This window comes from Acinetobacter sp. GFQ9D191M (assembly GCF_011174875.1).
Classification (GTDB): domain Bacteria; phylum Pseudomonadota; class Gammaproteobacteria; order Pseudomonadales; family Moraxellaceae; genus Acinetobacter.
In genome coordinates, this window is the sequence record NZ_JAALGV010000022.1 from 1 (window position 1) to 57671 (window position 57671).

A 57671-nucleotide genomic window follows, 5' to 3' on the forward strand; every position below is an offset into this window, starting at 1 on the left:
TCATAATCTCTTAATGATCTTACTTAAAACCTCGTCAGTTTTAAGCTCCAACCCAACCACTTAACGTTTCGTTTCATGCATTGCGTTGGTGTGCTGCGTATTCTATACAGTTTCCGAACCAGTGCAAGAGCTTTTCTTAAAAATATTCAAAAAAGCGCATTGTACGTTTATTTTTTAATCTGAATTGCTATTTTTAGCAGTTTTAATGCTTTTTTCCAGTCACTTTTGGCCTGAAATTTTAAGCAAATGTGAATTTCGACTGGTTTAGTTTTTATTAAAAGGGATCGTTGCATACGATCCCTTTTAATATTGAACAATAAATTTTAATTTTCCTGCTCGCCAAGCCAATTCATAAATTTTTGTCGTTCAGCTTTAGATGCCTGCTTCCATAACTGAATTAATTGCTGATCAAGCTGACCAACTGATGCATTTTCCTGAACGTTTGCAGTAGCAATATTCGGTGTACTTGCAGTTTGAGTGTAGACCGCTGCCGGCTGATTTGTTGGAGTTATTACTTTATTCGTTGTCAAATCCACAGATTTTCCTAAAACGCTTTGCCCTAGTAATGGTTTCGCTGCATCTTTTGCTCCCGCCTGCTGAACCAGAAGCTGATTTTTTGCATCATATAAACCAATAATTGGCTGATCTTTATATTTTTTCGCTTCATCAAAATTTTTAGGCGCGTTAATTAAAGCCAATTTATAAGCTTCACCATCTTTAAGTTCTGGAGTTTTTACAGTTACTACGCCAGATTTTAAAATGTCATGAGAATTGTCATTGTGCTGGAAAAATTCAGTATAGCGAACACTAATCGCATTCGTACCAGCATCCAGTTTATAAGTTTGATCTGAGCGTAATAGACCTGAACGTACTTCCTGATCATTCACTGCGATTATCTTGATTTCTTCAGGTACGGTTAATGTCACGGCTGAAAAAGCTGATGTGCTGCTCAATAATGCAACTACAGCTGCTGTGATACGTAAATCCATGTCACTCACTCATTCTGGTTAATATATAAAATTTTCATTGCACTATGCCGTGTATAAATGACAATTCTATGACAAATGCTTTGTCTCTACAGTACTTTACTCAGCATTTATCAGACTATCTATCTTCTGATTTCTGCTATATCACACATAAAAAAAGAAGTACTTAACAGTACTTCTTTCTCATCTCTAAATCGATTATGCAAAGGTCTTAAATCGTTCTGCATCATCCATAAAGGTTTTTTCACCTGGAGGGGCTTCGATTGAACCAAATACCAATTGAGCACGAAGCTTCCAGTTCGATGGAATACTGAAAGTTTGCGCCACTTCTTCATCAATGATCGGATTGTAATGCTGTAGTGATGCACCAATATTATGTTCAGCCAAAGCTGTCCAGGTTGCAAACTGAGCGATACCGCTGGCATGCTCTGACCAGATCGGGAAATTATCTGCATATAGCGCAAATTTTTCTTGCATTCCTTTAATGACATTCTGGTCTTCATAAAACAGTGCAGTTCCATAACCTGCCGCAAAACCATCTATTTTGCTATTGGTAGCCTCAAAAGCATCTGCTGACACCAGGTCGCGTAAAGTTTCACGCACAATATGCCAGAAAGTATCATGTGATTGACCAAACAAAATCACCACGCGTGAAGATTGCGAGTTAAAAGATGATGGACTATGTTTCACCGCCTCTTTAATGATGTTCTCAATTTCTGCCTGATCCAGGCTGACATTTTTCCCAATAGCATAAATACTACGGCGTTTTTTAATATGATCCAGAAATGCCATGATCTCACCTCGTTCTATTCTGATTATTTAAAACCGATAAGATCATCCTAAGCATTTTCACTGCCCAAAACAGTCTTATTTCGATAACAATGTGTTTTATTTATAGAACATTCTCAGAGATGTTAAGGTTGATCCTTTGTATCAGTCACTTTAGCACATACTAATTTCAAGAATCACAGGTCTTAGCTAAATACCTGGAAGCTGTCTGGGTTTACAGACTCAATTTTATCTTCTATTGCTTCTTCAATTGAACCGAAACAGAGCTGAGCACGTAGCAACCAGTTTTCATCAATCTTAAAATGCTCAGCTACAGGGTGATTGATCTGCGCATTATAATGTTGCAAAGAAGCACCTAGACCAGCATCTGCCAGCGCAGTCCACGCAGCAAACTGTACCATGCCAGAAGTCTGCTCTGACCACAGTGGAAAATCATCGGCACTAAATGGAATCTTTTTCTGTAATTGCTGAATGGCACGCTGATCTTCATAGAATAGAATCGTGCCATAGGCATTTGCACATTGATCCAGCTTGATTCTAATCCCTTCATAGACCGATGCCGGCACATGCTGGCGTTGAATGTCTTTCACAATATTCCAGAATTGATGATGTGAATCGGCAAATAGCACGATAATGCGTGCACTTTGTGAATTATAGGCTGAAGGACAACTATGCACAGCTTCCTGAATCAGCTCGGTCAGATAAGCCTGACTGTAATGCACACGCTTACCTAGCTGATAAGTCCCACGGCACTTTTTTAATTTCTCAACAAAAGTGAATTCTAAATTTTCAACTGCTTTACTTTTTTTAGGAAATTTAAAATCCTTAGTCAGGTCAGTTGTTAATACCTGCCCAATTTTATTGAGTAATGCCATTTTCTACCCTCTACATATAGCCTGAACTTCAATCACCAGGCAAATCCCATACAATTATAATGGGTTTATTCAGGTAGGCAGGATTTACTGTTTTTTTCATGCTGCTTTTTAGAGCATTCAAACTTCTTAAAAACAAAAAACTCCGCATTTAGCGGAGTTTATGTGACACAAGCCGCATTAATTATTTTTCAGTTTCAAACAATGCAGCAACGAATGATTTTGCTGAGAATGGACGTAAGTCATCAATTTTCTCACCTACACCGATAAAGCGAATCGGTACATGGGTACGGCTGGCAATATTAAACAGTACACCACCTTTTGCAGTACCATCTAACTTGGTAATAGTTAAACCCGTTAAACCCACTGCTTCATCAAACATTTCAACTTGGTTAATGGCATTCTGACCCGTACCTGCATCAACCACCAGCATCACTTCATGTGGCGCAGTCGCATCAATCTTCTGCATGACACGTTTAACTTTGGTCAATTCCTGCATCAGGTGACCTTTATTATGCAAACGGCCTGCAGTATCTGCAATTAAAACATCCACACCTTTGGCACGTGCACTTTCGAAAGCATCAAAAATGACTGAAGCAGAGTCAGCACCATGACCCTGGGCTACGACGGCTATATTGTTGCGTTCACCCCAGATCTGTAACTGCTCAGTTGCAGCAGCACGGAAAGTATCACCCGCAGCCAGCATGACTTTTTTACCTTCGCCTTGCAGACGTTTTGCGAGCTTGCCAATGGTCGTGGTTTTACCTACACCATTTACACCCACGACCAGAATTACATATGGATTTTTGTTTGGATCGATATGCAGCGGTTTTACACGCGGAGCCAGCAGAGCGACCAGTTCTTCCTGAAGCGCTTTATACAGCGAGTGAGAATAAATCAGGTCACCGCGTGCAGTACGTTCAGTCAAATTGGCAATAATCGTTTTAGTCGCATCAACACCGATATCTGCAACCAAAAGCTGTTCTTCAACTTCTTCTAATAATTCATCGTCAATTTCTTTGCCACCAATCAGGATATTGACCATCCCATCGGCAAGATTTTTACGGGTTTTGGTTAAACCCTCTTTCATACGGCTAAAGAAACCGCCTTTTGTAGCAGGTTCTTCTTCCTGAGCTTCTGTCGCTACAGGTGCAGAAACCTCAGCAGTTGCGCTTGGTGTTTCTACAATTGGCACATTAACCGCAGGTAAACTCGGTAACGTGACATCATCATCTCCGATATCAGCATCAATCAAAAATTTGTTTTGCCCATTAGATTGCTGTTGCATGCCGAATCCTTGAAAAGCATTGCGTTAAAAAATTGAATTCTAGCATAACTTGCAGTGTTTTGAGCGGGCAATCCAATCCATGAATAAACAACCAAAAAATAACAGTGTTTGGTTGCTTTCAATACAAGATTTCTGAAAAATAATCCTAAATACAAATATCTATTCATTGGAAGACTTTGTGTCCATATCTTTTTTTGCTATCTCCTCCTTATCCAGAATCATTAAACAACGGATTTCTCCAGCCGCTGTACTCCTCCTGAGTTTCGGTTTTAACCCCGTACATGCCGCAACCCAGAGTGAATTATCCCGCACCACCATCGAAACCTATTTAGGTAATGGCTTAAAAGTCATTATCCGGGAAGATCACCGCTCCCCGATGGTGATGACACAGATCTGGTATAAAGTCGGCAGTAGTGACGAGTCCGGCAATATTCTGGGTGTCTCTCATGCTTTGGAACACATGATGTTTAAAGGCACGAGCAAGGTTCCCAATGATGAATTTACCCGGTTAAGCCGGATTTATGGCGGCAGTATTAATGCCGCAACCTTTACCAATTACACGAACTATTATCAGCTCTATCCCAAAGCTTATTTTCCGATGGCGCTCGAACTCGAATCTGACCGCATGAACAACCTCTTGTTACGCCAGCAAGATTTTGATCCGGAAATTAAAGTGGTAATGGAAGAACGGCGTCAGCGTACTGATGATAATCCGCGTGCCCAGGCATTTGAACGCTTTAGATGGATCAGTTATCCCACCAGTCACTATCGTCAGCCCGTGATTGGTCACATGAAAACGCTTAATAATATTCAGCTGAGTGATGTTAAAAAATGGTATCGAGACTGGTATAGCCCGAATAATGCCATTCTGGTGATTGTCGGTGATTTAGATGTGCAAGAAGCTCTCGTTCAGGTACAGAAATATTTCGGTGATATTCCGGCGCGTCCCACACCCTCACGTAATGATGTACTCGAGTTTGAGCGCTTAGGCTATCGTCATATGGAAATTGAGAGCAATGTTCAGGTGCCTAATCTGTATATGACCTGGAATGTGAAATCTCTAGCTACCGCCAAGAATCCTCAAGATGCCTATGCTCTAACCATTATTCGCAGCCTGCTGGATAGTGGGATTTCTTCTCGGTTGCAGGATCGTCTGGTTCGCGACCGCAAAGTGCTTACTTCTGTGAGTGTATCCTATGATCCTTATAACCGTGGAGATAGCCTGTTTGGTATTTCCGCACTTCCGGCTCCAGGCGTTAACCTGGCAGAAGCACAAACGGCCATCCAGAAAGAAATTGATTTATTAAAAACTGAAACTATTTCTGAGCATGAACTGGCACGGATCAGCACACGCTTTATTTCAAATCTGATTTATAGTCAGGACAGTCTGAGCGGACAGGCCAAAATGATTGGAAACCTTGAAGTAAACGGATTGAGTTACCGTCTGATGGATGAACTGCCTCAGCATTATGACAGTGTCCGTGCAGAGGACATTCAGCGGGTTGCTAATGCCTATTTTGTCCGTGAAAATTTAAGTACGCTCTACCTTTTGCCTGAACAGAAAGCTCAATAATGGTTATTACAATGTCTAAAGTTCGCTCTCTTATCCTTTTAACCAGCTTAAGCCTCAGTTCAAGCCTTTGGGCAGAAAATTATTTAGATACCCAACCTGATCTGAATGATAATCCCAGTCAGTTACAAGCGATCCCTCTCCTGCAAAGTTTAAAAAACATTAATCAAAAGCAGGCATTTCAAGCACCTTTTATTCATGACCTGAATAATCACTACAAAGTTCGCACTTTATTTGTTGAAACCCGTGATTTACCTATGGTCGATATTCAACTGACCTTTAATGCCGGATCAGCACGAGATCAGGAAATTGCTAAAGGTTTATTTGGCTTATCCAGCACAGCAGCCAAACTGATGCGCGAAGGAACAGATAAATATACGGCCGCACAGGTAGCTTCAGTCTTTGATGCCACAGGCGCACAATTTAGCGTACAGGCTTATCGCGATATGTTTGTCGTTCGCCTGCGAACTTTGTCAGATCCCAAGAAAATGGAACCTGCTTTGGGCATGATGATGGAAGTTCTCAAAAATGCTACATTCAAGCCTTCCAGTATTCAATTAGCACTCAGCAATACTCAAGTAGGACAAAAACAGCTTCAGGAAAATCCAAGCAAACTGATGGATATCCGGTTTTATCGGGCATTGTATGGTCAGCATCCTTATGCCGAACCCATTACCGGCACCATTGGCAGTACCAAAAAAATTACGGCTGATTTACTGAAAAAATTCCGCGACCAGTTTCTGGTAGCACAAAACATGAATATTGCCATTACCGGCAAACTCAGTTCTAAACAGGCACTGGAACTTTCTGAACGAATTGCAGGCAATTTGCCTCAAGGACAGAAAGCTGTTGCATTAGCTGAACCTGAAGAAAAATCGGGTTTTGATATCGTGCATTTGCCTTATAACTCATCCCAAGCGCATGTGACCTTCGGCCACTTAGGACCAAACCGTTTTACTGAAGATCGGCTTGCTCTAGAAGTGGCTAATCGCATGTTTGGTGGTAGCGGATTTAATGCAGTATTAATGCAGGAATTAAGGGTAAAACGCGGCTATACCTATGGTGCCTATAGTACATTCAGCTTTAGTCAGGCACCCGGTATATTTAGCTTCCGTTATTCCACTAGACAAGATCAATTGCTAGATAGCATTCAGGTCGCACATCAGGCTTTTATCAACTTTGTAAATCAGCCGATTGATACTAAGCGACTGGAAGAAACCAAGGCCGGGATGTTAAGAGCATTTCCGAATAATTACAGCAGCAATGCCACGATCAATGCCCAGTTAGGCACGATGGGCTTTTATGCAGAGCAAGCCGACTATCTGTCACGCTATCCAGAACGTCTAGCCAAAATTACCGCAGCAGATGTGCAAAATGCCGTGCGCAAACATCTGCATCCAGAACGCTTGACACTGGTCGTGGTAAGTCAAGAATTAGATAAAGAAGCATTAAAACTACGACTGGAACAGAACCTGTTAGATCCTTCTACACCACTGCCGAATACGATTCCAATACCTAAGGCATATCCACAGAAACCGGCGGAAGCTGACGAGCCCGTAGAGATTCCTGCTGATACGCCTGCATCAATTTAAGATATTGACCGCGATGGATGCGTTGCTGTTGCAGCAAAGTCTGAGCCATATCCTGGGTTTGGGGTAAGCTCTGCTGTTCTGCAAGTTGCTGAAGTAAATTAAATTGGGAAGTCGTCAGTGGACGATAAATGGCAAATGTAGCCAGGCATAAGATTAATGCCACAATGAAAATAACAACCGCATTATAAATCTGTTCAAGCTTAATTTTATTCAGAAAATCGCTTAATTTTTTGCTATCTATAGCCATACACTACCTCAAGTTGCAGCTAGTGTATGGCTGGGCCCCATGAAGTTCAAGTCAAAGATTGAATGACCAGTATAAATACACATCTCGATATGACTATAAATCGGTTAGGATTTCAACAATTCGTACACACTCCAGGCAATGACCATTGCCACCAGACCTAAGACCAGTAAAATTGCAAACTTGCTCAAGCCGGCTTCTGCTTCAGGTGGATGCAGTCGATCTTCATCTGCAATTCGGACTAATTCATCATTATAGTGACTATAAAATTCTGCACGCTGGGTTTCGTCCAGAGCGCGGGTAAAATCATAAACTTCTTTACGTTGAGCCAGACTGTAATCACCTAGATGGGTATATTTGTCATAAATTGCCTCATCCAGTTTTTTACGGTGTACATGCGCCAATTCTGTAATCTGACTGGCTGTTGGGGGCATATCAAAACTGAGCCCTTCAAGAGTTCTTTGCATCATGTTGTTCTCCTTTTCTTTTGTTCTATTGTTAAAATCTATACCAACCAAACTTCCAAGTGTGTATAGTTTGATCGTACAAACTATAAATTAAGTAAACAGGAAAGCTGATATAGTTGACTTTTCCATTATTCTGTAATATTAGTTTAATAATACTAAGTTATATTTGTATTTAGACTTAAAAGTCTATCCGAAATCATAATTAAAATTAAGGAGTTTTTATATTATGCAGAATATCTCTCAACATGATTTGGAACATCTGTATGCAGATGCAGTGAATACCATTCAATCGCAAATGAACTTTGTCGATGCAGTAAAACAATTAGAAGATGCAGCGCGCGCCGGTCACGGTAAAGCAGCTCTCTTTTTAGCTGAACTGTATTATCAGGGTTTTCGTGTAGAACGAGATTCACTCAAAGCACAATACTGGCAGAACATGGCCACCATGCAAGCCTGAAGAAACGTCACCTCGGTGACGTTTTTTTATGCCATTTTTTCGAAATACTGCAATTAAGACATAATTTATTACGATTGCTTGCAAAGCTGAAACAGTAATTTCACTGGAACTTTCTAGAATATAGCTGAACTCTAATAGCACTTTATTTTAACGACAATGCGAAAAATTATTCAATACGATCCGATTTGTAAAAACTTTCTTTTGAGGCTGACCATCCTCAAATCTATGATGTATTGCGGCGTTTTGTGGGGCGTCTATCATCAGGGTTGGGCGATGATGCGTGATCAGGAAGATTATATTTTTCCATTCTGGCTTAATTCTCTGGATGCCAAAAATTATGCCAAGGAACATTGGCCAGGTTATGTACCCCGTAGAATCAACCCGGAAGATTTCGAAAACAACTTGTTACCTACACTGTCCCGACTAGCCGTGACACCTACTTTATGTAGCGGCAATGGCACTAAACTAAAGTTATCCATTCCACAGATGCGTCACCTGTTTTTTTCACAACAAAGACTGCACTTTGCCTAAAAACATGTTATTTATAAAGACATAAAATAGACACCTAGAGATGTTCAGCTGGATACATACTCTAGGACTAATAATAATTAGATAAAAAGGACTCAATAGAATGACCAACGTAGCACAAGTGCTCGGTGATAAAGTACATCAGGCAGTTTATACCATCCGTCCAGACTCTACAGTTTTAGAAGCAATTAGCCTGATGGCAGAAAAAGGAATCGGGGCGCTGGTCGTTACCCACGAAGATAGTGTGGTCGGCATTTTGTCAGAGCGTGATTACACCCGTAAAATCGCATTGATGCAAAGAACCTCTTTTGATACCACGGTCAATGAAATTATGACACCTAAAGTCATAACCGTGACTTCTGCAACTTCTGTTGAAGACTGCTTAGCATTAATGACTGACCGCCATTTACGCCACTTACCTGTAGTTGAAAATGACAAACTGATTGGCCTGATTTCGATTGGTGACTTGGTCAAAGCTGCAATGGAAGATCAACGTAAGCTGATTGATCAGTTACAACAATATATTTCAGGCTAAAATTCTTTCTTAGTTGAATACGTAAATTAAGACTCAAACTCAAAATGTCATTACAAACAAATGACAATGTCATATCAAAACCAGATTAGATATAAAAAATCCCAGCCTTAAGACTGGGATTTTTTGATTATTAGATCAAATTAAAGACCGAGTTTCTCTGCGACATAGTCAGAGTCTTTATCACCACGACCTGAAAGATTCACTACAATCTTAGTCTCTTTAGGCAGTTTACCCGCTTCACGAATTGCCCAAGCCACTGCATGTGAACTTTCTAATGCTGGCACAATTCCCTCAACGCGTGACAGGGTCATAAAGGCATCCAGACACTCCTGATCTGTTGCTGTAGTGTATTCCACACGACCTAGATCTTTCAGCAGGCTGTGCTGTGGCCCTACGCCTGGATAATCCAGCCCAGAAGCAATCGAATGCACAGGTAAAGGCTCACCCTGCTCATCTTCGAGTACATAACAGGCCATACCATGCAACTGGCTTGGTTTACCCAAAGTCAGCGTTGCGGAATGCTTATCAGTATTTAAGCCATGACCTGCAGGCTCTACACCTACCAGTTTAACTTCTGGATCATTTAGAAATGCCGTGAATGCACCCATAGCATTTGAACCACCACCCACACATGCCACCACATAATCTGGGTTTGCACCGAAGCGTTCATTGGTTTGAACCTTGATTTCATCGCCAATAATGGACTGGAAATCACGCACCATCATTGGGAATGGATGTGGTCCTACCACCGAACCAATCGCATAGATATAGTTTTTCGGATCTTTCAAGTATTCTTCAAAAGCACTGTCGACTGCATCTTTAAGGGTTGCTGTACCACGCGTCACAGAAATCAGCTTAGCACCCAAAATTTTCATCTTAACGACGTTTGGATGTTCTTTTTCGATATCCACCTGGCCCATATGAATTTCACATGGAATACCCACCAAGGCACATGCAGTGGCCAATGCCACACCATGCTGACCTGCACCAGTTTCTGCAATGACTTTGGTTTTACCCATGTATTTCGCCAGCATTGCTTCACCCAGGCAGTGATTGATTTTATGTGCACCGGTATGATTCAGGTCTTCACGTTTTAAATAGACCTGTGCTCCACCTAACTGGTCAGAAAGGCGTTTAGCATGAAACAAAGGACTAGGACGGCCGACATAGTTAGCAAACAGGTCTTTTAATTCACTCTGGAATTCTTCAGTTTGACGGATTTCCTGATAGGCAACATTGATGTCATCCATGGCCTGTTTTAGATCCGGTGGAATGAACTGACCGCCATATTGACCAAAGAAACCCTCTTCATTGGGCAACGCAATACCATTAATTTGATGAGCCATAATAATTCCTGAATATTGGAATAAGGTATAACAAGTTACTTTATACTAGAATAATTCGTTTTAAAGCACTAATAACTATAGATAAAGTCACTTATAGATAAATGGAATCAACGCGCCAGATATTTGGTCATATCCTCAATACCTTTTAAGGTCATTGGAAACATATGATCTTCAAAGATTTGCTTAATCAGGCCAATAGTATGCGTGTAATGCCAGTATTTTTCTTCTTCAGGATTGAGCCAAGCAGTTTTATCAAAATGCTGACGCAGACGCTGTAACCAGACCTGTCCTGCCTCATCATTCATATATTCGACCGACCCACCGACGGAGTTCAACTCATAGGGTGCCATGCTGGCATCACCCACTACAATCACCCGGTAATCCCGTCCATAGGTATTGAACAGATCCCAGGTGTTCATGCGCGAACTGGAACGACGGACATTATCTTTCCAGACATAGTCGTATAGACAATTATGGAAATAGAAATATTCCAGAGTCTTAAATTCGGTCTTAGCGGCGCTAAACAGTTTTTCACACTGAGCGATATGCGCATCCATTGATCCACCGATATCAAACAGCATTAGTACTTTAATACGGTTACGACGCTCCGGCACCAATTGCACATCCAGAATCCCCTGTTTGGCGGTTTCACGAATAGTACTATCAATGTCCAGTTCTTCAGCCGCACCCTGACGAGCGAACTTACGCAAACGGCGCAGTGCCATCTGCATCTGACGACTACCAAGAATCTGATCATCATCCAGATTACGGTATTGACGCTGTTCCCAGACTTTGACGGCGGAACGTTTACGCCCCGGCCCGCCAATGCGCACACCTTCAGGATGATCACCATAGGCACCAAATGGCGATGTGCCACCAGTACCAATCATCTTATTCCCGCCCTGATGTTTTTTATGCTGTTCGCGCAAGCGTTCTTCCAGCATTTTCATCAGTTCTTCCAGCGATCCGGCTTTTTTCAGTTCTTCACGCTGTTCAGGGGTTAAGTGCTTTTCCAGAAGTTCCAGATCAAACCAGTCTTTGGGTAGTTTATGCACCTGATTCAGCAGTTCATCCAGATCAAAAGTCGCGATACCATCAAAGTAATCTTTCATGGCGCGATCGAACTTGTCGAAGTAGCGCTCGTCTTTGACCATCACAGTTTTAGCAAGCTGATAGAACTCGCCCTGATCAGCAAAAACCACGCCTGCCGCCACCGCTTGATTCAGATCAATCAGCTCACGGGTGGAAACTGGTACGCCATATTTTCTGAGGGTATAAAACAATCGCACAAACATGCGTGTTTCTCCCTTAGCGACGCGACATAAAGGCTAGACGTTCAAGCAGTTGTACATCCTGCTCATTTTTGATCAGCGCGCCGTACAAAGGCGGAATCGCTTTGGACTTGTCGGTATTTCTTAAAATGTCTTCCGGCATATCATCTGCCATGAGTAGGCTTAGCCAGTCGATCAGTTCTGAAGTTGAAGGTGGTTTTTTCAAGCCTGGAATCTGACGTAACTTGAAGAAGACTTGCAGAGCTTCATTCACCAGCGTTGCTGAAATATTCTCAAAATGCACATCGATAATTTCACGCATGGTCGCTTCATCCGGAAACTCGATATAGTGGAAGAAACAACGGCGCAGGAAGGCATCTGGAAGTTCTTTCTCGTTATTTGAAGTGATGATGACAATCGGACGCTGGGTCGCAGTAATGGTTTCACCCGTTTCATAAACGAAGAAAGACATCTTGTCGAGTTCATGCAGCAAGTCATTTGGAAACTCGATGTCTGCTTTATCGATCTCATCAATCAGTAATACACAGCGTTCTTCGCTGGTAAACGCTTCCCAGAGTTTACCCGGCTTGATGTAGTTCTTGATGTCATAAACGCGATCATCACCTAACTGACTATCACGTAAGCGTGATACCGCATCATATTCATACAGGCCCTGCTGTGCCTTGGTCGTTGATTTGATATGCCAGGTAATCAGCTTCAGTCCGAGGCTTTGTGCCACCTGTTCAGCCAACAAGGTTTTACCTGTACCCGGCTCACCTTTAACCAGCAAGGGTTTTTGCAAACTACGCGCAGCTTTCACAGCCAGTTTTAAACTGTCAGTGGCAATGTACTGATCCGTACCTGAGAATTGTTGAATATCAGCAGACATGATTGAACCTTATTTTTTTATTTACAGCGGTGAACTTTTCTTGTTTGACTCAAGACCCGTTTTACTGGATGCATAGGTCGACCAGCAATAGCCAATCACAGACCCGATACCAATGACAAATAAAATAAGTGACGCATTAATCCAAACGAGTTCATATTCCTTGGTCAGAATTCCAAACAGCAGCCCGAAAATAGCGGGCGCAACTGAAGCATTACTGCCTTCAGAAACGGTTGGAGTCAACAGCACGGCAAAGGCCAACAGCCATAAAAAACCGCCTATTGCCTTTGGCATGCGCTTGGTCACGCCATACCAGCAGGCTAACGCAATCAGGCTGCCCAGCAGATACACTGCAAATGCAATACTCTGGTCAGGAATTGAGTCCAATACAGCTACAAAACCATTCATTTCACAACTCCTGAACTGAGCTTAAGCCCCACGAAGACCTTCTGGTGCTGGTGCATTCGGGTTAATCAAACCTTCTGGTGGCATTTGCAGGAAGAAACCACGGGTAGAAATTGAATCCATCACATGTAAAACATTGGCACGTGCCAGTTTACGTGATTCACTCAATTCAAGATGCATGACAAAAGTCGCACGACCAAACGCAACACGTACCGGTTCAGCCAATACCTCTAGTGGTTCGAAGGTTTCGGCTTCGTTCTCATCTGCAGGACGCGCCACATAAAGATACATTTCATCTTTTTTGCTAGATTTGTAGATAGACACTTGCATGTTTCAAACGACTTTTCTGAAAAAACAATCGCAAGGATACATCAAAAAAACGACAGAAACATTAGCCGCTTCAAATGCATCAGTCGTGATTTTGTATAATTGCTTTATCTTTAATCAATCCAGTAAAAATCACTCAACCACTTTCATCTGTGTCGACAGATAAGACTCATCCTGATGCAATACCTTAATTAGCGGCAGAGTTAATAACTCATAGCGCCAGCCAAGCAAGTAGTTTGGCAGATCCTGTTCATCCTTATGACATACCACATGCTGATATAAGGCATTCAGCCATTTCTTACGCATCAGCACTTCTTTGGGTACAGAGATCTCATTGGATATATTCTGAATCATTGTTTCAACCTTCTCGCCAATCTCTCTGGATGAATGGCGGATTGGACGTGCCAGACGTAATGGCCAGTCGGCCTGATCAGGTAGGAATTTCAACAGATCAAGAATAGTCTTGCCATGTTCACGGACAATATTCGCCCGGATGTCTTTCATCTGACTGAGCTGGAAATTATTGCGCGGGAATTTCTCTACCAGATCAATCATGGTCGAGTTTTTCAGAATAAAACTACGCGGTTGATTCAATGCCTTGGCAATCTGCTCACGCCATACAGCCAGTTGTTGTAACTGCATTAATTGACGGCGTGAATGGCGATAATTACCGACGTCCTGATAAAGCAAGGCAGTCGGTGTTTCTTCACCAATTTCATGGGTCAAAAAACGGCAATCTTCAAGAGCGAAATCGAGCAGATACTTGCTTTCCAGATCCTGTTTGACTTTATCCGACAGTTGCACCAGATAATGCACATCATTGGCTGCATACAGCAACTGCTCAGAGCTTAAAGGCCGTGCCAGCCAGTTAGAGCGGGTCTGATCTTTTTCAATATCGACATCTAGCATCTGTTTCAAGGCATTCTGATAGCTGACCTGCAAACCATGTCCGAGGAATGACATGCCGACCTGTGTATCAAAGACATTGCTCAGGGCTTTTTTCTGGGTGTAATGATAAATCAGGTCAATATCTTCACTGCAGGCATGGAAAATATTCTGTTGAGCATTAAAAATCTTATTCAGAAATTCACTCAGATCCAGTGTTGTTCCATCCAGCAAATAGACATTGTTATTGACATTGATTTGAAAAACACCAAGTTTTGGCCACAAGGTGTCTACCTTAATGAATTCTGTATCCAGGCCATAGACCGGATTTTGATCCATAAGATTCAGGACATGATTTAAGTCGTGCTGATGTTGAATAAATTGAAACATAAAGACTGAGTCTAAAATTAGATGCTCGATGAAGCTATATTACCCGATATATAGAATTTTTATATAAAAATATGACAACCAAATCACACTTTTTGTTCCATATTTTTCGAATATAGCTTATCTAGTTTATATTTTTAATAATATATTTTTTATATTATATATTAAGAGAATATAATTAATATTTCACTTAATTCGCATCCGGTTATGCACTGCCTGACTCAACGTATGACTATCGACATACTCCAGTTCTCCGCCTTGAGGCACCCCTTGAGCGATACGCGTCATTTGCACAGGTAAATGTTTACTGGCTTCAACCAGATAATGTGCGGTTGCTTGTCCTTCGACAGTCGCATTGGTGGCCAGAATCACTTCCTTGATCTGTCCTTGACTTAAGCGTTGCAGTAAATAGGGAATACCGATTTCTTCAGGCCCGATTCCATCTAGAGGTGACAGATGGCCGCCCAGAACATGATATTTACCGCGGAAACTGCCGCTTTGTTCAATTGCCATGACATCTGCCGGTGATTCCACGACACAAAGCAGTTCATCATCACGCTCAAGTGAGGTACAGATATTACAGACTTCATCTTCTGTCAATGAATGGCAGATTGAGCATTCATGAATGTGATCGGTTGCTTCAGTCAAGGCATGTGCCAGACCGATCGCCCCTTCACGATTTTTCATGATTAAATGCAAAGCCATACGCTGGGCCGATTTCGGCCCAACGCTTGGCAAAATGCGTAATGCTTGAACCAGTTGATCAAAACGATCACTAAACATTGCGCATACTTCCTTAGAATAAACCAGCCAGACCAGGTGGTAAGCCCATACCTGAGTTTGCAGATTTCATTTTCTCTTCAGAGATCACTTCTGCTTGACGCGCTGCATCATTCATCGCTGCTGCAATCAGATCTTCGATCATATCCGGATCGTCCTGTAACAGTTCAGGATTGATTTCAATACGTTTCACCACATTGCGGCAAGTCATGGTAACTTTCACCAGACCGCCACCAGCCTCAGCATGCACTTCAGTTTGCGCAAGCTCTTCTTTGGCTTTTTTCATGTTGTTTTCGACTTCTTTTTGCATGCGCTGTGCTTGCTGCATCAACATATTAATGTTCATAAAGATCTCCGAACATATATTTATAAAATTAGATTAGATCTAAACCGCGTGTAATGTCGCGAATAATATCATCAATCTCTTCCAAACCAACAGAAACGCGAATTAAACCTTCACGAATACCCGCTGCTGCTTTGGCTTCTGGAGACAATTTACCATGCGTCGTAGTTGCCGGATGAGTAATCGTTGATTTCACATCACCCAGGTTACCGGTGATTGAAATGAACTGGGTATTGTCAATTACTTTCCAGGCACCTTCACGACCGCCTTTCACTTCGAAAGATACGATACCACCGAAACCGGTTTGTTGTTTTGCTGCCAGTTCATGACCAACATGTTCAGGCAAACCCGCATAGTAAACTTTTTCTACTTTCGGATGTGCATTTAAGAACTCTGCCAGTTTTTGTGCATTGGCAGAATGTTCACGCATACGTAAACGTAAAGTTTCCAGACCTTTCAAGAATACCCAGGCATTGAACGGGCTCATAGAAGGACCAGTGGTACGTACATATCCGAAGATTTCTTCAAGCAGTTTGTGGTTACCTACTACAGCGCCACCGAGTGCACGACCCTGGCCATCCAGATATTTAGTCGCAGAATATACGACTAAGTCTGCACCAAATTTGAGTGGTTGTTGTAACACTGGTGTACAGAAGCTGTTGTCAATCGCGAGCAATGCATCATTGGCATGTGCAATATCTGCCAAAGCCTGAATATCTGCCACTTCAGCTAATGGGTTTGACGGAGATTCAACAAAGAGTAATTTGGTTTCTGGCTTGATGGCATTTTTCCATGCATCCAGATCAGTCAAGTCGACAAACTCAACTGCGACACCAAATTTAGCCACGTATTTTTCAAATAAAGAAACTGTTGAACCAAATACGGCGCGTGAACAGATGACATGATCGCCTGCTTTCAGGTAAGCCATCGCTACTGCCATAATCGCAGCCATACCAGAGCTGGTCGCAACAGCGCGTTCTGCGCCTTCTAAAGCAGCCAGACGCTTTTCAAACATGGCAACAGTTGGATTGGTAAAGCGAGAGTAAATATTACCCGGCTCTTGGCCTGAAAATTTCGCTGCAGCTTCAGCCGCATTTTCATAAACAAATGACGATGTTAGAAAAATCGGTTCACCATGCTCACCCTCAAAGCTGCGGGTGTGACCGGTACGGATGGCTAAAGTTTCTAATTGATAGTTAAAATCGTCTTGCTGGCTCATCACTTTACTTCAGCCCAAAGGCTGCCTTTTGTAAAAAATTGCCAACATTTTGAGCGTCTAAGCTATTTCAGGTCAAGGCATAATAAGCAATTATTGCTTAGACTTCGACCAATTCTTCTTTGTATACGGATAAATTATTTACATGATTCAGTTAAAACAAAATATTCAACGTCAGAAGAAAAAATTAAAACACCTGAATGCACGGTTATTTAACTCGTCTTCCCTGATTCTTTCGCAAAAAACGCCCTTTGAATATATTGCTGCGACTGAGTTCTGCAAAATTCGCTATTATGCAGCGCCTGAAAAAAAGTACCGTGAGCCGTTAGTCTTTGTTGCCCCTCTTGCGATTAATATGGATATTTATGATCTGTATCCTTACCGTTCACTAGTCAAGCATTTTCAGCATAGCGGTTTTGATGTCTATTTAGTGGAATGGAAACGTTTCCGTTATAAACACCGTCACTTGAATTTCCTGTCTTTTATCGACGGCGCGATTCCTCAGGCTATTGAACGAATCTGCTCGCATTCAGGCAGTCAGTTTATTTCCTTGCATGGCTGGAGTATGGCTGGAATTTTTGTCACGCTTTATACTGCGCTACATTCCCCTGAACATGTTAAAAACCTGATTGTACTGGGTAGCCCGATTGACAGTTATGCATCCGGTCGCGTTGGCAAGCTTTTTAGCACCACCAACAAGCTCATTTCCAAAAATAAAACCCTGCAACAGGCGATTCACCAAGGATTGATTCCTAAGGAATATATTCATTCGCCCGGCATCATCAATGCATTGGGATTTAAGCTCCTTGATCCGATTGGCTGGTTTAAAAGCCAGAAGCAGTTTTTGATGAACCTGGAAAATGTTGAAGATGTCTATGAACATGCCACCATGGGCAATTTTTTGAACAAGATGATTGATTATCCGGGTGGAATCAATCAGGACATGGTGCTGCACTTATGGCTGCAAAATCCTTTAAAAAATGGCTCAATGACTTTAAACGGCCGAACGATTAACCTAAAAAATATTAACTGTTCCTTACTGGTCGGGGCTGGGAAAACCGATCAGATTGTTACGGAACAGTCAGCTAAACCTTTGATGGAATTGACAAGTAGTACCGATAAGACGTTTACTCTTATCCCGGGTGGTCATCTTGGACTGATGTCCAATCAGAAAACAGCCAATACATTCTGGCCGAAACTGACCACCTGGCTGGCACAACGCTCAACCCGGATAGATGCTTAATTCCGGAAGAGCCGGCAATTTTCAGGTATTTATTATTTTATTCAGAGGGTATGACATGATTCAGTCAGTGGCATTTATTGGTTTAGGCGCAATGGGTTATCGCATGGCAGCGCATTTACCCAAGCATTTTGAGACAGTTTATGTCTGGAACCGTACTTTTGCCAAGGCTGAAGAACATGCTGCTGAATATGGCACCCAAGCTGTCGCTTTAGAACAGGCAGTTCAGGCAGATATTATTTTTTCCTGCCTGCCGACCAGTGCCGATGTTGAAGCATTAGTCCAAGGCCTCAGCCTTAAAGCTGGCAGTATCTGGGTAGACTGTACCAGCGGTGTTCCTGACGCTGCCCGACGCTTAGAAGAAGCACTGGCTGAACAGGGTGTGATTTTCCTGGATGCGCCTGTGAGTGGCCAGACCATTGGTGCGGAAAATGGCACATTGACTGTGATGGTCGGCGGTAATGCGGAAGGCTTTGAAAAAGCCCTGCCAGCGATGCAGGCGTTTGGCAAATTGATCAAGCATGTGGGGACATCAGGTGCCGGCTTTGCGGTAAAAGCGGTAAATAATATGTTACTGGCTGTAAACCTGTGTGCAGCAGCAGAAGGCTTTACCACGCTGAAAGCGCACGGCGTTGACCTGAATGAAGCGCTGGATTGTATCAATGCATCAAGCGGTAAAAGCAATGTGACTGAAACCGTTTTACCACAGCGTGTTTTGAACCGTAGCTTCCCTGTTACCTTTGCCCTGCCTCTTTTAGCCAAAGATACAGGCATTGCACTTGATCTTGCGCGCGATGCCAAACTGGCAGTACCACTTCTCGCTTTAGGTCAAAGTCTGGTGCAAGCTGCTAGCAATCTGTCGGATAAAAATAGTGACTTTTCCAGTGCTGTAAAAATGTATGAATCATGGAGTAATATTACCATTGAGTAATATCTCGCCATTGAATAATAATAAACAAACCTAATATTGTGACTATAGACTAGCCACATGCAGTGATACCTGAGGAAACTCTTATGAATAAGTTATTTGTTGCAGCACTCGTCGGTTCTGCAACTTTGTTTGGGGCTTCAACATCGGTTCTTGCATCTGAACAGGAATGCAAAAAATTGAAAAATGACCATGATGTCATTTATGCATCAAAAGGTTTCTGTTTCAAGGATCCTGAAGCAAAAGCAAAGTTTAATGACAATTGCTACACAACCAAGCCAAAATTTTCAGAAAAAGAGCAGCAACGTCTTGACGCGATCAAAGAACGTCAGAAAGAATTGAACTGTAAATAATACAATTCAATTCTGCTCAAGGAATGCACTTATGACTTACGATGACCAAAATATTTTTGCACGAATTCTGCGTGGTGAACTTCCAGCAATTAAAGTGTATGAAGATGACCGAGTTCTTGCATTTATGGACATCATGCCACAGGCCGATGGTCATACTCTGGTCATTCCTAAAACTCCAGCAATTACCTTGCTTGACCTGGATCCTGAAGTTGCAGCCTATACCATTCAGGTGGTGCAAAAAATTGCCAAAGCGATTGAAAAAGGTTTAGGGGTAGATGGCATTGTACTGATGCAGCTCTCTGGCGCTGCGGCGGGTCAGACTGTTCCGCATGTCCATTTCCATCTGGTACCTACTTCTTTGCACAACCTTGGCAAACATGCTGCACAAATGGGTGATCAGGAAAAAATCAAACAACTGGCAGAGAAAATTAAAGCTGCTCTTTAATTCATTCTTCGTCCTTAAAAATGGAGCTTCGGCTCCATTTTTTATGCCTTATTTTTCATTTTTTATCATTATCAATAAATACAGAATTCATCTCAAATAATTTTGTTAAGAACAGTATTTCTCATTCACTTGATCAGCTTTAACTAAAGCAAAAAAAATCCTGCACAGAATCTTAAAAATTAAAATTGCTCCCTTTTTAGATTTCATAGATCTGCAATATTTCCTTAACCATACTGACTTATTCATCCTCAATACTGAGCACCAATACAGGATGGTAGCCAAGACCGAGCTACTACATACACCTCAAAAGACCTAAAAAAGTCTGATTGGAGCTTTATATGAAAAAATCACTTTGCATTTTCGCAATTGGGGCGAGCGTTTTCACACCGCTCATGGCAGTCGCTGCTGATGTCAAAGTCTATGGACGTGCACATGTGTCTTTAGATTATCTAGATGATGGCCAAGATTATAATGAAGTTGGAATTTCCTCCAATGCATCACGCCTTGGATTTAAAGCTGAACAGACACTTGAAAATGGCATGACCGTATTTGGCCAGATTGAGCAGGAAATTAACTTTGCCAGTGGCTCTGCAAATGATGATGTCGAGTTTGCTACTCGTGATACCTTTGTCGGTTTAAAAGGTGAGTTCGGTCAGGCACGGATCGGCCGTTTCGACAGCCCATTTAAAGTGGCGCGCAGTCCAGTTAACTTCTTTGGAGATATGGTCGGCGATGTACGTAATGTGACCCGAGTAGGGAATCTACGTTTTGATGAACGTAATGCCAATAGCATTGAATATAAATCACCAAAATTCGGCAATGGATTTAATGTTCTGGGTGCACTTTCCCTACATGAAGCCAACAGCCCGGATGCATCTAAGGATGGTGAAAAAGATAAAGATAAGGCTTATGACCTTGCCCTTACCTACCAAAAAGATAAAGTTGATTTTGCAGCGGCATATGAACATTATGAAGAAGAAGCCAGTCGTGGTGAACGTGATGGTTTCCGGATTGCAGGTGCCTACAAAATCACGCCAGACTTGAAACTCGGTGGTCTGTATCAGTTCCTTCAGCATGACAATACCGAAGTCAATCCTGATGCTCAGGTCTTTGGCATCGCGGGTGAATATAAATTAGCAGCCAAGACCTCATTGCGTGGACAGGTCTTTCACCGTGATGTAGATGCCGATGATGCCAATGCTACTTTACTGGCGATTGGAATTGAACATCGTCTTGACCCAGCAGTCCGCATCTACAGCAATCTGGCCAGTGTATTAAATGATGAAAACTCAAATCTGACACCTTGGGCACAAGGCCGTAGCAATGCAGTGGCTGGCGCACGTGGTGAAGACAGCTTCGGACTATCGGTCGGTATGCGTTACGACTTCTGAAGCCCTCCCCAATTTCATATTAGAAAAGAGCCTGCCTGATGCGGGTTCTTTTTTATTTTTTAATTAATCCCGACTATTTTAATTAGAATAAAAACTGAATAAAAACCCCAGCAAAATAATCAGGATTAATATACTTGAAAAATAAATTCCAACCATTTTAATCAGATTAAAATAATCTATTGTTACAAAAAAAATCACAAATATTTAGAATAATTATCAAACTTTTAATTAAATATTATTAATATTTTCAATAACTTATAAATATATATTTATTTAAACTATTTGGTCTATTTATTTTTTAGTTACAATCGATTAATAATATATAACAAACCACATAATAGGCTTGTTCACATGAGCTTAGTTTCTAAAAATTTAAACCAAAAAACAGTAAGAGAGATTACTGCGATTTTAATTATCAAGATCATTCTACTTCTGGTAATTAAAAATATTTGGTTTGATGCGCCTACTATTCCAAAAGATTTTGACACTCAAGTCGCCGAGCGTATCGCCGGCAATCCTTCCCAAATCAAGGAGACACGTTGATGATTTCTGAAAGCGTGGTCGATCTTTCGCGGTTCCAGTTCGCTATGACCGCGATGTATCACTTTATTTTTGTTCCACTGACCTTAGGCCTGGCATTTCTGCTTGCCATTATGGAAACCACCTATGTGATTTCCGGCAAAGAAATTTACAAGGACATGACTAAGTTTTGGGGAAAACTGTTCGGGATTAACTTTGCCTTAGGGGTAACCACAGGCTTGACCATGGAGTTCCAGTTCGGAACCAACTGGGCATATTATTCGCATTATGTGGGTGATATTTTCGGTGCACCATTGGCTATTGAAGGTTTGATGGCCTTCTTCCTTGAATCTACTTTCATTGGTTTATTCTTCTTCGGTTGGGACCGTTTATCCAAAGTACAGCATCTGGGCGTGACCTGGTTAGTTGCACTGGGATCTAACATGTCTGCACTGTGGATTCTGGTTGCCAATGGCTGGATGCAAAACCCGGTTGGTTCAGCATTCAACTATGAAACCATGCGTATGGAAATGGTGGACTTTGCAGCACTGATCTTTAACCCGGTTGCACAGGTTAAATTCGTACATACTGTTTCTGCAGGTTATGTGACTGGTGCCATCTTCGTACTGGCGATTTCAAGTTACTATATGCTGAAAAAACGTGACTTGCCATTTGCACGCCGTTCATTTGCGATTGCTGCCATTTTCGGCTTAGCGTCTACCCTTTCAGTGATCTTGCTGGGCGATGAGTCTGGTTATGAAATTGGTGATGTACAGAAAACCAAACTGGCTGCGATTGAAGCAGAATGGGAAACTGAACCAGCGCCTGCAGCATTTACTTTATTTGGCTTCCCAAATAAAGAAACCATGTCTACCGATTATGCTGTGAAAATTCCTTATGTTATGGGGATTATCGCTACACGTTCTGTAGATACGCCTGTTACTGGTATTAAAGACCTACTGGTTGAACATGAAGGTCGTATCCGAAACGGTATGGTGGCTTATGAACAACTGGAAAAACTACGTGCTGGTGATCAGTCTCCTGAGCTGAAAGCTGCATTTGCAGAAACTCAAAAAGATTTGGGCTACGGTCTGCTTCTGAAAAAATATACTGCAAATGTTGTAGATGCTTCTGACGAGCAAATTAAGACAGCAGCAAAAGATACTATTCCACATGTACCAAGCCTGTTCTGGGCATTTCGTGCCATGGTCGCTTCTGGCTTCCTGATGCTGGTTCTATTTGTTCTTGCAACTTTTGCGGTGGCTAAACGCAATGCAGAAAACAAACCTTGGTTATTAAAATTTGCATTATTTGCACTACCACTTCCATGGATTGCGGCACAAACTGGTTGGTTTGTTGCTGAAGTAGGTCGTCAACCTTGGACTATTGGTGAGGTTCTGCCTACACATTTATCGACTTCAAGCTTAAGCACAGGCGATGTATGGGGTTCAATCATTGCATTAGCAGCGTTCTACACTGTACTGCTGATCATTGAAATGTACTTAATGATTAAATTCTCACGCCTTGGCCCAAGTTCTCTACATACTGGTAAATACCACTTCGAGAAACTTGAAGCTGCAAAAAAGGCAAATGAGGAGGCTCAAGCATGATCGAATATGAATTACTCAAAATAATCTGGTGGGTACTGGTTGGCGTCTTGCTGATTGGTTTCGCCCTGACTGATGGCTTTGATATGGGCTCCATGGCGATCATGCCATTCGTGGGTCAGAATGATGAAGAACGTCGTGCGGCAATCAATACGATTGCCCCGCATTGGGATGGTAACCAGGTCTGGTTTATTACTGCGGGTGGTGCCCTGTTTGCTGCCTGGCCAATGGTTTATGCAACTGCCTTTTCTGGTATGTACTGGGCACTTCTGCTTGTTCTGTTTGCCTTATTCCTGCGTCCAGTAGGATTCGACTATCGCTCCAAACTGGAAAATACCAAATGGCGTAATGCTTGGGATTGGGGCCTAGCAGTTGGTGGTGCTGTGCCTGCACTGGTTTTCGGTGTCGCATTCGGCAATATGTTCCTGGGTGTTCCATTTACATTAGACGAAACAGTTCGTTCGACTTATTCTGGCAGCTTCTTTGCCCTGCTCAATCCATTTGCACTGGTATGTGGTGTTGTCAGCTTATCTATGCTGTGTGCACACGGTGGTGCATGGTTGATGCTACGTACAGATGGCGATTTACGTGAACGTTCTGCCAAAGCAACCAAAATCATGGGGATTGTTTATCTGGTAGCTTTCCTGGCTGCAGGCGCTTGGCTGTACTTTGGTGGTATTCAAGGCTACACCCTGGTTACACCTTTTGATACCAATGGTGTTGCCAACCCGCTTGCCAAAGAAGTGATGACCAATGCCAATCCAGGCTGGATGAACAACTATTCGACTTATCCAATCACAATGGCTGCTCCAATTGCCGGCATTTTGGGTGGCTTGATCATTGTACTGGCAGCAGGTAAAAATAAAGCAGGCCTGAGCTTCCTGGGTTCATCCCTGGCAGTGATCGGTGCAATTTTGACTGCCGGTTTTGCCCTGTTCCCATTCCTGATGCCTTCAAGCATTAATCCGGTTGCAAGCTTAACCATGTGGGATGCGGTCTCCAGCCAAAATACCTTAACTGTGATGACTGTGGCTGCATGCATCTTCGTTCCACTGATTCTGTGCTACACCACTTGGTGTTACTACAAGATGTGGGGCGTGATTACCAAAAAACATATTCAAGAGAATTCACACAGCCTGTACTAAGGCTGTGTCTTAGGAGATAAAATTATGTGGTATTTCGCATGGATTCTCGGCATTTTGATGGCCTGTTTCGCTGGTGTACTCAGTGCACTGTATATTGAAAATCATCAAGACCTGGATGAGAAATAAGAGATGACAGACGCTGCAGTTGAACAAGTAAAGATAGAAAAAAAATCTAACCCTTTTGCAATGGTGATTTCTTGCCTATTGGCTTTTCCACTCGCAGCGGTGTTGCTGGTTCATCCTGCTGCAATGCTGGATGCCAACGGGGAATATAGCCACCGCGCCATGATGTTTATCATGATCGGCATTTCAGGCGGTTTTATTCACGGGGTTGGCTTTATCCCTCAGCACTGGTTCTGGAAATGGCTATTTAGTCCGTTTCTGGCTTGGCCGTTAATGCTATGGGGTTATTACACCTGGTTTCTTAATTAGGTATTAAACAGCCAAAAACAAAGCCCTCATTTGAGGGCTTTTTGTTCTTTATTTCTTTTGTGAAACACAGCCTGTTTCATAGGTAGTTCCCAAATCCTGAAGGGATTGAGTAAACTGATTATCCAGTGTACTCACAAACCGGAATTCATCCTGCGCTGTCGCAAGATGCAGATTCTGTTCTGATAGATACTTTAACTGCTTTAAACCGGTTGCATATTCACAGGCTTTAGCAATCATAAGTGCAGGATGCTCACGTCGGTCTACCGATGAGTTCAACACGGCAAGTTTTAGCTCTAACTCATCATATTTTTGTTTGGTTTGCGCCTTAAATTCAGCCTGACTCAGTGGTTTGGCCCAAGCTGAAACAGATAAGCCCAAAATTCCAATGGCTATAATTAATTTATGCATTTTCCCCTCAACAATAAAAATTACATACGATTTATCTAAGTTATTGAATATTTATAGCATAAAGCTACTTTTAATAAATACGAGCAATAAAAAAGCCAGAACTGGTCCGGCTTTGAAAACTTACTTCATTGAATTTTCTACCGATGAGTATGAATTGACATCACAATACCCATCCCTGCCAACATGGAAATTACGGCTGTACCACCATAACTCATCAATGGCAAAGGGTCACCCGTCACAGGTAAAATCCCACTGACCATGCCTGAGTTTAAAAATACAAAGAAGAAAAAAGTCAGTCCGATCGCACCGGCATACAAACGGCCAAAGTTATGAAAGCTATTCATGCCAATAATCAAACAGCGAATAATAATGGCCGTAAACAGGCTGAATAGCAGAAACACCCCGATAAAACCAAATTCTTCGGCATAAGTCGACATGATGAAGTCGGTATGATGTTCAGGTAAATAACCTAGATGAGACTGCGTACCTTGTGAGTAACCTTTCCCCATAACCCCACCCGAACCGATGGCAATTTTGGACTGGATAATGTTCCAGCCTGCGCCCAAGGCATCCGATTCTGGATCGAATAAAGTCAGAATCCGTTTCTTTTGATATTCCTGCAACAAGAACATCCACAGTAGCGGCACTGCAACGGCCAAAGCAGCAAAGGCTCCAGCAATTAAACGCCATGACATGCCACTTAAGAACAGTACAAAGATTCCGGGAATCACCAGACCAATATTTAGATCGGGTTGTAATGCCACCAGTACAAAAGGTACGCCTAAAATCACCAAGGCGCCGACAATATCTAGAAATTTTGGCGGGAAAGGTTTACGGGCAAAGTACCAGGCCATCATCAGTGGCATGGCAAACTTCATCACCTCACTCGGCTGCATACTCCCCACACCCGGCAACGTAATCCAGCGGGTTGCCCCAAGACGCTTTTCACCAATCACAAAGACCAGCAGCAGCATAAAGATACCGAACATATAAAAATATGGACTGGCAGCCTGATAGACCTTGGGTGGTACTTGGGCACAGATAAACATTACCACAAAACCCACACCAAAACTGATCGCCTGGCGAATCACCATCCCCGAATCTTCAGAGGTGGCACTGTAAACCACCATCAGACCCAAGATCGCATTTAAAATCAGGAAACAAAGCAGCCATGGATCAAGGTGCAACTTGGTCCATCGGGAGGCATTCTGGGGATTAATACTACGTCCATCGCGTGCGGACTGCCGCAAAAAACGATACTGCTGTGAAGGGATCATTGGCCCACGGGTAGAAAATTCATGATGGCAAAATTATAAGTTAAAGTGCTCCGGAATAAATCGCCATTGACTGATTTATTCCATTTTTATTGCAATATATTTAGCGCTGGACAGCCAGAATCAACTTCGCCAGTTCCAGATCATCTGGATAGGTAATTTTAATATTATCGGAACGCCCCTGTACTACTTGGACGGGTTCATCTATATGTTCCAGTGCACTGGCTTCATCGGTAATGGTAACACCATCTGCGAGTGCCTGCTGAATCGCACGCTTCAAAGTTCCAAGTTTCGCTATTTGTGGTGTTTGCGCCTGCCACAAAGTTGAACGATCTACTGTCATTTCAATACCATGATCCTTTACGACACGTTTTAAGGTATCCCGTACCGGAATGGCCAGAATCGCAGCCTGATCAGTTTGAATTGCTGTATTGACCAGATCAATCAGGGAGCTTTGACTCACACAAGGACGGGCTGCATCATGCACCAAAACCCAATCCTCTTCTGAAGCAATCTCAGATAAATATTCCAAGGCATTTAGTACAGAGTTGACGCGCTCTGCACCGCCCAAGCAAAAATGTGCTTTATCCAGATGAGAAAGTGGCAGAGTCTTGGCAACATCATCCTGTGCACCAATCGCAAGGACATAACCTGCTAATGGCAATTGATTCAGACGGGAAACCGTGTGTTCAAGAACGGTCCGTTCCTGAATCATCTGGTATTGTTTAAGTTCGGTTTTGGAAAATCGGCTACCGGAACCTGCAGCTGGTAAAATGACCCACAATCTATGGTGTTGTTGGAACATCAGCTGATTCATTGGTTCTCAGGTCTACTTTATTCGGATTAAGATAAATCGGTTTATATTGAGTACTAATAGTGCTCATTTGCACAAAGGTTTCATGCGGCTTGATCAAACCTAGATCGAGACGGGCATGCTCTTCGATGGCTTCAATACCATTCTTCAAATCATAAACTTCTGCGGCCAGAACGCGATTACGTTCTTTCAGTTCTTCATTCAATTCTATTTGTTGCTGAATTTTCTGGGTCAATGCCTGATGGTCATTATAACCACCCTCACCGAACCAGTATAAATATTGAAACCCTGCGATCAAAACGATCGCAAGGCCCAACAGTACTTTACTCATCAAGGAGTCGAATACATTTAACATTGACATAAGTCGCTTAGTTCAAACCTTTGAACTCAGCTTTACCGCGATATGCAGCTTGAGTCAATTCTTCGATACGAAGTAATTGGTTATATTTCGCTACACGGTCAGAACGGCAAAGTGAACCAGTCTTGATTTGACCTGCTGCTGTACCTACTGCAAGATCTGCAATAGTAGAATCTTCAGTTTCGCCTGAACGGTGAGAGATTACAGTAGAGTAACCATTTGCTTTCGCAAGGTAGATTGCATCTAAAGTTTCAGTCAATGTACCGATCTGGTTGTACTTGATCAGGATTGAGTTACCTACTTTCTCGTTGATACCGCGTTGAAGAATCTTAGGATTCGTAACGAACAGGTCATCACCCACCAACTGGATTTTATCGCCAAGGATAGAAGTCAGGTAAGACCAGCCTTCCCAGTCAGATTCGTCCAGACCATCTTCAATCGAGATGATAGGGTATTGATTTACCAGACCTGCAAGGTAGTCAGCAAACTGGTTGCTTGTGAACGATTTGTTGCCTTCACCAGCCAGGATATATTGACCATCTTTGTAGAATTCTGAAGATGCACAGTCAAGCGCAAGCATAATATCAGAACCAGCCTTGTAACCAGTTTGCTCGATTGCAGACAGGATCACAGTAATAGCTTCTTCGTTAGAACGAAGGTTTGGCGCAAAACCACCTTCATCACCAACTGCAGTGTTCAAACCTTGTTTCTTCAAAACTGATTTTAAAGAATGGAAGATTTCAGCACCAGCACGTAACGCTTCAGAAAATGAAGTAAAACCTACAGGCTCAATCATGAATTCCTGAATATCAACAGTGTTGTCTGCGTGAGCACCACCGTTCAGGATGTTCATCATTGGAACAGGCATAGTCAAAATCTTTTGACCACGAAGATCTGCGATATATTGGTAAAGCGGCGTTTTCTTTTCTTCAGCAGCAGCACGCGCAGCAGCAAGAGATACTGCCAAAGTTGCGTTTGCACCTAATTTTTCTTTGTTTTCAGTACCGTCTAAAGCGATCATCGTATTGTCGATGTCTTTCTGTTCGAATACTGATTTACCCACTAACGCATCACGAATCAGAGTGTTTACGTTGTTAACCGCAGTTTTAACACCTTTACCTAGGTAACGTGCTTTATCGCCATCACGAAGTTCTAAAGCTTCACGAGAACCAGTTGAAGCACCAGATGGTGCACATGCACGGCCAACTACGCCAGATGCCAGGATAACGTCTGCTTCGATGGTTGGGTTACCACGAGAGTCCAAAATTTCACGTGCACGAATGTCAACGATTTGGCTCATGAACAATTCCTCAGTTGATTAATAACAGGATGCTTAAAACTGCATCAATGGGTATCTAATTTTTCAAATCCTTTCACTAGAGTATCCAGCTCTTTTAATTGAGCCAGGAATGGTTCTAGTTGAGATAAACGCAAGGCACAAGGACCATCACATTTTGCCACATCCGGATTTGGATGAGCTTCCAGGAACAAACCTGCAAGACCTGTTGCCATACCGGCACGCGCCAGTGTAGTAATCTGCGCACGACGACCACCGGCAGAGTCAGCACGACCGCCCGGAGTTTGTAATGCATGCGTTACATCAAAGAATACTGGCACGTTCATTTCTTTCATGATGTCGAAGCCCAGCATGTCTACAACCAGATTGTTGTAACCAAAGGCTGAACCACGCTCACAAAGAATTAGCTTGTCATTCCCTGCTTCCAGACACTTATGCAAAATGTGGCGCATTTCGTGCGGAGCGAGGAACTGGGCTTTTTTGATGTTGATGATGGCATCAGTTTTTGCCATCGCTTTAACCAGGTCAGTCTGACGACTTAAGAATGCAGGTAGCTGGATAATGTCAGCAACTTCTGCCACAGGAGCAGCCTGATACGGCTCATGTACATCAGTGATAATTGGCACATTAAAATGTTTTTTAATGTCGGCTAACCACTCGATTCCTTTTTCCAGGCCAGGCCCACGGAATGAGTTCAGGCTTGAACGGTTGGCTTTGTCAAAACTTGCTTTAAAGACATATGGAATATCTAAACGTTTGCAGATATCAACATAAGTCTCTGCAATTTCAAAAGCTAAGTCTTTCGACTCAAGTACGTTCATGCCGCCGAATAGTACAAATGGCAAGTGGTTTGCCATTTGTATATCACCTAAACGTACAATTTCTTGTGGTTTTAATTGTGACATTTAAACTTCCTAGTTGTGTCTTAAACTCGCATTATTTAGTTTTTTGGTACTGTTTTTTCGCAGCATCAATGAAACCGGCAAATAATGGATGTCCATCACGTGGCGAGCTGGTAAATTCCGGGTGGAATTGTACTGCAATAAACCAAGGATGTGCAGGAATTTCAACAGTTTCTACCAGGTGTTGCACTGGAGAATAACCAGAAATCTTCATGCCTTTTTCTTCCAGCACTGGGATATAACGGTTGTTCATCTCGTAACGGTGACGGTGACGTTCGACAATTTCATCCGAACCATACACTTCAGCAGTCTTGGTACCCGGTACCAGTTCAGACTTCTGTGCACCTAGACGCATGGTGCCACCAAGGTCAGAATCTACTGAACGCTGTTGGACTTCACCACGTTCATCCAACCATTCAGTGATCAAACCAATCAATGGAGATTTGGTTGAACGGTTAAATTCGGTAGAAGTCGCATCAGTGATACCCGCCACGTTACGTGCATATTCGATCACTGCAAGCTGCATACCCAAGCAGATGCCCAAGAATGGAACACCGTTTTCACGTGCGTATTTGATCGCCTGCATTTTGCCTTCAGTACCACGTTCACCGAAACCACCTGGAACCAAGATTGCATCCGCATCTTTCAATACTTCATTGACATCTTGGCTTTCAAGCTCTTCAGCATTGACATAGTCGATCTGAACTTTCACGCGGTTTTGAATACCGGCATGTAAAAGTGCTTCGTTCACAGACTTATAGGCATCTGGAAGTTCAACATATTTACCAACCATTGCCACACGAACGGTGTATTCAGGGTTCAGTAAAGCTTCTACCACATTATCCCAGTCAGACAGGTCTGCTTCTGGAAGATTGTCATAGCCGAAACGTTCACAGATGAGATCATCAACGTTCTGTTCATAGAAAGTACGTGGAATCTGGTAGATCGTACGTGCATCTTTACACACGACTACTGCACGCGCTTCTACGTTAGTGAACAAGGCAATTTTACGCGTCGTATCTGCATCAACATCATGTTCAGTACGGCAGATCAAAATGTCTGGTTGAATACCAATAGACAGAAGTTCTTTTACTGAGTGTTGAGTTGGTTTAGTTTTTAATTCTGCTGCAGACTTAATGTATGGGAGTAACGTTAAGTGCATCAGCATCGTACGTTTATGACCAAGTTCAACCATTAACTGACGTACAGATTCCATGAATGGGAGAGATTCAATGTCACCTACAGTACCGCCGATCTCAACGATCGCAACGTCATAACCTTCGCCAGCGCGAAGTACACGTTCTTTGATGTTGTCAGTAATGTGTGGAATAACTTGTACAGTACCACCCAGGTAGTCACCACGGCGTTCTTTATTCAGAACATCCTGGTAAACACGGCCTGATGTAAAGTTATTCAGTTTGGTCATTTTCGCACGACGCAAGAAACGTTCGTAGTAACCCAAGTCTAAGTCTGTTTCAGCACCGTCTTCTGTAACAAAAACTTCACCGTGCTGGAATGGGCTCATAGTCCCTGGATCGACATTAATGTATGGATCCATTTTTACCATGGTCACTTTTAAACCACGGGCTTCTAAAAGTGCAGCAACAGAAGCAGCTGAAATACCTTTACCTAGTGATGAAACAACACCACCAGTCACGAAAATAAAATGGGTCATTGGGTTTCTCGTACAATCGAGCCTAAATCGGCCTGCAATGTTGCGCAATTTTACTTTACCTTGTACCAATAAAGCAAAGTCAATCCGCATCAAATCAAAGAACAATAAACAATTGACTATTCTAACAGCAATTCCTGAAAAAAATTACAGTAAGTTCATATGATTTATATATTGCATTTTGCTGCTATAATAGGAACATTCACACCCTACACTATTCTGTTTGATGCAATGATGATGAAGAAACTTTTAATCTGTACCCTGATCCTGACTGGCCTTACACTGACTGGTTGTGTAAAAAAAGAAGCTCCAAAAGAAGAAGAACAAACCGAAGTTACTCCAGCATCTGAAGTGGTTGCTCCGGAACCTGTACAACTTGAGCCTGTTGAACCATTAGAATCAACACCAGTTGAACCGGTTGAAGAAGCACCAGCAGCACCGACTGTTGAAATCCAGCGCGAACAAACTGCGAATACTACGACTGAAATTCGCCGTGAAGTTAAAAAACCGGAACCTGCTCAATCAGAGCCTGCGCCTGCAGCTGAAACAAATTCAAGCACTGAGCAGCCTGCAAAACCTGCAGCAACACCAGCCGCTCCTAAAAACAACTCATCTTCTGCAAATAAGTCTGAAGATGATGCAGTTGCAGATGCAATTGCTGCTGCTATGCCAGCACTTGAAAACTAATATAATCCTTCATCAAAAAAACCCAGCTTATGCTGGGTTTTTTATGGTTTAAAAATCTCTTTCAAGCTGCCGTTGGAGTATCGGAAAGTTGCAGTAAATAATCTGCCATCAGACGAGTGGCCCATGATTCTGTCTGCATTAAGCCCTGATAAAAGCCACAATGGCTACCTTTTTTAGTGGTGACGACCACAATATTTGGCATGGCTCGAATGACATCCTTATACGGTTCCAGATTCTGGATATGACAGACCGGGTCATCTTCCGAATTCAAAATCATCAATGGAATTTTGACATTTTCAAAGACATAAATTGGATTGGTGGCCTTAGTATAACTTTCATAATCTGAAAAGCCTGCCAGCTCATAGTAGCGCTGTTCAAATTCAGACAAGTCTTTCACCTCAAGCAATTGCTTCCATGAAGGATAAATCTGCCAGGTTTCCTGATAAGGATGGATAAAACGTTTGATCAGTTTTTTAGCCATGACTTTGCTATAAAACGGATGTACATAGGCAAAACCGGTTTCAGTGTTATAGCCTGGGCATAAAGCAAAGGCTGCTTTGAGTGGGGTTTGCTCGCCCTCTTCACCCAAGTAGCGAACCAACAGTCCTGTCCCCGCAGAGGAACCCACACCATAGAGATCGGATTGAGGAAACTTGTCCTGAATATAGAGCAACTGTTCACGCAGATCTTGGGTTGAACCAAACAAGTTCATTTTTGGCACAGGCATTGGCAAGTCAGCATGACCACGGCGCAAACACAGAGCAACACGCCAGCCTGTATATTTATGTAGGTCACGCACCAGCTCCCGCATGGATTCCGGAGAGCCGGTAATGGTATGCAATAGCACAATGGTAGGTGTACTTGGCGGTAAATCTAAACCATACCAGGCAATGCCAGTAATGCCGCCATCGGACATATTCAGCTGCTCAAGCACATCATATTGCAGCTTAATCGTGCGTTTTTTTATCAAGTCCAGATATAGAATGTGCGCATGCGCATTCGATAACCACGGTGTTGGACGATATTTCTGTTTTAAAAGTGGTAAACGTTCAATCACACCAGAAAATAAACCATTCGGATTATAATAAAGTGTTGGAAGATCTGCTCCGCTAAAGCGGTCCAGATATTCACTTGAAAGTTGACTCATTTTTTTAAGCCACATTTTCATCTGTATTCCCCTCTAGTTTTCTATCAGTGATGTACAAACTTCATGCCGACTTGAATCAATTGTAGGAAATTAAGTATTAGCCTGATAAGCCTGAATCCGCTGGCCCATTTCTATAGCTAAGGCTTCAAGTCCAGATTTTGGTCGTATCATTACTTCAAAATCAATGATCTGACCTTCATCATTGAACTGAATCATGTCGATTCCCTTAAGTTTCTTATCGCCGACATTGGCGGAGAACTCAAGTACAACATTGTTACCATCTTCACTAAGAAATTCGCGGTGATAACTAAAGTTTTCAAAGACCTGAATCACATTACTCAAGATAAAAAATACAACCTGTTTCCCAGGATAAGGATGAAAAGCCACGGGCGAGCGGAATACAACATCGTCCGCAAGGAGTTCATTCAATATAGATATGTCACGTGTTTCCAACATTTCATGCCAGCGCGTGATTGCAGTTTGGGTTATTTGTAGTGTCATTATTATTTCCTTTTTGTTGTAAAGTCCCCCTTTGCAAAAAGGGGGACTTAGGGTGATTCTGTTGTTTCAGAATAGAATCCTCTCCCTAACCCTCTCCTTTAACAAAGGAGAGGGAATGTTGCGAATCAACTTTCTTTCATGACAATTTCGCATGAAAGCAAAAACTGTCATCTTTTAAGTTTTATCAATTAAATCACCGCAGCCAATTCAGCACCCTGACGGATTGCACGTTTAGCATCCAGCTCACCTGCTTCTTTCGCACCACCAATGAGATGCACGTTTTTACCGGCAGCTTTCAGTTCATCAAACATGGCAGTATAAGATTCCTGACCAGCACAGATAATGACATTATCTACGTCTAACACTGCAGGTTGATCATTTACCATCACATGCAGACCTTGATCATCAATTTTTTCATAGCTTGCACCAGCAATCATTTTGACATTACGATGCTTTAAGCCAGCACGGTGAATCCAGCCTGTGGTTTTACCCAGACTTGAACCGACAGAAGCTGCTTTACGCTGCAATAAATAAATTTCACGTTCAGGTTGTTCTACATTGGCGGTCTTAAGTCCACCGACATTTTCATAGTTAGTATCGATTCCCCATTCATCATAGAATTTTTCCGGATTGACGCTACCACTTTCGGTCCCATGACTGAGCATCTCAGCCGTATCAAAGCCAATACCCCCTGCACCAATAATCGCTACACGCTGGCCGACTGGTTTACGCTCTCTTAGTACCTCCAGATAAGACAATACTTTAGGATGATCAATTCCAGGAATATCGAGCTGACGCGGTGTCACCCCAGTGGCAACCACAATGTCATCAAATTCGGCTGAAATCAGCTGATCAAAGGTCGCGGTGCAATTTAATTTCAATTGAATACGGGGTTGCAATTCAATCTGACGTTTGAAATAACGCAAGGTTTCATAAAACTCTTCCTTACCTGGAATGGTCTTCGCAATATTAAATTGCCCACCAATCTGCGCTGAAGCTTCAAATACTGTTACATGATGACCACGACCTGCTGCATAGATGGCAAAGCTTAAACCCGCTGGTCCTGCACCAATCACTGCAATATTTTTCGCTACATTGGTTTCTTTAAAGATCAGTTCAGTTTCATAACACGCGCGTGGATTCACCAGACAGGTAGCAATTTTCATCGAGAAAATATGATCCAGACAGGCCTGATTACAACCGATACAGGTATTAATTTCATCACTACGGCCCTGTTCTGCTTTTAAGACAAACTCAGAGTCTGCCAGCATTGGACGTGCCATTGACACCATATCGGCATCGCCTGTAGCCAGGACATATTCTGCCATTTCCGGCGTATTAATACGGTTAGAGGTAATAAGAGGAATACTCACCTGACCTTTTAGCTTGCGCGTAACCCAAGTAAAGGCCGCACGTGGCACTTTGGTAGCAATGGTCGGAATACGCGCTTCATGCCAGCCAATACCGGTATTAATAATCGTCGCGCCCGCTTTCTCAATGGCTTTGGCCAGTTTGATTACTTCTTCTAGAGTTGAACCGCCTTCAACCAGATCCAGCATGGAAAGACGATAGATAATAATAAAATTCTCACCGACCATTTCACGGGTACGGCGTACAATTTCAATCGGGAAACGGATACGGTTTTCATAACTACCACCCCATTCATCATCACGATGATTGGTACGCGCTGCGATGAACTCATTGATCAGGTAACCTTCTGAACCCATGATTTCGACACCGTCATAACCGGCGTATTGAGCCAGTCTGGCACAGTTGGCAAAGTCATCAATGGTTTGCTGCACTTCAGCAGAGCTTAAAGCATGCGGTTTGACTGGATTAATCGGTGCCTGAATTGGAGACGGCGCGACATTTTCCGCCTGATAAGAGTAACGGCCGGTATGCAGGATCTGCAGGGCAATTTTCCCGCCAGCCTCATGCACGGCTTGAGTAATGATTTTATGCTTTTCAGCTTCTTCAATCGTGTCGAGCTTGGAACCGCCCTGAAAAGTGACGCCATGATCATTCGGTGAGATACCACCTGTCACAATTAATGCTACGCCACCCTTGGCGCGTTCTGCATAAAAGGCAGCCATCCGATTATAACCACCTGGTGCTTCTTCTAAGCCCACATGCATAGAGCCCATCAAGACACGGTTTTTAAGCGTGGTAAAACCCAGATCCAGTGGGGCAAGTAAATTCGGATATTTAGACATTTCAACTCCCTAGCGTGCAGATGTGCTGGCTATTTTTATTAAGGCTGACTGATTTATTTCCATCAAGCATCAGCCTTATGCAACTTGTTGCACTAATTTATAGTGCAGAATTGATTTTTATGCAACATGTTGCATAATAATCCCGAGTCACTTTTTTGAGACGTTTATGTCTTTATCACATGTTTTACTCACCAGCCTGATTGAGAAACCGAGCACCGGCATTGAACTGGCACGCCGTTTTGACCGCTCCATGGGCTTCTTCTGGAATGCCACCCATCAGCAGATCTATCGTGAACTAAATGCCATGCTGCAAAAAGGCTGGATTTCGACCATAGAAGAGGAAGATTCTCATAGCCGTAAAAAAACCTATCAGGTAGAACGACTCGGCCGGGAAGAACTGGCTAACTGGATGCTGGAGCATAGCTCTCCTGCACAGCTTCGTGAAGAATTGATGGTTCGTCTGCGTGCAGAAGCCCAACTTGGCGGCAACAGCACCTTACCTGAACTGGAACGACATCTAGAAATACATAAAGAAAAGCTTAAAACCTATCAGCATATTTTCGCCAAAGACTTTGCTCAAGCTGACGAAAATGACCGAACCCTGTATATTCATAAAATGATTCTGCAACTGGGTATTGATCAGGAACTGGGCTGGATTGCCTGGCTGGAACAGGTCATTCCCAGACTCAAACAATTCGATGTAGAAAAATTATAAATACGGAGATATGCATGCCCTTCTACACCATGGCAGATGGCGAACAGTTATTTGTACGTGAATACGGTCAGGGTCAACCTGTACTAGTCTTATCAGGTCTGGGCATGTTGAGCTGGCAATGGGCAGCTTTTCTCTATCCACATCAGAAAAACTTCCGCTTTATTATTCCTGAATGGCGCGGTTTTGGGGCGTCTAGTCACTGCAAAATCCCGCAAGACCTGGATGCGATTTCCAGTCACTGGCTTGATGTTCAGTCGGTGATCCAGCAGCTCAATTTAGATCAATTCATTGTAATTGCTTACTCTATGGGCGCAACCACTACCATGCATGGCTTGTGCTATGGGAACTTTGCCAAACACATAGCAGCTTATTTGCATATTGACCAAACACCGAAGATTCCGGTCGATGATGCCTGGGCATTTGGACTTTTTGGTCCACGCCATCAGGAATTTATTGAAATTTTGCAGCAGCTTTCAACATTACTTGCAGAACATCAGCATATTGAACTCATTCGGGATCTGGATAATTCAGTACGACAGCAGATTGCAGCATTATGGCTGCGCTTTATCCAGCTACAAAATGATCGTCCAGCCAGTTTGAAAGTATTTAAGTTCATCATGAATCAACCTCGTCTGCAAAGCCTGCTCCTGCCTTCTAGCCGGGTGGATTATATGACGTGGTACATCAATAATTATTTATATCATCAGGAAGATTATCGTGAAGCTCTGGCGAAGCTTACTTGTCCGGTGACTTTCTTTAGCGGTGTGCAGTCCAAACTCTATCCTGTTGAAGGTCAGCGCCTAATTGCCCAAAGCCTGCCTCAGGCTAAACAGGTATTTTTCACGAAATCTGGCCATACCCCCTTACTGACCGAACCACTCAAATTTGCCAGGGAGCTCGATACCTTTCTAAAAGAAAATTCTCAATACAGTTCTTCAGCGGCCTAAAGATTCAGGAGAAGAAATCATGAAAAAACTGGTGGTGTTTTCAGGTGCTGGCATGAGTGCGGAAAGTGGGATCAACACCTTCCGTGATAGTGATGGGCTTTGGGAACAGTATCGTATAGAAGAAGTGGCGACACCCGAAGCTTGGGCTAAAAATCCGGAACTGGTGCAACGCTTTTATAATGCCCGACGTAAAAACATTCTGGAAGCGCAGCCAAATGCAGCTCATCAACTCATTGCCGAACTTGAAGATGATTTTGATGTCCATGTGATTACTCAAAATATTGATGATCTGCATGAACGTGCTGGAAGCTCCAAGGTCATTCATCTGCATGGCAATATCCGCCTAGCCAAAACCTCAGGCCCGAATTGTCAGTACACCACCGAGTTTTATCCGATTGAAGGGACTGAATTAGATTTAACTAAACACTTCTGTAAGGAGGGCTATCCACTACGTCCACATGTAGTCTGGTTTGGCGAAGCCGTACCTGCTTATGAAGAAGCACAAGATTGTGTACAGGATGCTGACATTTTCGTGGTTATTGGAACTAGTCTGCAAGTATATCCTGTTGCTGGCTTAATCCATGAGATTACAGCTCACTGCACAGCTTATTATATTGATCCCAAAGCAGATCAACAGCATTTACCCGCCCAGTTCCACAAGATTTCCCAGACGGCCACAGAAGGCATGAAGACCTTACTTAAATTACTTGAGTCCGAGATCTAGTCATCATTCAAAATTCGTATTCTATAGTTGACAGTATGCAACAATCATTTTTTAATCAGCCTATTGTTGCAGGAATGGAATTAAACGATGCTGACTGATCTGGATGATTTTTACTGTTTTGCGCAGGTCGTTGAACATGGCGGCTTTAGTGCAGCCGAACGTGCCACCGATATTCCCAAATCCAAGCTCAGCCGCCGTGTTTATAATCTGGAAGAACGCCTTGGTGTCCGCCTGATTCAGCGTAGTTCTCGCCATTTTGCAGTCACTGATATTGGCATGAATATCTATCGACATGCACAAGTGATGCTCAGTGCAGCACAGGCCGCCCATGATCTGGTGGATCATCTCAGTACTGAACCGCGTGGTACCATTAAAATCAGCCTGCCCGTCTCCATTGCCCAGAATGAAATGGCAAAAATCCTGCCGGATTTCCTGAAAAAATATCCTGAAATTAAAGTCCAGATGATGATCACCAATCGACGTGTGGACATTATTAATGAAGGTTTTGATCTGGCCTTACGGGTACGGACCAGCCTGGATGATGATCCGAATCTGGTAATTCGTCAGTTTGAAAAAATTGAACAGCATCTGTTTGCCAGTCAGGGCTATTTAAATGAATTTGGCGATCTTAAAACACCTGAACAGCTCTCTGAACATAAAATTTTAAGCATGGCTGAGGAACATACTGAACAGTTCCTGATATTGCAGAATGAGCAGCAGCAACAGAAGAAAATCCGGATCAACCCGACCGTAATGGGATCAGACCTGAATATGCTGGCACAACTGGCAGCTTCAGGCTGTGGTATTACCTTATTGCCCGATAATGTCGTGCAGCAATATATAGAACGGGGCGAACTGGTTCGGGTACTTTCAGACTGGAAAACGGCACATGGAATTTTCCATCTGGTTTATCCTTCCCGTCGTGGTCTGTTACCAGCTGTAAGAGTATTTATTGATTATCTGGTTGAGCATCTGCATCTTGTATAAATAGACATATTTCCGGCAAAAAAAATAGCTCATTCTTGGGGAAAAATGAGCTAATAAAAACGATTCACTACAGCATGAAGTGAACGAAAGGAAACTACTACCGCCAAGCCAAATCTAATATATAGCAATCAGACATCTAACAAAGCAAATATCAACTAACTATAAATAGATTAAGAGAATTTGGCTGGTTAAACCACTTCTTCATGTAGTATTTTGTAGGCTTTTGTCATTAATAACACGTATGCTGTAATTTATGTAAGCTACTGTATTTCAATGCATAACATGAAAAATAATTTAAATTTCCGGATATTCGCCAGTGCCTTCTGGCCACGGCGATAACAGTTCAAAACCTGTTTCAGTCACGACTACCATGTGTTCCCATTGAGCCGACCAGGATTTATCTGCAGTCACGACTGTCCAGCCGTCCTTCAACTCTTTAACACGCGCTTTACCCATGTTGACCATAGGTTCAATGGTAAAGACCATACCGGGTACCAGTTTGATGCCCTGACCTGGTTGTCCGTAATGCAGAATGTTTGGCTGTTCGTGATAAATTTTACCAATCCCATGACCACAATATTCACGCACAATGGTGTAGCCTTCACGCTGTGCAACAGACTGGATTGCATAACCAATATCGCCTAGGGTTGCGCCCGGTTTAACGGCATGAATCCCGGCAACCATAGCTTCATAAGTGGTTTTGACCAGACGTTTGGCTTCAGGAGTTGGTGTACCGACATAATACATTCGACTGGTATCGCCAAAATAACCGTCTTTAATGATCGCAACGTCAATATTAATAATATCGCCATCTTGCAAGACCGTATTCGGAGATGGAATACCATGACAAACCACTTCATTCGGTGAAATACAGGTGGTTTTGGTATAACCATAATAGCCAATATTAGCTGGCGTCACTTTTAGTGTATTGACGATAAAATCATGACAGATGTCATCCAGATATTCAGTCGTGACACCCGGCTTGACATGCTCCCCGATCATTTCCAAAACCTGTGCAGCCAAACGCCCAGATATACGTAATTTTTCGATATCTTGTTCGGTTTTCAGAGTAATCGCTGGAGCTCGCATGGATCTATCCTCAAGGTGAATCGAGAAATTATAGTCCTTTTTCAGCCAAGATGCGCATTTGTTCGCTCTGCATGACAATTCTTAAAACTCGCTATAGAGTATTTCAATGCTGCTTATTTATACAAACAATAAGCCGAATATAATGAAATGAAGTCTAAATGATTTATTTATTTAAAAATAAATTATATTTTTTTCAACTGAATATCAAAGATATATTTCTACCAAGCTTTTAAAGTTCACATTATCCGATCGTCAAGATCAGTAAAATCAAGGCTTTCAGCATTAAATTAAACTCCAAAAATCATCATATATACACTAAAATCGCTTTCTTTTATTTATCTGTTCTCCCTCTATGACAAGTCTCCGTACAAGAGATATTGTGGCCTTAGGTTTTATGACCTTTGCACTGTTTATTGGTGCGGGCAACATTATCTTTCCACCGATTGTGGCTCAACAAGCCGGTGAGCATGTATGGTTAGCTGCCCTAGGTTTCCTGATTACGGCAGTTGGCCTACCTGTTATCACCATCGTGGCATTGTCACGTGTTGAAGGTTCAATCCAGATCTTAAGTTCTCCATTAGGTAAAGCTGCCAGTCTTTTACTGACTGTTGTGTGTTATCTGACGGTTGGACCTTTATTCGCGACACCACGTACCGCAACCGTTTCTTATGAAATCGGCTTCTCTTCATACTTTGGCAATGCACCTAGCAACCTGCTGATCTATAGTGTGATCTATTTTGCTGTAGTGACTCTGGTTTCTCTTTATCCAAATAAGATTTTGGATACGGTTGGTTACTTCCTGTCTCCAGTAAAAATTATCGCATTGATCATTTTAGGCGGCGCTGCAGTGTTGATTCCTGCCGGCAAACCACCTGCTGCAGTGGGCAACTATGTTACAAGTCCGGTCACTGAAGGCATCGTTAATGGTTATCTGACCATGGATACCTTAGGCGCATTGGTCTTTGGTATTGTGATCGTGCGTGCGATTACTTCTCGTGGCGTAACGGATCGCAAGCTGATTACCAAATATGCAGTCAATGCAGCGATTATTTCTGGTATCGGTTTGACGCTGGTGTATCTCAGCCTGTTTAAACTAGGCCTAGGTAGTCACGATGTTGCCCCTAATGCTGCGAATGGTGCGATTATTCTGCATGCCTATGTACAACATGCTTTTGGTGATATGGGTGCTTATTTCCTTGCTACCATGATCTTTGTTGCCTGCATGGTGACTGCGATTGGTTTGACCTGCGCATGTGCTGAATATTTCTCGTCTATTACCAAACTGCCTTATAAAGCCTTTGTCTTTGTACTGGTCGGCTTCTCGCTGGTGATTTCAAATCTTGGTTTGACCAAACTAATTGCCGTTTCTGTGCCTGTATTGAGCGCGATTTATCCGCCTGCGATTGCAGTGATCCTGCTAAGCTTCTGCGGTCATTTCTTTAAAAAGCCTGCTCAAGTTGTTGCACCGACCACACTGGTTGCATTTATTTTCGGTGTTTTTGATGGGCTTAAAGTTGCTGGTCTTGAATTACCTGAATTGCTACAGAACTTACCGCTTTCTGAACAAAATATGGCATGGCTGATTCCATCTCTTATTGTTCTTGTCATTGCCGCTGTGATTGACTGCATCAGAAATTAATCTTTCTAAGAGGTCATAAAAATCGTATTTTTACCCAAAATCCGGTTTTAGCGTGATCAATATCTGTCAGGTTTTACCCAAACCGGCATTTATTGTTTACACCCTAACCTTCTCATCATAGCCAAATTGTATTTTAGAAAGCTTTATAAACTTTTAATCAATTATTTTAATTAGCTTCTTTCTTACTTCCGTTTTCATTCTTTAGCAGAAGATCAATACAACTTTCTATTTTACTGTTTTTTAAACATATTGTTTCCTGATTAAACCAACTCACCTTCATCATTCTACATAGACTTACATTTTCTAGATTATCTCTACAAATCTTTGGCGTAGAATTTGCTTTTCCCTATGGTAGCAATGAATGATCGCTTGCACACTTCAGTCGAACTGCCCTCGCTGAAATGTTTAAGATGATGATTCGGATGCAATCATTGATAAGTACAGTAATACGACTAAAGAAGGCCTTTTTTAACTGTTAAAGTTCACTTAAATAGTTGCAAAGGTTGAAATTAAGAAGTACAACTGTATATTCAATTCAGACTAAATCAATAAGATTTACTCTTCAATAATACAAATAAACGGGAGGGATGGAGATGTTATCAGTACATTTCAAAAAGCAAGTCTTCATTGACGCTCTTAAGGCAAATACCAATCTGGTGACTTTCTTGAGCACCACGGTTGCGCTTATGCTGACCTTGATTGTGCATTGTTTAATTCAAGGCAATTTAAAATTTGAGTACGTCGGTTATGCCTTGATTGTCTCGGCAGCCTTTTTCTTATGGGCTGTGATCGACCAGAAATACCGATAATTTATTAATAAATTTATACCCCAGTGGATGATCTGGCCAGTCATCCATCTGGCAGAAAAGAAATAAATTGAGCTTAAAGCTCAAAAAATAAAATCAACTATTAAAAAATTAGAATAATCCGACCGCCGCCCCATAAAGAAGCACACTTGTTCCTCCTAATTCTGCAATAATTAAACCTAACATTGCCAAAGTCATAAGCACGCCCGGCAACTGAAATTTACCTAGTTGATGCGGTCGCTTAAACTGATTAGTGGTGTCTTTCAAAAACCCATGCAAGATATAAGCGCCAATCGAGAAACTGAAAAAGAGAACATTGATCAATACACAGATCAAATTAATCTGCGAAGATAGTGCTGAATAGTAAGCCAATACTGCCAGAATCAATGTCGCAGGGGCATAAAGCAGACTGCTGCGATGCGCAATATCCACATAATAATGCGCCCGTGAATTGACAGACTGGCGGATTTGCCAATACTTCCATACTCCGGTTAACATCCCCACCCATAAGAATATTCCACTAAAAATAATCGCGATCTTTACTGCCAGATCAAGTTCTATTCCCTGCATATTTTCTTTCCGTTTTTTATCATCGTACTGACTTTTTAGTCATTGTTTTAACAAGTTTCTTTGAAGAAGTCAGGTAAATTTAAGCATTCATTCTGATTCAAAAATATAGTGTAGCCCATGTCTGAATTCGAAACATTGACTCTAAAGTGCCAGGATGGCTATCAATTAAGTGCACGTTTTTATCCAGTCACTGAGACTGAAAGTAAGAAATCTCCCATATTAATCTGTCCTGCGACTGGCATTACCAAACAGTTTTATCATATTTTTAGCTGCTGGTTGCAAACTCAGGGTTATGCCGTAATGGTATTTGATTTTCGAGGTATTGGGGAATCTTTAAAAGGTTCGGTTAAACAGTCTAAAGCCAGTATTGTGCAATGGGGACAACTGGACATTCCGGCTGCGATAGATGCGCTATTAGCTAAAACTCAGGCAGCAAAGGTCATCTTACTTGGTCATAGTGCTGGTGGACAGCTGCTGGGTATTGTCCCAAACTATGTCAAAGTGGAAAAAGTCGTGGCAATTGCCGGATCGACGGGTCATATTAAAGGTTTAAGGGGCCGCACCAAATTACTAGCGCCAGTGATGTTCAATATCATTTTCCCATTGGCACGTATCACCAAAGGCTATGGCCCAACCCAAGCGATTGGTATGGGTGAAAACCTGCCAAAAGATGTGGCACGTGAATGGGCAGAATTTTGTAGTAAACCGGGTTATGTCATCAATGCGATTGGTAAAAAGATCTCACCAGCACATGACTATCATGCCCAGATCACCTGCTCGATCACATCAATCTGGGCTTCGGATGATGAAATCGCCACTCAAGCGAATGTCAAAGACTTGCTGCGCTTATATCCAAAAGCAGCAACAGAAATGATTGAACTAAAACCCCAAGAATATGGTCATAAAGGGATTGGCCATATGCTGATGTTCAAGAAGTCACATCAAAACTTATGGCCAGTCATTGAGCAACAGTTATCTGCCTAAAGATGATTTAAATGGCTATTAATAGGTTAATGTGCTTTAATACGCTCAGTATGAGATGAGCCTCTTACAGTATGTGCCTCAGATGTGCATACGACTAGCCCCTAACCATGGGGCTTTTTTATGTCTGTATGATTTTGAAGTCGTATTAAAATTTAACCGAAAAATGCAATGATGCTCTGAATCACCACAGCATTCACAATATCAATAAAAAATGCACCACACAGCGGTACGATCAAAAATGCTTTATGTGATGGACCATAACTATTGGTGACCGCCTGAATATTGGCAATCGCAGTTGGAGTTGCTCCCATACCAAAACCACAATGCCCCGCCACCAATACAGCTGCATCGTAATTTTTTCCCATGATTCTAAAGGTCACAATTGCGGTAAATAAAATTAGTACCGCTGTCTGCGCAAACAAAATGGTAATGAGCGGGCCTGCCAAATCGGCCAGCAGCCAGAGTTGCAGTGAAAGTAAGGCCATAGATAAATACAGGGATAATGACGCATTACCAAATACATCAATGGCACGGTCGAAAATATCGACTTTCAATACATGCTCCAGAAAGTTACGTACAATCACCCCTGTCCCTAAGGCCCAGACAAAGGTTGGCAGTTCAAACCATCTTCCCTGACTGATTTCTGTCATCTGATTGGCGACAAAAATACATAAGGCAAACATCCCCAAAGTTGATACCGCATTACTGGCTGTGATCAGTCGGGTTTTCTTTGGATATTCGAAGGGTGCGGTGTTGATGCTAGTATCGAGTTGTTGCTCATTGGTCTCTTGCGCTACTGTCTCTGCCAATTGATTGCGTTTAATCAAGAATTTGGCAACCGGACCGCCCACAAGTCCACCAATAATCAAACCAAAAGTAGCGCTTGCCATTCCGAGGACAATTGCCCCCTGTATTCCATATTGAGTTTCAAGCACTTCACCCCAAGCACCGGCAGTACCATGTCCACCCGTTAAGGTAACAGAACCGACAATCAGACCAATCAATGGATCAAGCCCAAGTGCTGTGGCTAAACTCATGCCAACCGCATTTTGTACAACTACAAATAGAATGACACAGACCAGAAAGATCAGCAGTGATTTCCCACCTTCTTTGAGCTTGGTAAAGTCTGCACTTAAACCCACAGAGGTAAAGAACATCAGCATCAGAATGGTTTGGATTTCTGAGTCAAATGTGGCACTGATATTAAAAAATTTATAGAGAATAAAAGCTGTAATCGCTGCGATTAGACCGCCGATTACAGGCTCAGGTAAGTTATAGTTTCTAAAGAAGCCAATTTTACTAACAAGATACCGCCCAATAAAAAGAAAAAATACTGCAATCACCAAGGTGCCAAAGGCATCGATCTCATAATTCATAACATTCCCTATTGGCTTTATTTTCATACAGTTTTAGGAAAACAGTATGAAAAATCAATTTTAGAAATGTTATGCAAGTTATTGTTTCTAGTAATTGTTTAATTTGTAGCCTGAACAGAGGAAATTAATGTAGTGAAATATCATAAACCCAATTTTTGGCTTGTTGGTCTGTGGTGGTTTCGCAGACATAGTAGTCATGATCCCAAGTGTCTTGGTCAAAAATAATATTTGAGCCAAAAATATTTAGTCCAAAACAATCACCTCAGGTTTAAGCTAGTACAATTCATCTCTTTTTATAAGTTTTGAATTACCTTTTTCCTAAAAAATCGTACCAATCAATAAATTCGGAGTACCCACCAGATGTTCTATTCCCAGGATTACGCCGTATATATTTCATTTCTGTGTCTGTTTCGGTAGTGACAGCTTGAGTAAACTCCGCTTTACTTTTAAAACCTCTACTTCGAACATATTCTCTAGCCTTTTCCCAAGGCCATAAATCAAACCGAAATCTTCTACCAAAAAATTCTGCCCATGAAGTACCATAGGATTGTCTAATATCTGCAGGTGCCCCCATTGGTAGATCAGATTCTTTGTACGCCTTCTCATACTCTTTTTTCATAGTAATATTATTATTTAGACAATAATCCTTTAAGATCTCAAGTGGGATTAGATTTGCACCTATTGCGCGTTTTTTTCGACCATATTTATCATTTAATAAATTCTCTACATCCAAGCGCATTTTTCTTAATATCAGAACATTATAGAGAGAAATTTCGTTTTTTTGAAAATCTGACAACTTATCCCATCCCATTTCATCAGCATAATTAACAAAATCGTCAAGAGTCCAATCTAGACCTTTTCTACCTGTACCAAATAACAGTCTTTCATTTGAAATTAAGGGTAATTTAATTCCATAATTATTAAATACATTGAAAATATGTTCCTTATATTTTTCTATACCATCTAACCGATATATTTCAGCCTCTATAACTATTAAATTTAAGATATTTTCTCTATACTTTTTTTCTTTATATAATCTTTTCGCATAGTATCCATCTGCCCAATTTGGTAAATCTGCTCTTTTTTGAAAACTTCTTTCTGAAAACATAAAAACTTCTATATAAGTATTTATATCACTTAAATAAAAATCAGAATAATATTTTTTAGAATCAAAGATAAGTTTAGGATGACTTTTTTTGTTTATTTTAATTTCATACAACCAATTTGCTACTATTAATTCTGCTTTACTTTGATAATTTTTACCATCTAATCCATAAAGTGAAGACCAATAGCCAAGATTATACATTATATTACAAACTTTATTCCAATATTCTGTTTTGATAACTTTTGCATAAGCAGCAGAATAATCTGTATGAAATTTTTGTTTTGATTCAAACTGCTTACAAATTTCAACCCACCCTTTTATATCTAATTTTCTGTAATCACAATATATTCTTCTCCAACCTAGAGTTTTATGAACCTTTATTTTTACTTGAATTCTATCTATTCTATTTAATTCACTATATAAAACACTATCAAATTTATTTAATTTTGTTGGACTTTCATGTTTTAATTGAATAATTTCATCATATAATTCAATATCACTCATTTGACCATACTGGAATCTTTTGGGAACTTCTTTACTTTTTTTTAATATTTTTTTCTTCGTCTCTCTTCCTTTATTAATAAAATTAGCTTTTTTAGCTATATCTTTAGTTAATTGACGTGCTGTCAATATTTTATATAAAACTCCATCATATTTTCTAAGTGCATTTAATCCTTGGATTCCAATTATATTAATTAAATTTAATGCATAATTAAGTAACTCGTCATTATCTAATACACTATATTTCTCAATTTTAGTTTCTGATTTAAAAAATACATTATTCGTCAAACCTCGATGATATAGTTCTTTGGCTAAATTATTATTGCAAGATATCAGCTCTCGTATATTTTTAACCATTATAATTTTGGTTTCTTCAATTAACTGAGAGTCAGTCATTAATTGATAGTCTTTAAAACTTTTGCTGTTAACTAGTTTCATGTACTTCACCAGTACTATCTTTTAATTTATATTTTTAAAGACTATAAAATAGGTAAATACTAGGCAACCCCAATACGACACAAATTGACGTACTCTTTATTATAAAATAAAAAAGGGCTGATAAATCAGCCCTTTTTTTTAACTCAATTTAATTTATTTTTCAACAAATTAAGCTAATTGAGCAGCAGCAATTTTCTTAGTATCGATGTCTTTAGCAGCATCTGTATACTCGCTCATCTTGTCGAAGTTCAAGTATTGGTAGATGTCAGCAGACATACTGTCAATTTGAGCAGCGTACTGTTGGTATTCTTCTGGAGAAGGTAATTTACCCAATACAGCAGCAACAGAAGCAAGCTCAGCAGATGCTAGGTAAACGTTAGCACCTTGACCTAGACGGTTCGGGAAGTTACGAGTAGAAGTCGATACACAAGTAGTGTTCGGAGCTACACGTGCTTGGTTACCCATACATAATGAACAGCCTGGCATTTCAGTACGAGCGCCAGCTTTACCATAAGTATTGTAGAAACCTTCTTCCATCAATTGGTGTTCGTCCATACGAGTTGGAGGAGCCAACCATAGACGAGTAGATAAAGAACCACCAGGTACTTTGTCTAGAAGTTTACCAGCTGCACGGAAGTGACCGATGTTAGTCATACAAGAACCGATGAATACTTCATCAATTTTAACGCCTTGAACGTCAGAAAGAAGTTTTGCATCATCTGGGTCGTTCGGGCAGCAAAGAACTGGTTCTGTGATTGTAGAAAGGTCGATTTCATACACTTTAGTGTATTCAGCATCAGCATCAGCTTTAAGAAGTGATGGGTTAGCCAACCATTTTTCCATGTTCTCTACACGGCGCGCCATAGTACGAGCATCGCCATAGCCTTGTGAAATCATCCACTTCAGCATAGTGATGTTAGAACGTAGGTATTCAGCAACTTTCTCTTCAGAAAGAGTGATCGCACAACCAGCAGCAGAACGTTCAGCAGAAGCATCAGAAAGTTCGAATGCTTGCTCAACAGTCAGGTCAGTTTCCATTTCTGTCAGGTCGATCTCAAGGATACGGCCAGAGAAGATGTTTTTCTTACCTTTCTTCTCTACAGTCAGATCACCTTCTTGGATCGCTACATAAGGAATCGCATGAACTAGGTCACGTAGAGTGATACCAGGCTGCATTTTACCTTTGAACTTCACAAGAACAGACTCTGGCATATCAAGTGGCATAACACCAGTTGCTGCAGCGAATGCTACAAGACCAGAACCTGCTGGGAATGAAATACCGATTGGGAAACGAGTATGTGAGTCACCACCAGTACCAACAGTATCTGGAAGAAGCATACGGTTTAACCAAGAGTGGATAATACCGTCACCTGGACGTAGAGAAACACCACCACGGTTCATGATGAAATCAGGAAGCGTGTGTTGCATTTGAACGTCAACTGGTTTTGGATACGCAGCTGTGTGACAGAAAGATTGCATTACCAAGTCAGCAGAGAAGCCTAGGCAAGCCAAGTCTTTCAGTTCGTCACGAGTCATAGGACCAGTTGTATCTTGAGAACCAACAGTGGTCATACGTGGTTCACAGTAAGTACCTGGACGGATACCTTGACCTTCAGGAAGACCACAAGCGCGACCAACCATCTTCTGAGCAAGGGTGAAGCCTTTGCCAGTGTCAGCAGGTTGTACTGGAGTACGGAACAGAGTTGAAGGCTCAAGACCAAGCTCTTCACGTGCTTTAGTTGTCAAACCACGACCAATGATCAGGTTAATACGACCACCCGCACGAACTTCGTCTAGAAGTACTGGAGTTTTAAGGTCAGCTTCAGCGATTTGAGCACCGTCTTTGAACGCAGTTACTTTAGCAGCAGCCTTGTCGATTTTAAGAGTGATTTCATCACCCATGTTCATGTTTGCTACGTCGATTTCAACTGGTAACGCACCAGCGTCTTCCATAGTGTTGAAGAAAATCGGAGCAATTTTAGAACCTAAGCAATAACCGCCTTCTTTCTTGTTAGGAATGTGAGCGATTTCGTCACCGAAGAACCAAAGTACAGAGTTAGTTGCAGATTTACGAGAAGAACCTGTACCAACAACGTCACCTACGTAAGCAACTTTGTTGCCTTTCGCGATGAGATCTTTAATTTGGTTTAATGGACCAACTTCACCAGGAACTTCTGGGTTGATGCCATCACGTTCGTTTTTCAGCATTGCATTTGCGTGCAATGGAATGTCTGGACGGCTCCAAGCGTCTTGTGCTGGAGACAAGTCATCAGTGTTAGTTTCGCCAGTTACTTTGAAAACTGTCAGTTTGATTTCTTCTGGAACGTCTGCACGGTTTGTGAACCATTCAGCGTCAGCCCATGATTGAAGAACAGCTTTTGCATTTGCATTACCTGCACGTGCTTTATCAGCTACGTCATGGAACGCATCAAATACAAGAAGCGTTTTTTTCAAAGCTTCAGCAGCAAGACCACCAAGCTCTGCGTCTTCTAGAAGTTCAACTAAAGGAGCAACGTTATAACCACCAAGCATAGTGCCCAGTAAGTAAACCGCACGTTCTTTAGAAACTAGTGGAGAAGTCGCTTCGCCTTTTGCCAATGCAGCTAAGAACGCAGCTTTTACGTATGCAGCTTGGTCAACACCCGCTGGAACACGGTTTTCAAGCAAGTCAACTAAGTATGCTTCTTCACCAGCTGGGGGATTTTTTAATAATTCAACTAATGCAGCAGTTTGAGCATCATCAAGTGGCTTCGGTGGGACTCCGAGTGCGGCACGTTCTTCAACGTGTTGGCGGTAAGCTTCTAGCACGGTGTTATTCCTCTTTTTTAAAAAATTACCTGTGAATTCCTGCTTTATAAAAGCTTCACAAATAATATGGACTCTAAAATTTTACTAAAATTCCAGTTAAAAGTTAATGCAAGTACAGTGTTTCTTTGTGATGCTCATTATTTTATAACTAAATGATGCTTATAAAGATCATTCAATAATCAAATCATCATCGCCTTGCATAATTTAAGTACAGATATGGCAACTTTTAACCAAATTTGACGCATAAAAAAGGCAACATCGATGTTGCCTGATTTACTTAGAAAAAGATACTACACCTTAGTGGACTGTCGTCGAGTTCAAATATTGCTGAAAAGCGTCCCGACAACCCTCAAATTTTAATTCACATTGATCTTCATAGGTCTGACTGTGGTTATTGCTGGCAAAGGAAATCTCGACCAGACAGCGTTTTTTATCCTGCTCCAAGATCTGCTTAATCACGACCTTATCTCCTACACTCAGGACATAGCGTCCGCCACCGATAATCGCCAATCCTTTTTCATCTTCTAACAGCAGATCTGAGTGATATAAATACTTCACGACGTCCATATTATTCTTCTCCTCAAGGCTTTGGAGTTAAATTCATTATTCAATATAAAGATAAGCATTTCTATATTTTAGATTTAGCAATTGTCACAAATTATATTTAATATTGCTTAGGCTATTTTTATTATTAGAAGAATTTTCTTATATCTATAAACCACTATTTATTTTGAATGATGATTTCTTAGTTTGTTTTATTTAAATATAAAAAAAACCGTTCCTTAGAACGGTTTGTAATCTGGCATTTTATCATGCGGTGTGGCGATACATTTTTCGGTAAATTCAGCGCGGACTTTCTCACGGGCTGCATCTACATCGGTCTTAATTTCCTGTTCCGGAAGTGCATAGACTTCATCGATAATATTCAGGATAAAACCGCGAGTAATGTCATCATCGATCTTGTTGGCATGCTCAACAGCCTTTTCTTTCTCGATCGCATTCTGACGATCCAGCATAATGGTTCGTGCAGCATTCCCCACACTACGACAATAGCCATGCCACTGCTCTTCAGGGGTTAAAGGTTTTTTCTCTGCACAGCCGACCAGAGCAACCATCAGCGATAAAGCAAATAACTTTTTCATGAATTTCTCCTTCCGAGAGGCACTATAAGAGATCAGCGCAGATTTGTCATTTAAAATGAAATTTCTACCTATTCTTATTGATACTGCCTGCCCGAAAGTATCATTTCATATCTTAGCCACAACTTGCCTGAACTACTTTCTTAGTGGCTGGATCTACAGTGACCGTCACGCGCTCTTCACGATAATCCATAGTGACAGGCTGGCCAGGTGCAACCATGCGTACCATTTGAGCTTTGGTTTTTTCTTTGATTTGCGCTTCAGTTAAATTGGATTGGCCCACCAGTGCAGCCGCCTGATCAGCGATACATTTAGGCTGGTTTGCGCGGAAATATTCCCACTCTTCGACCACTTGCCCATTTTTTAAATGACAATAGCCCACTTGCCCATTAGTTTCATTACGGATTTCCAGCTTTCCACCCTGATTAATACAATAGGCACTCGCTGGATTCGCTGTTCCTAATGACGCTGAGTTTGAGTCAGTCGACTGGGTCGTACTACAGCCAGCAAGGAGGATGGATACAAATAATCCAGACAAGCCAGATAAAATTATTTTTTTCATGAGCGGTATTCTTCTAAAGGAATTCGCCTTTAATGTAGCATATTCCACTTATAGCGTCAGATCTGAAAAGGCTTGAGTGTTTGTAATTCTGTAAAAAGCGGCAGGATCATTTTTTAATATCATTAGCTTTAATCACATTTAACTTCTCACTATTTCCTATGATTTATATCAATCAATAATTAGCTTTTAAAAGTAATCTCTTTCTTAAACTAACTAAAATTTAGATTCAGTTAAATATTGGAATGGCTTCAAGATGACAATGTCATTACATTATTATACAAAGTGTTTATTACCTTTCATCAACCAAGGATTACTCTAATATTTTGTTTTTAGACTATTAAGCTAATTCTTGCCTCAGTTTTTTATCCTAGTCTTCTTTATGCGCTGAGCTTAGTGTTTGTACTAGCAATCATATTGATTTAATATTTGATTGAATTTTAAACTTTATCTCGGCATGCAAGACGATCTCCAGCTTTCCTTAAAAGAATACCTTTCTACGGTCCAGGAAGTGGTCAAAATCACTTTCGATACGCCGGTGTGGGTCAAAGCCGAGATTCGTAATTTAAATATTAAAGCTGGCCATTATTATCTGGAACTGGCAGAAAAAGATCCTGACAATGATCAGGTCATTGCCAGTTGCCGGGCCACGATCTGGAAATTTGCTGCACAGAAAATTGTGACGCAATTTGAACGTGAAAGTGGTATTGAGCTAAGCCGGGATCTTAAGGTTTTAATCAAAGTCAAAGCCAGTTTTGATCCGCAATACGGGTTTTCCCTAAATATTGTAGAGATTGATTCTGGATATACCTTGGGAGATATAGCCCGACGTTATCAGCAGATTGTAGAAAGACTGACAACCGAAGGTCTGATTAATCGCAATAAAAATCTCCCTACACCTTTTGACCTAAACCGGATTCTGGTGATTGCTCCAGAAAAGGCTGCCGGTCTGGGCGATTTCAAGAAAGATGCTGATGCTTTACAAAAAGCTCAGGTATGCGAATTTATCTATCACAGTGCGACCTTTCAGGGAAATACGGCACCGCAAAGCATCATGCAAAGCTTGGCACAAGCTTTAAAGCAGTGGGCACAAACGTATCATCACGCGCCTGATCTGATCGTGATCATTCGTGGCGGTGGCGCAGTCAATGATCTGGCGTATTTGAATGACTATGCGCTGGCTGCCCTGCTCTGCAGACGTTCAGTTCCCGTCTGGGTTGGTATTGGTCATGAAAAAGATCGGACGATTCTGGATGAAATCGCTCATCGTTCTTTCGACACACCGAGCAAGGTGATTGCTGGAATTCGCAATCATGTCGTCGAGCTGACGCAAGAAGTTATAAATAACCTGCAAAGCATCCAGCGGCTTTCTCAACAGCAAATTCAGGCTTATCAAAACCAGAATGAGCAATATCTAAAATTAATCCAAAATCTGGCCAATCACCAGATTGTGAATGCCTTGCAACGTTTAGAGCAGCTCAAGTCCAATACTTCTAACCTTGCCCAGCAACAGACCCAACTAATTAATCAGCAGCTAGATGCCCTGATGCGGGAAACACTACTGCAAAATCCCAAACATGTTTTGTCCAAAGGTTATGCCATTGTGCGCCAGCAAGAACACGTGGTTCGTTCAATTCATCAAATTGATGTGCAACAACCCGTTCAGGTTGAATTACACGATGGTCTATTTTCAGCACAACTTACGCAGGTAACTCCCCATGAGTCATGATACTTTGAGCTTTCAGGAAGGCTATGACATCTTGAAAAAGAATGCTGAATTACTTGAATCTCAGCAAGAACCAGATATTGATAATCTGATGAAAATCGTTGAAGAGTCTATGCAGGCGTATAAAGCCTGTAAATCCCGAGTGGAAGCTGTTCAGAATGCACTGAATGAGACCTTTAAGGATTAATTTTATTAAATACCTTAAATCAGTATAGGCTGATGATTTAAATGCTTAGGCTATTTTAAAATCTCTTGCCTATAAAAAGCCCTCATTTAGAGGGCTTTTTATTAGATTAGAACCGCCAATTATAGAACAAGTCAATTGCACGCTCTAAAGACTGACTGGCTTCCAGATATAAACGCTGGTTCATTTGATAACGCAAGGTTAGCTTGTTCACTGGAGTAAATACGCCCACCCCATAACGGATATACAAGTCTGGCGTAATATAACCGGTTACAGACACCTGAGTATCATCCCCTGTTCCCTGTGCATCCAGTGCCAGACCACTCAAGCCAAAGCTACGGCCAATCTGGTTGGTCAAAGCACGCGTACCGCCCAAGCCCAGACTGATCCCGGCGGCTGCAATGGTGTTGTTTACATCAGATCTGAAACCTTCCGCCTGACTTAAACCTGAAGCTCCTTCATTGATACGACCAGTAATCAGGGCATTCAACGCTTCCTGTTCAGACAGACCAGCATCGTTATATACCTGAATGGCAGGACTTGAGGCTGTACCTGTAACACGCACACCGACTGTGCTGCCCTGTATCGATTTATTAGCATCAATATCCAGGGTTGGATTCGATAATGGGCCATTGAAACGCGCAATCGCACGGTTCAGATCCAGACTTTGTCCATAGGCTTCAATTTTCACCCGTTGTGATACCCCGATCGCCCCATTGGCACGCATCGCAGATTCCAGACCACGTTGCGTCAGATTGACACGACCTAAGAGTGGTATACGGCTGTCAAAGCCCTGGAAGATCACCTGATTTCCTAACGACACTGCAACATCTGCGCGAATATCCCATGGACGTGCCGCTTTCAGAATGGCGAGCTGGTCATCTCCTTCACGTACAACACGAACATCAGAAGACAAGCCCACGACAGGTTCAGAGGCTTCAGGCATGGAAATCAGTGCACGAGGAACATCGACCTTGCCACTCAAGCTTAATTTTTTATTGAACGGATACATATCCAAGGTCAGGTCAGGCGTAACCACCGCAGTAATCAGCGGTGCCTGACGAATCAGCAGATTTTCGCCCTGAAGTTTTAGCTGTACGCGTGGATCACCTTTCCAGTCTACAGAGCCGGTTAATTTACCAGCGCCACGGCCACTGTTAAATGCGCCATTAATCGTCGCGGTATTTTGACGGACTGATGAATAGAGCTGCACATTGGTCAGATTGACTGGCAATGAAATCATGCTGATCGCCCCGTCCTTAACCCGAATTTCACCTTCAAGTAATGGATCGGTTAACGTTCCGCTAATTTTACCTGCATAAGACAAAGTACCATCCAGATTACGCACATCCTGAATGAATGGCTTAAAGACCTTCAGTTGAACCTGGTTAAAGGCAATCTCGCCACGCATTGGTTTATTGTCACGATATGGATCAATAATCACATTGGCATAGCCTGTACCAATATCTGGTGTTTTCACATCCAGACGAATCTGTAGTCCAGCGGCCACGCTTTTTGCGACCAGCCCCACTTCATCATATTTTAAGGTCGAGCCTAAATATTCCGGATCATCAGAAGATAAGCCGATCACCCCATTACGGGTTACCAGACGTGCATCAATCTTCGGTTTAGCACCTTGTGCCCAAGCTGCCTTAGCATAACCATTCACTTTACCGGTTAATGCTATACCTTCCGGCAGAAAAGCACTAAAGTCAGCCAGATCCAGGTTACGGGTAATAAATGAAGCACTACCTCGAGTTTTATTCACTCGAATTGGCTGATCAAAGCAGAGCTGGCTTTGCTGGCTCATCCAGCAATGAGCGCCAACAAACAGATCCGACTGTGCAGTGTTATAAATCACAGCTGCATTTTGACGCTGTACCAGATGGGTACGCAGTGAGTCGAAATCACCGCGCTGGATCTGGCCTAACCAGTTATTTTGTGCATTAAAACCACCTGCCAGCTGAACAAAGAATTTAGACAGCTTGTTTTCAGCCTGAACTTGCAGTACATGCGCGGCGCGGGTTCCAGCCAGTGAAACTTCACCACGTACAATCTGTCTATTGCCACTACGCAACTGATCCATGGTCGCAGTCAATAAAGTAGGTGTGGTTTGTGAAGTTGGTAACTGGCCGCGTACCCGAATCTTATCTACGCTAAACAGGTTCTTGAAGGCAAATTTATCTACTGCCAGATTTGCAGTTGCTTGCAAACGCGGTTGTGCCTGCATATTAATATAGCCTTGTACCCGGCCTCTTAATCCCGGGTAAAGCTCATATAATGCCGGTGCATTCACTTTAAGTTGCAGATTTTGTGCATTACCTGTGGCCTGTAACTGATTGCTGGCATAAGACAGGAACAAGTTATTGGCTTCAAACTGCTGCGGTACAAAACCACGCTGCTTGGAGTCAATCAATACAGCCAGATTACCCTTACCGCGTACCGGTTTATTATTCAACATACCGGCCAGATTTAAGCGCTGAATCTGGACACGCTTCACTGCATCCGACCAGACACCTTGGGTTTGCAGATTGCCAGACAATTCACCTTTAAGCTTGGCATTGAAATACTGAGGTTTGAAACGCACCAAAGAGGCATTTACATTCCAGCCAATACCATTCGCCAAGTTCACCTGACCATTGGCATTAATTTTTCCAGCGACCCCATCATGACGCAGTTCCTTGATACTCAGCATATCAGGCGTACCCGACATGCGCAGTTTCAACAATCCCTGACTGGCCTTGATCTGGCTGGCACTTAATGCACCATCATAATTGACCGCATAACTTTTGAATCCGCCACCTGCTTTTTCATCATGGAACAACAAGGCAATATTACTATTACCTGTCAGATGAACGGTTTCATTT

At 42.1% G+C, this 57671-nt stretch carries 59 protein-coding genes (1 of these 59 running past the window's edge); 25 read left to right on the forward strand and 34 right to left on the reverse strand.

Translation table 11 applies throughout. The annotated features are described in order from the left end of the window. Window positions 1-323: 323 nt before the first annotated feature. The 4 genes from G5T77_RS04045 to ftsY all read right to left on the reverse strand — a co-directional run bounded on the left by G5T77_RS04045 (window position 324) and on the right by ftsY (window position 3935). A complete protein-coding gene (locus G5T77_RS04045; protein ID WP_166134835.1) occupies window positions 324-989 on the reverse strand; it encodes a DUF2057 domain-containing protein in 666 nt (221 codons plus the stop codon). Between the two features lie 195 nt (window positions 990-1184). Next, window positions 1185-1778: a nitroreductase family protein gene (locus tag G5T77_RS04050; RefSeq protein WP_166134838.1), complete on the reverse strand. Its 594-nt coding sequence runs from the start codon at window positions 1776-1778 to the stop codon at window positions 1185-1187. Window positions 1779-1960: 182 nt separating this feature from the next. Next, complete coding sequence (locus G5T77_RS04055) at window positions 1961-2650, reverse strand: nitroreductase family protein (RefSeq protein ID WP_166134841.1); 690 nt, start codon at window positions 2648-2650, stop codon at window positions 1961-1963. A 181-nt stretch (window positions 2651-2831) separates the two neighbouring features. Then, window positions 2832-3935 carry a signal recognition particle-docking protein FtsY gene (ftsY, locus tag G5T77_RS04060; RefSeq protein ID WP_034171087.1) on the reverse strand — a complete coding sequence of 368 codons (1104 nt, stop codon included), beginning with the start codon at window positions 3933-3935 and terminating at the stop codon, window positions 2832-2834. Between the two features lie 178 nt (window positions 3936-4113). Here ftsY and G5T77_RS04065 point away from each other — a divergent pair, with 178 nt between their 5' ends. After that, window positions 4114-5508, forward strand: coding sequence for a pitrilysin family protein (locus G5T77_RS04065; RefSeq protein WP_166134844.1), 1395 nt, complete (start codon window positions 4114-4116; stop codon window positions 5506-5508). Between the two features lie 11 nt (window positions 5509-5519). Further along, window positions 5520-7097, forward strand: coding sequence for a pitrilysin family protein (locus G5T77_RS04070; RefSeq protein WP_171521870.1), 1578 nt, complete (start codon window positions 5520-5522; stop codon window positions 7095-7097). On the opposite strand, the gene G5T77_RS04075 is transcribed toward G5T77_RS04070, so the two are convergent. Both G5T77_RS04075 and G5T77_RS04080 read right to left on the reverse strand, forming a co-directional pair. Beyond that, window positions 7021-7344, reverse strand: a complete 324-nt coding sequence (locus G5T77_RS04075) for a hypothetical protein (RefSeq protein WP_125279147.1) — start codon at window positions 7342-7344, stop codon at window positions 7021-7023. The two genes, G5T77_RS04070 and G5T77_RS04075, sit on opposite strands and share 77 nt — an antisense overlap. A 104-nt stretch (window positions 7345-7448) precedes the next feature. After that, window positions 7449-7811, reverse strand: a complete 363-nt coding sequence (locus G5T77_RS04080; RefSeq protein WP_081402667.1) for a hypothetical protein — start codon at window positions 7809-7811, stop codon at window positions 7449-7451. A 220-nt stretch (window positions 7812-8031) separates the two neighbouring features. Here G5T77_RS04080 and G5T77_RS04085 point away from each other — a divergent pair, with 220 nt between their 5' ends. The 3 genes from G5T77_RS04085 (at window position 8032) to G5T77_RS04095 (ending at window position 9328) form a co-directional block, all read left to right on the forward strand. Next, on the forward strand, window positions 8032-8265 hold the full coding sequence (locus G5T77_RS04085) for a hypothetical protein (RefSeq protein WP_034171084.1): 234 nt from the start codon (window positions 8032-8034) through the stop codon (window positions 8263-8265). A 156-nt stretch (window positions 8266-8421) separates the two neighbouring features. Continuing rightward, complete coding sequence (locus tag G5T77_RS04090; RefSeq protein ID WP_034171083.1) at window positions 8422-8796, forward strand: DUF2750 domain-containing protein; 375 nt, start codon at window positions 8422-8424, stop codon at window positions 8794-8796. A gap of 100 nt (window positions 8797-8896) precedes the next feature. Beyond that, a complete protein-coding gene (locus G5T77_RS04095) occupies window positions 8897-9328 on the forward strand; it encodes a CBS domain-containing protein (RefSeq protein ID WP_125279146.1) in 432 nt (143 codons plus the stop codon). Between the two features lie 140 nt (window positions 9329-9468). Here G5T77_RS04095 and trpB read toward each other — a convergent pair whose 3' ends face one another. The 9 genes from trpB to G5T77_RS04140 form a co-directional block, all read right to left on the reverse strand. Beyond that, a complete protein-coding gene (trpB, locus tag G5T77_RS04100; RefSeq protein ID WP_166134850.1) occupies window positions 9469-10674 on the reverse strand; it encodes a tryptophan synthase subunit beta in 1206 nt (401 codons plus the stop codon). A 107-nt stretch (window positions 10675-10781) separates the two neighbouring features. Further along, window positions 10782-11969, reverse strand: coding sequence for a VWA domain-containing protein (locus G5T77_RS04105; RefSeq protein ID WP_159124439.1), 1188 nt, complete (start codon window positions 11967-11969; stop codon window positions 10782-10784). A gap of 13 nt (window positions 11970-11982) precedes the next feature. Next, complete coding sequence (locus tag G5T77_RS04110; protein ID WP_104426039.1) at window positions 11983-12834, reverse strand: MoxR family ATPase; 852 nt, start codon at window positions 12832-12834, stop codon at window positions 11983-11985. Window positions 12835-12855: 21 nt separating this feature from the next. After that, window positions 12856-13239 carry a hypothetical protein gene (locus G5T77_RS04115; RefSeq protein WP_166134853.1) on the reverse strand — a complete coding sequence of 128 codons (384 nt, stop codon included), beginning with the start codon at window positions 13237-13239 and terminating at the stop codon, window positions 12856-12858. Between the two features lie 21 nt (window positions 13240-13260). Continuing rightward, window positions 13261-13566: a YcgL domain-containing protein gene (locus G5T77_RS04120; protein WP_004783715.1), complete on the reverse strand. Its 306-nt coding sequence runs from the start codon at window positions 13564-13566 to the stop codon at window positions 13261-13263. Between the two features lie 129 nt (window positions 13567-13695). After that, entirely contained in the window at window positions 13696-14838 is a 1143-nt protein-coding gene (locus G5T77_RS04125) for an HRDC domain-containing protein (protein ID WP_005235921.1), read from the reverse strand. Window positions 14839-15021: 183 nt separating this feature from the next. Continuing rightward, window positions 15022-15618 carry a recombination mediator RecR gene (gene recR, locus G5T77_RS04130; protein ID WP_125279141.1) on the reverse strand — a complete coding sequence of 199 codons (597 nt, stop codon included), beginning with the start codon at window positions 15616-15618 and terminating at the stop codon, window positions 15022-15024. Window positions 15619-15631: 13 nt separating this feature from the next. Further along, entirely contained in the window at window positions 15632-15961 is a 330-nt protein-coding gene (locus tag G5T77_RS04135; RefSeq protein WP_004783723.1) for a YbaB/EbfC family nucleoid-associated protein, read from the reverse strand. A 28-nt stretch (window positions 15962-15989) separates the two neighbouring features. Then, window positions 15990-17177 carry an O-succinylhomoserine sulfhydrylase gene (locus G5T77_RS04140; protein WP_005235924.1) on the reverse strand — a complete coding sequence of 396 codons (1188 nt, stop codon included), beginning with the start codon at window positions 17175-17177 and terminating at the stop codon, window positions 15990-15992. A 142-nt stretch (window positions 17178-17319) separates the two neighbouring features. Here G5T77_RS04140 and G5T77_RS04145 point away from each other — a divergent pair, with 142 nt between their 5' ends. The 10 genes from G5T77_RS04145 (at window position 17320) to G5T77_RS04190 (ending at window position 25234) form a co-directional block, all read left to right on the forward strand. After that, window positions 17320-18417: an alpha/beta fold hydrolase gene (locus G5T77_RS04145; RefSeq protein WP_166134856.1), complete on the forward strand. Its 1098-nt coding sequence runs from the start codon at window positions 17320-17322 to the stop codon at window positions 18415-18417. Between the two features lie 55 nt (window positions 18418-18472). Then, a complete protein-coding gene (locus G5T77_RS04150) occupies window positions 18473-19345 on the forward strand; it encodes an NAD(P)-dependent oxidoreductase (RefSeq protein WP_166134859.1) in 873 nt (290 codons plus the stop codon). A gap of 83 nt (window positions 19346-19428) precedes the next feature. Beyond that, the gene (locus tag G5T77_RS04155; protein WP_159124442.1) at window positions 19429-19695 is read left to right on the forward strand and encodes a YARHG domain-containing protein; all 267 of its coding nucleotides are present in this window, start codon (window positions 19429-19431) and stop codon (window positions 19693-19695) included. A 31-nt stretch (window positions 19696-19726) separates the two neighbouring features. Continuing rightward, entirely contained in the window at window positions 19727-20140 is a 414-nt protein-coding gene (locus tag G5T77_RS04160) for an HIT family protein (RefSeq protein ID WP_159124443.1), read from the forward strand. Between the two features lie 338 nt (window positions 20141-20478). Beyond that, window positions 20479-21531: a porin gene (locus G5T77_RS04165; RefSeq protein ID WP_166134862.1), complete on the forward strand. Its 1053-nt coding sequence runs from the start codon at window positions 20479-20481 to the stop codon at window positions 21529-21531. Window positions 21532-21882: 351 nt separating this feature from the next. Further along, window positions 21883-22074, forward strand: coding sequence for a cytochrome oxidase putative small subunit CydP (cydP, locus tag G5T77_RS04170; protein ID WP_004783737.1), 192 nt, complete (start codon window positions 21883-21885; stop codon window positions 22072-22074). Continuing rightward, window positions 22074-23660: a cytochrome ubiquinol oxidase subunit I gene (locus G5T77_RS04175; RefSeq protein ID WP_166134865.1), complete on the forward strand. Its 1587-nt coding sequence runs from the start codon at window positions 22074-22076 to the stop codon at window positions 23658-23660. Before cydP ends, G5T77_RS04175 begins: the two co-directional genes overlap by 1 nt. Then, the gene (gene cydB / locus G5T77_RS04180; protein ID WP_159123152.1) at window positions 23657-24802 is read left to right on the forward strand and encodes a cytochrome d ubiquinol oxidase subunit II; all 1146 of its coding nucleotides are present in this window, start codon (window positions 23657-23659) and stop codon (window positions 24800-24802) included. Before G5T77_RS04175 ends, cydB begins: the two co-directional genes overlap by 4 nt. A gap of 24 nt (window positions 24803-24826) precedes the next feature. Continuing rightward, window positions 24827-24928 carry a cytochrome bd-I oxidase subunit CydX gene (gene cydX / locus G5T77_RS04185; RefSeq protein WP_004783742.1) on the forward strand — a complete coding sequence of 34 codons (102 nt, stop codon included), beginning with the start codon at window positions 24827-24829 and terminating at the stop codon, window positions 24926-24928. 3 nt (window positions 24929-24931) lie between these two features. Continuing rightward, the gene (locus G5T77_RS04190; RefSeq protein WP_159123153.1) at window positions 24932-25234 is read left to right on the forward strand and encodes a cyd operon YbgE family protein; all 303 of its coding nucleotides are present in this window, start codon (window positions 24932-24934) and stop codon (window positions 25232-25234) included. 48 nt (window positions 25235-25282) lie between these two features. Here the strand turns inward: G5T77_RS04190 and G5T77_RS17140 are convergent, their stop codons facing one another. The 7 genes from G5T77_RS17140 to G5T77_RS04225 form a co-directional block, all read right to left on the reverse strand. Continuing rightward, window positions 25283-25642: a hypothetical protein gene (locus G5T77_RS17140; protein WP_227607366.1), complete on the reverse strand. Its 360-nt coding sequence runs from the start codon at window positions 25640-25642 to the stop codon at window positions 25283-25285. A 137-nt stretch (window positions 25643-25779) separates the two neighbouring features. After that, the gene (gene rodA / locus G5T77_RS04200) at window positions 25780-26919 is read right to left on the reverse strand and encodes a rod shape-determining protein RodA (protein WP_166134868.1); all 1140 of its coding nucleotides are present in this window, start codon (window positions 26917-26919) and stop codon (window positions 25780-25782) included. A gap of 100 nt (window positions 26920-27019) precedes the next feature. Next, window positions 27020-27733: a 2-C-methyl-D-erythritol 4-phosphate cytidylyltransferase gene (ispD, locus tag G5T77_RS04205; protein ID WP_166134870.1), complete on the reverse strand. Its 714-nt coding sequence runs from the start codon at window positions 27731-27733 to the stop codon at window positions 27020-27022. Next, window positions 27702-28085 carry a septum formation initiator family protein gene (locus G5T77_RS04210; RefSeq protein ID WP_180130958.1) on the reverse strand — a complete coding sequence of 128 codons (384 nt, stop codon included), beginning with the start codon at window positions 28083-28085 and terminating at the stop codon, window positions 27702-27704. The genes ispD and G5T77_RS04210 overlap by 32 nt, the downstream gene beginning before the upstream one ends. Before the next feature lie 13 nt (window positions 28086-28098). Further along, window positions 28099-29388, reverse strand: a complete 1290-nt coding sequence (gene eno, locus G5T77_RS04215) for a phosphopyruvate hydratase (protein WP_034171067.1) — start codon at window positions 29386-29388, stop codon at window positions 28099-28101. A 44-nt stretch (window positions 29389-29432) separates the two neighbouring features. Next, on the reverse strand, window positions 29433-30290 hold the full coding sequence (gene kdsA / locus G5T77_RS04220) for a 3-deoxy-8-phosphooctulonate synthase (protein WP_166134873.1): 858 nt from the start codon (window positions 30288-30290) through the stop codon (window positions 29433-29435). A 31-nt stretch (window positions 30291-30321) separates the two neighbouring features. Next, window positions 30322-31962: a CTP synthase gene (locus G5T77_RS04225; RefSeq protein ID WP_166134876.1), complete on the reverse strand. Its 1641-nt coding sequence runs from the start codon at window positions 31960-31962 to the stop codon at window positions 30322-30324. Window positions 31963-32193: 231 nt separating this feature from the next. Between G5T77_RS04225 and G5T77_RS04230 the strand changes: the two genes are divergently transcribed. Then, window positions 32194-32646, forward strand: coding sequence for a hypothetical protein (locus tag G5T77_RS04230; RefSeq protein WP_205683231.1), 453 nt, complete (start codon window positions 32194-32196; stop codon window positions 32644-32646). A gap of 61 nt (window positions 32647-32707) precedes the next feature. Here G5T77_RS04230 and G5T77_RS04235 read toward each other — a convergent pair whose 3' ends face one another. The 3 genes from G5T77_RS04235 to G5T77_RS04245 all read right to left on the reverse strand — a co-directional run bounded on the left by G5T77_RS04235 (window position 32708) and on the right by G5T77_RS04245 (window position 36507). Further along, window positions 32708-33814 carry an alpha/beta fold hydrolase gene (locus G5T77_RS04235; protein ID WP_166134882.1) on the reverse strand — a complete coding sequence of 369 codons (1107 nt, stop codon included), beginning with the start codon at window positions 33812-33814 and terminating at the stop codon, window positions 32708-32710. 69 nt (window positions 33815-33883) lie between these two features. Beyond that, entirely contained in the window at window positions 33884-34294 is a 411-nt protein-coding gene (locus G5T77_RS04240; protein WP_166134885.1) for a nuclear transport factor 2 family protein, read from the reverse strand. Between the two features lie 188 nt (window positions 34295-34482). Beyond that, entirely contained in the window at window positions 34483-36507 is a 2025-nt protein-coding gene (locus G5T77_RS04245; protein ID WP_166134887.1) for an NADPH-dependent 2,4-dienoyl-CoA reductase, read from the reverse strand. Window positions 36508-36673: 166 nt separating this feature from the next. On the opposite strand from G5T77_RS04245, the gene G5T77_RS04250 reads away from it, so the two are divergent. The 4 genes from G5T77_RS04250 to G5T77_RS04265 all read left to right on the forward strand — a co-directional run bounded on the left by G5T77_RS04250 (window position 36674) and on the right by G5T77_RS04265 (window position 39880). Continuing rightward, window positions 36674-37222, forward strand: coding sequence for a PadR family transcriptional regulator (locus G5T77_RS04250; protein WP_166134890.1), 549 nt, complete (start codon window positions 36674-36676; stop codon window positions 37220-37222). Window positions 37223-37236: 14 nt separating this feature from the next. Beyond that, window positions 37237-38169: an alpha/beta hydrolase gene (locus G5T77_RS04255; protein WP_166134893.1), complete on the forward strand. Its 933-nt coding sequence runs from the start codon at window positions 37237-37239 to the stop codon at window positions 38167-38169. Window positions 38170-38188: 19 nt separating this feature from the next. After that, complete coding sequence (locus G5T77_RS04260; RefSeq protein ID WP_159123161.1) at window positions 38189-38893, forward strand: NAD-dependent deacylase; 705 nt, start codon at window positions 38189-38191, stop codon at window positions 38891-38893. 87 nt (window positions 38894-38980) lie between these two features. Continuing rightward, window positions 38981-39880, forward strand: a complete 900-nt coding sequence (locus G5T77_RS04265; RefSeq protein ID WP_166134896.1) for a LysR substrate-binding domain-containing protein — start codon at window positions 38981-38983, stop codon at window positions 39878-39880. A gap of 294 nt (window positions 39881-40174) precedes the next feature. Here the strand turns inward: G5T77_RS04265 and map are convergent, their stop codons facing one another. After that, entirely contained in the window at window positions 40175-40969 is a 795-nt protein-coding gene (gene map / locus G5T77_RS04270; protein WP_166134899.1) for a type I methionyl aminopeptidase, read from the reverse strand. Window positions 40970-41321: 352 nt separating this feature from the next. On the opposite strand from map, the gene brnQ reads away from it, so the two are divergent. Then, window positions 41322-42608, forward strand: coding sequence for a branched-chain amino acid transport system II carrier protein (brnQ, locus tag G5T77_RS04275; RefSeq protein ID WP_166134901.1), 1287 nt, complete (start codon window positions 41322-41324; stop codon window positions 42606-42608). Between the two features lie 593 nt (window positions 42609-43201). Further along, a complete protein-coding gene (locus G5T77_RS04280) occupies window positions 43202-43417 on the forward strand; it encodes a hypothetical protein (protein ID WP_004783783.1) in 216 nt (71 codons plus the stop codon). 108 nt (window positions 43418-43525) lie between these two features. On the opposite strand, the gene G5T77_RS04285 is transcribed toward G5T77_RS04280, so the two are convergent. Further along, window positions 43526-43984, reverse strand: coding sequence for a hypothetical protein (locus tag G5T77_RS04285; protein ID WP_166134903.1), 459 nt, complete (start codon window positions 43982-43984; stop codon window positions 43526-43528). A 117-nt stretch (window positions 43985-44101) separates the two neighbouring features. On the opposite strand from G5T77_RS04285, the gene G5T77_RS04290 reads away from it, so the two are divergent. Then, window positions 44102-44968: an alpha/beta fold hydrolase gene (locus G5T77_RS04290; protein ID WP_166134905.1), complete on the forward strand. Its 867-nt coding sequence runs from the start codon at window positions 44102-44104 to the stop codon at window positions 44966-44968. 152 nt (window positions 44969-45120) lie between these two features. Here the strand turns inward: G5T77_RS04290 and gltS are convergent, their stop codons facing one another. The 6 genes from gltS to G5T77_RS04320 form a co-directional block, all read right to left on the reverse strand. Then, window positions 45121-46344: a sodium/glutamate symporter gene (gene gltS, locus G5T77_RS04295; protein WP_166134908.1), complete on the reverse strand. Its 1224-nt coding sequence runs from the start codon at window positions 46342-46344 to the stop codon at window positions 45121-45123. 307 nt (window positions 46345-46651) lie between these two features. Next, window positions 46652-48388 carry a hypothetical protein gene (locus tag G5T77_RS04300; RefSeq protein ID WP_166134911.1) on the reverse strand — a complete coding sequence of 579 codons (1737 nt, stop codon included), beginning with the start codon at window positions 48386-48388 and terminating at the stop codon, window positions 46652-46654. A 168-nt stretch (window positions 48389-48556) separates the two neighbouring features. Beyond that, a complete protein-coding gene (locus tag G5T77_RS04305; protein WP_004783803.1) occupies window positions 48557-51196 on the reverse strand; it encodes a bifunctional aconitate hydratase 2/2-methylisocitrate dehydratase in 2640 nt (879 codons plus the stop codon). Between the two features lie 297 nt (window positions 51197-51493). Beyond that, a complete protein-coding gene (locus G5T77_RS04310; protein ID WP_004783805.1) occupies window positions 51494-51763 on the reverse strand; it encodes a hypothetical protein in 270 nt (89 codons plus the stop codon). A gap of 215 nt (window positions 51764-51978) precedes the next feature. Next, window positions 51979-52338 carry a hypothetical protein gene (locus tag G5T77_RS04315; protein ID WP_004783806.1) on the reverse strand — a complete coding sequence of 120 codons (360 nt, stop codon included), beginning with the start codon at window positions 52336-52338 and terminating at the stop codon, window positions 51979-51981. 112 nt (window positions 52339-52450) lie between these two features. After that, a complete protein-coding gene (locus tag G5T77_RS04320; RefSeq protein WP_166134914.1) occupies window positions 52451-52897 on the reverse strand; it encodes an I78 family peptidase inhibitor in 447 nt (148 codons plus the stop codon). 454 nt (window positions 52898-53351) lie between these two features. On the opposite strand from G5T77_RS04320, the gene xseA reads away from it, so the two are divergent. Together xseA and xseB are read left to right on the forward strand one after the other, a co-directional pair. Then, entirely contained in the window at window positions 53352-54623 is a 1272-nt protein-coding gene (xseA, locus tag G5T77_RS04325; RefSeq protein WP_166134917.1) for an exodeoxyribonuclease VII large subunit, read from the forward strand. Continuing rightward, window positions 54613-54807 (forward strand): exodeoxyribonuclease VII small subunit, encoded by a 195-nt coding sequence (gene xseB / locus G5T77_RS04330; protein ID WP_005235956.1) that lies wholly within the window; start codon window positions 54613-54615, stop codon window positions 54805-54807. The genes xseA and xseB overlap by 11 nt, the downstream gene beginning before the upstream one ends. Window positions 54808-54913: 106 nt before the next feature. Here xseB and G5T77_RS04335 read toward each other — a convergent pair whose 3' ends face one another. Beyond that, on the reverse strand, window positions 54914-57671 hold the 3' portion of the coding sequence (locus G5T77_RS04335; RefSeq protein ID WP_166134920.1) for a translocation/assembly module TamB domain-containing protein. 1766 nt of this gene lie beyond the right edge of the window; the window shows 2758 of its 4524 coding nt (coding positions 1767-4524); its start codon lies beyond the right edge, outside the window; it ends in the stop codon at window positions 54914-54916.

Coding starts and splice junctions, on each gene's coding strand:
- G5T77_RS04190 (WP_159123153.1), top strand. CDS start 24,932: ATGACAGACGCTGCAGTTGAACAAGTAAAGATAGAAAAAAAATCTAAC.
- ispD (WP_166134870.1), bottom strand. CDS start 27,733: ATGAATCAGCTGATGTTCCAACAACACCATAGATTGTGGGTCATTTTA.
- G5T77_RS04315 (WP_004783806.1), bottom strand. CDS start 52,338: ATGAAAAAGTTATTTGCTTTATCGCTGATGGTTGCTCTGGTCGGCTGT.
- G5T77_RS04095 (WP_125279146.1), top strand. CDS start 8,897: ATGACCAACGTAGCACAAGTGCTCGGTGATAAAGTACATCAGGCAGTT.
- G5T77_RS04290 (WP_166134905.1), top strand. CDS start 44,102: ATGTCTGAATTCGAAACATTGACTCTAAAGTGCCAGGATGGCTATCAA.
- G5T77_RS04045 (WP_166134835.1), bottom strand. CDS start 989: ATGGATTTACGTATCACAGCAGCTGTAGTTGCATTATTGAGCAGCACA.
- ftsY (WP_034171087.1), bottom strand. CDS start 3,935: ATGCAACAGCAATCTAATGGGCAAAACAAATTTTTGATTGATGCTGAT.
- xseA (WP_166134917.1), top strand. CDS start 53,352: ATGCAAGACGATCTCCAGCTTTCCTTAAAAGAATACCTTTCTACGGTC.
- G5T77_RS04105 (WP_159124439.1), bottom strand. CDS start 11,969: ATGTTTGTGCGATTGTTTTATACCCTCAGAAAATATGGCGTACCAGTT.
- rodA (WP_166134868.1), bottom strand. CDS start 26,919: ATGATCCCTTCACAGCAGTATCGTTTTTTGCGGCAGTCCGCACGCGAT.
- G5T77_RS04145 (WP_166134856.1), top strand. CDS start 17,320: ATGATTCAGTTAAAACAAAATATTCAACGTCAGAAGAAAAAATTAAAA.
- G5T77_RS04115 (WP_166134853.1), bottom strand. CDS start 13,239: ATGAATGGTTTTGTAGCTGTATTGGACTCAATTCCTGACCAGAGTATT.
- G5T77_RS04310 (WP_004783805.1), bottom strand. CDS start 51,763: ATGGACGTCGTGAAGTATTTATATCACTCAGATCTGCTGTTAGAAGAT.
- G5T77_RS04070 (WP_171521870.1), top strand. CDS start 5,520: ATGTCTAAAGTTCGCTCTCTTATCCTTTTAACCAGCTTAAGCCTCAGT.
- cydB (WP_159123152.1), top strand. CDS start 23,657: ATGATCGAATATGAATTACTCAAAATAATCTGGTGGGTACTGGTTGGC.
- G5T77_RS04055 (WP_166134841.1), bottom strand. CDS start 2,650: ATGGCATTACTCAATAAAATTGGGCAGGTATTAACAACTGACCTGACT.
- G5T77_RS04280 (WP_004783783.1), top strand. CDS start 43,202: ATGTTATCAGTACATTTCAAAAAGCAAGTCTTCATTGACGCTCTTAAG.
- G5T77_RS04320 (WP_166134914.1), bottom strand. CDS start 52,897: ATGAAAAAAATAATTTTATCTGGCTTGTCTGGATTATTTGTATCCATC.
- cydP (WP_004783737.1), top strand. CDS start 21,883: ATGAGCTTAGTTTCTAAAAATTTAAACCAAAAAACAGTAAGAGAGATT.
- map (WP_166134899.1), bottom strand. CDS start 40,969: ATGCGAGCTCCAGCGATTACTCTGAAAACCGAACAAGATATCGAAAAA.
- G5T77_RS04300 (WP_166134911.1), bottom strand. CDS start 48,388: ATGAAACTAGTTAACAGCAAAAGTTTTAAAGACTATCAATTAATGACT.
- xseB (WP_005235956.1), top strand. CDS start 54,613: ATGAGTCATGATACTTTGAGCTTTCAGGAAGGCTATGACATCTTGAAA.
- recR (WP_125279141.1), bottom strand. CDS start 15,618: ATGTTTAGTGATCGTTTTGATCAACTGGTTCAAGCATTACGCATTTTG.
- G5T77_RS04240 (WP_166134885.1), bottom strand. CDS start 34,294: ATGACACTACAAATAACCCAAACTGCAATCACGCGCTGGCATGAAATG.
- G5T77_RS04265 (WP_166134896.1), top strand. CDS start 38,981: ATGCTGACTGATCTGGATGATTTTTACTGTTTTGCGCAGGTCGTTGAA.
- G5T77_RS04165 (WP_166134862.1), top strand. CDS start 20,479: ATGAAAAAATCACTTTGCATTTTCGCAATTGGGGCGAGCGTTTTCACA.
- G5T77_RS17140 (WP_227607366.1), bottom strand. CDS start 25,642: ATGCATAAATTAATTATAGCCATTGGAATTTTGGGCTTATCTGTTTCA.
- G5T77_RS04260 (WP_159123161.1), top strand. CDS start 38,189: ATGAAAAAACTGGTGGTGTTTTCAGGTGCTGGCATGAGTGCGGAAAGT.
- G5T77_RS04235 (WP_166134882.1), bottom strand. CDS start 33,814: ATGAAAATGTGGCTTAAAAAAATGAGTCAACTTTCAAGTGAATATCTG.
- G5T77_RS04285 (WP_166134903.1), bottom strand. CDS start 43,984: ATGCAGGGAATAGAACTTGATCTGGCAGTAAAGATCGCGATTATTTTT.
- G5T77_RS04075 (WP_125279147.1), bottom strand. CDS start 7,344: ATGGCTATAGATAGCAAAAAATTAAGCGATTTTCTGAATAAAATTAAG.
- kdsA (WP_166134873.1), bottom strand. CDS start 30,290: ATGTCACAATTAAAACCACAAGAAATTGTACGTTTAGGTGATATACAA.
- G5T77_RS04160 (WP_159124443.1), top strand. CDS start 19,727: ATGACTTACGATGACCAAAATATTTTTGCACGAATTCTGCGTGGTGAA.
- G5T77_RS04175 (WP_166134865.1), top strand. CDS start 22,074: ATGATTTCTGAAAGCGTGGTCGATCTTTCGCGGTTCCAGTTCGCTATG.
- G5T77_RS04250 (WP_166134890.1), top strand. CDS start 36,674: ATGTCTTTATCACATGTTTTACTCACCAGCCTGATTGAGAAACCGAGC.
- G5T77_RS04245 (WP_166134887.1), bottom strand. CDS start 36,507: ATGTCTAAATATCCGAATTTACTTGCCCCACTGGATCTGGGTTTTACC.
- G5T77_RS04080 (WP_081402667.1), bottom strand. CDS start 7,811: ATGATGCAAAGAACTCTTGAAGGGCTCAGTTTTGATATGCCCCCAACA.
- G5T77_RS04155 (WP_159124442.1), top strand. CDS start 19,429: ATGAATAAGTTATTTGTTGCAGCACTCGTCGGTTCTGCAACTTTGTTT.
- G5T77_RS04230 (WP_205683231.1), top strand. CDS start 32,194: ATGATGAAGAAACTTTTAATCTGTACCCTGATCCTGACTGGCCTTACA.
- gltS (WP_166134908.1), bottom strand. CDS start 46,344: ATGAATTATGAGATCGATGCCTTTGGCACCTTGGTGATTGCAGTATTT.
- brnQ (WP_166134901.1), top strand. CDS start 41,322: ATGACAAGTCTCCGTACAAGAGATATTGTGGCCTTAGGTTTTATGACC.
- G5T77_RS04255 (WP_166134893.1), top strand. CDS start 37,237: ATGCCCTTCTACACCATGGCAGATGGCGAACAGTTATTTGTACGTGAA.
- trpB (WP_166134850.1), bottom strand. CDS start 10,674: ATGGCTCATCAAATTAATGGTATTGCGTTGCCCAATGAAGAGGGTTTC.
- G5T77_RS04110 (WP_104426039.1), bottom strand. CDS start 12,834: ATGTCTGCTGATATTCAACAATTCTCAGGTACGGATCAGTACATTGCC.
- G5T77_RS04150 (WP_166134859.1), top strand. CDS start 18,473: ATGATTCAGTCAGTGGCATTTATTGGTTTAGGCGCAATGGGTTATCGC.
- G5T77_RS04225 (WP_166134876.1), bottom strand. CDS start 31,962: ATGACCCATTTTATTTTCGTGACTGGTGGTGTTGTTTCATCACTAGGT.
- G5T77_RS04125 (WP_005235921.1), bottom strand. CDS start 14,838: ATGTTTCAATTTATTCAACATCAGCACGACTTAAATCATGTCCTGAAT.
- G5T77_RS04120 (WP_004783715.1), bottom strand. CDS start 13,566: ATGCAAGTGTCTATCTACAAATCTAGCAAAAAAGATGAAATGTATCTT.
- G5T77_RS04210 (WP_180130958.1), bottom strand. CDS start 28,085: ATGTTAAATGTATTCGACTCCTTGATGAGTAAAGTACTGTTGGGCCTT.
- cydX (WP_004783742.1), top strand. CDS start 24,827: ATGTGGTATTTCGCATGGATTCTCGGCATTTTGATGGCCTGTTTCGCT.
- eno (WP_034171067.1), bottom strand. CDS start 29,388: ATGAGCCAAATCGTTGACATTCGTGCACGTGAAATTTTGGACTCTCGT.
- G5T77_RS04140 (WP_005235924.1), bottom strand. CDS start 17,177: ATGAGCCAGCAAGACGATTTTAACTATCAATTAGAAACTTTAGCCATC.
- G5T77_RS04135 (WP_004783723.1), bottom strand. CDS start 15,961: ATGAACATTAATATGTTGATGCAGCAAGCACAGCGCATGCAAAAAGAA.
- G5T77_RS04050 (WP_166134838.1), bottom strand. CDS start 1,778: ATGGCATTTCTGGATCATATTAAAAAACGCCGTAGTATTTATGCTATT.
- G5T77_RS04090 (WP_034171083.1), top strand. CDS start 8,422: ATGCGAAAAATTATTCAATACGATCCGATTTGTAAAAACTTTCTTTTG.